This is a genomic window from Curtobacterium sp. BRB10, from assembly GCF_031844325.1.
In the GTDB taxonomy this organism is placed as follows: Bacteria; Actinomycetota; Actinomycetes; order Actinomycetales; family Microbacteriaceae; genus Curtobacterium; species Curtobacterium poinsettiae_A.
Genome location: NZ_JAUZVA010000007.1, coordinates 1 through 55968 on the forward strand (window position 1 = coordinate 1; position 55968 = coordinate 55968).

At 70.6% G+C, this 55968-nt stretch carries 55 protein-coding genes, 1 tRNA gene and 3 pseudogenes; 37 read left to right on the plus strand and 22 right to left on the minus strand.

What is annotated here, in order from left to right; all coding sequences use genetic code 11:
• Nucleotides 1–522: 522 nt before the first annotated feature.
• The 10 genes and pseudogenes from Q9R26_RS15325 (at nt 523) to Q9R26_RS15365 (ending at nt 8246) form a co-directional block, all read left to right on the plus strand.
• Entirely contained in the window at nt 523–1185 is a 663-nt protein-coding gene (locus Q9R26_RS15325; protein WP_311227747.1) for a DUF1684 domain-containing protein, read from the plus strand.
• A 64-nt stretch (nt 1186–1249) separates the two neighbouring features.
• Nucleotides 1250–2749, plus strand: a complete 1500-nt coding sequence (locus tag Q9R26_RS15330; RefSeq protein WP_311227748.1) for an ABC transporter substrate-binding protein — start codon at nt 1250–1252, stop codon at nt 2747–2749.
• A gap of 27 nt (nt 2750–2776) precedes the next feature.
• A complete protein-coding gene (locus Q9R26_RS15335) occupies nt 2777–3739 on the plus strand; it encodes an ABC transporter permease (RefSeq protein WP_311227749.1) in 963 nt (320 codons plus the stop codon).
• Between the two features lie 35 nt (nt 3740–3774).
• On the plus strand, nt 3775–4635 hold the full coding sequence (locus tag Q9R26_RS15340) for an ABC transporter permease (RefSeq protein WP_311227750.1): 861 nt from the start codon (nt 3775–3777) through the stop codon (nt 4633–4635).
• Nucleotides 4632–5438: an ABC transporter ATP-binding protein gene (locus tag Q9R26_RS15345; protein WP_311227751.1), complete on the plus strand. Its 807-nt coding sequence runs from the start codon at nt 4632–4634 to the stop codon at nt 5436–5438. The genes Q9R26_RS15340 and Q9R26_RS15345 overlap by 4 nt, the downstream gene beginning before the upstream one ends.
• A complete protein-coding gene (locus tag Q9R26_RS15350) occupies nt 5438–6205 on the plus strand; it encodes an ATP-binding cassette domain-containing protein (protein WP_311227752.1) in 768 nt (255 codons plus the stop codon). The genes Q9R26_RS15345 and Q9R26_RS15350 overlap by 1 nt, the downstream gene beginning before the upstream one ends.
• A gap of 40 nt (nt 6206–6245) precedes the next feature.
• Complete coding sequence (locus Q9R26_RS15355; RefSeq protein WP_311227753.1) at nt 6246–6572, plus strand: PTS sugar transporter subunit IIA; 327 nt, start codon at nt 6246–6248, stop codon at nt 6570–6572.
• Nucleotides 6569–6727, plus strand: coding sequence for a hypothetical protein (locus Q9R26_RS18645; protein WP_396136835.1), 159 nt, complete (start codon nt 6569–6571; stop codon nt 6725–6727). The genes Q9R26_RS15355 and Q9R26_RS18645 overlap by 4 nt, the downstream gene beginning before the upstream one ends.
• Nucleotides 6693–7532 (plus strand): annotated as a pseudogene (locus tag Q9R26_RS15360) (PTS transporter subunit IIC); the annotation flags it as partial. The gene Q9R26_RS18645 and the pseudogene Q9R26_RS15360, both read left to right, overlap by 35 nt.
• 63 nt (nt 7533–7595) lie before the next feature.
• Nucleotides 7596–8246 (plus strand): hypothetical protein, encoded by a 651-nt coding sequence (locus tag Q9R26_RS15365; protein ID WP_311227754.1) that lies wholly within the window; start codon nt 7596–7598, stop codon nt 8244–8246.
• Nucleotides 8247–8366: 120 nt separating this feature from the next.
• Here the strand turns inward: Q9R26_RS15365 and Q9R26_RS15370 are convergent, their stop codons facing one another.
• The 6 genes from Q9R26_RS15370 to Q9R26_RS15395 form a co-directional block, all read right to left on the minus strand.
• Complete coding sequence (locus Q9R26_RS15370) at nt 8367–9260, minus strand: MetQ/NlpA family ABC transporter substrate-binding protein (RefSeq protein WP_311227755.1); 894 nt, start codon at nt 9258–9260, stop codon at nt 8367–8369.
• Nucleotides 9261–9354: 94 nt separating this feature from the next.
• Complete coding sequence (locus tag Q9R26_RS15375) at nt 9355–10053, minus strand: methionine ABC transporter permease (RefSeq protein ID WP_311227756.1); 699 nt, start codon at nt 10051–10053, stop codon at nt 9355–9357.
• Nucleotides 10050–11060, minus strand: a complete 1011-nt coding sequence (locus Q9R26_RS15380) for a methionine ABC transporter ATP-binding protein (RefSeq protein ID WP_311227757.1) — start codon at nt 11058–11060, stop codon at nt 10050–10052. Before Q9R26_RS15380 ends, Q9R26_RS15375 begins: the two co-directional genes overlap by 4 nt.
• Before the next feature lie 131 nt (nt 11061–11191).
• Nucleotides 11192–11392: a hypothetical protein gene (locus tag Q9R26_RS15385; RefSeq protein ID WP_311227758.1), complete on the minus strand. Its 201-nt coding sequence runs from the start codon at nt 11390–11392 to the stop codon at nt 11192–11194.
• A complete protein-coding gene (locus Q9R26_RS15390; RefSeq protein WP_311227759.1) occupies nt 11389–11655 on the minus strand; it encodes a hypothetical protein in 267 nt (88 codons plus the stop codon). The genes Q9R26_RS15385 and Q9R26_RS15390 overlap by 4 nt, the downstream gene beginning before the upstream one ends.
• Before the next feature lie 112 nt (nt 11656–11767).
• The gene (locus tag Q9R26_RS15395; RefSeq protein WP_311227760.1) at nt 11768–11956 is read right to left on the minus strand and encodes a hypothetical protein; all 189 of its coding nucleotides are present in this window, start codon (nt 11954–11956) and stop codon (nt 11768–11770) included.
• A 47-nt stretch (nt 11957–12003) separates the two neighbouring features.
• On the opposite strand from Q9R26_RS15395, the gene Q9R26_RS15400 reads away from it, so the two are divergent.
• Nucleotides 12004–12144, plus strand: coding sequence for a hypothetical protein (locus Q9R26_RS15400; protein ID WP_311227761.1), 141 nt, complete (start codon nt 12004–12006; stop codon nt 12142–12144).
• Nucleotides 12145–12190: 46 nt separating this feature from the next.
• Here Q9R26_RS15400 and Q9R26_RS15405 read toward each other — a convergent pair whose 3' ends face one another.
• Both Q9R26_RS15405 and Q9R26_RS15410 read right to left on the minus strand, forming a co-directional pair.
• Nucleotides 12191–13360 (minus strand): LLM class flavin-dependent oxidoreductase, encoded by a 1170-nt coding sequence (locus Q9R26_RS15405; protein ID WP_311227762.1) that lies wholly within the window; start codon nt 13358–13360, stop codon nt 12191–12193.
• The gene (locus Q9R26_RS15410) at nt 13360–15369 is read right to left on the minus strand and encodes an acyl-CoA dehydrogenase family protein (RefSeq protein ID WP_311227763.1); all 2010 of its coding nucleotides are present in this window, start codon (nt 15367–15369) and stop codon (nt 13360–13362) included. The genes Q9R26_RS15405 and Q9R26_RS15410 overlap by 1 nt, the downstream gene beginning before the upstream one ends.
• A gap of 162 nt (nt 15370–15531) precedes the next feature.
• Here Q9R26_RS15410 and Q9R26_RS15415 point away from each other — a divergent pair, with 162 nt between their 5' ends.
• From Q9R26_RS15415 to Q9R26_RS15425, 3 genes and pseudogenes are all read left to right on the plus strand, one after another.
• The gene (locus Q9R26_RS15415; RefSeq protein ID WP_311227764.1) at nt 15532–16041 is read left to right on the plus strand and encodes a hypothetical protein; all 510 of its coding nucleotides are present in this window, start codon (nt 15532–15534) and stop codon (nt 16039–16041) included.
• A 90-nt stretch (nt 16042–16131) separates the two neighbouring features.
• Nucleotides 16132–16206 (plus strand) — tRNA-Met (locus Q9R26_RS15420).
• Between the two features lie 64 nt (nt 16207–16270).
• Nucleotides 16271–16546 (plus strand): annotated as a pseudogene (locus tag Q9R26_RS15425) (LLM class flavin-dependent oxidoreductase); the annotation flags it as partial.
• Here Q9R26_RS15425 and Q9R26_RS15430 read toward each other — a convergent pair.
• The 6 genes from Q9R26_RS15430 to Q9R26_RS15455 all read right to left on the minus strand — a co-directional run bounded on the left by Q9R26_RS15430 (nt 16529) and on the right by Q9R26_RS15455 (nt 22896).
• A complete protein-coding gene (locus tag Q9R26_RS15430; RefSeq protein WP_311227765.1) occupies nt 16529–16882 on the minus strand; it encodes a hypothetical protein in 354 nt (117 codons plus the stop codon). The pseudogene Q9R26_RS15425 and the gene Q9R26_RS15430 overlap by 18 nt on opposite strands.
• A 578-nt stretch (nt 16883–17460) precedes the next feature.
• The gene (locus tag Q9R26_RS15435; RefSeq protein ID WP_311227766.1) at nt 17461–18792 is read right to left on the minus strand and encodes a PLP-dependent transferase; all 1332 of its coding nucleotides are present in this window, start codon (nt 18790–18792) and stop codon (nt 17461–17463) included.
• 207 nt (nt 18793–18999) lie between these two features.
• The gene (locus Q9R26_RS15440; RefSeq protein ID WP_311227767.1) at nt 19000–20202 is read right to left on the minus strand and encodes an acyl-CoA dehydrogenase family protein; all 1203 of its coding nucleotides are present in this window, start codon (nt 20200–20202) and stop codon (nt 19000–19002) included.
• A gap of 1 nt (nt 20203) precedes the next feature.
• Nucleotides 20204–21115, minus strand: coding sequence for a MetQ/NlpA family ABC transporter substrate-binding protein (locus Q9R26_RS15445; RefSeq protein ID WP_311227768.1), 912 nt, complete (start codon nt 21113–21115; stop codon nt 20204–20206).
• A 105-nt stretch (nt 21116–21220) separates the two neighbouring features.
• A complete protein-coding gene (locus Q9R26_RS15450) occupies nt 21221–21889 on the minus strand; it encodes a methionine ABC transporter permease (protein ID WP_311227769.1) in 669 nt (222 codons plus the stop codon).
• On the minus strand, nt 21889–22896 hold the full coding sequence (locus Q9R26_RS15455) for a methionine ABC transporter ATP-binding protein (protein ID WP_311227770.1): 1008 nt from the start codon (nt 22894–22896) through the stop codon (nt 21889–21891). The genes Q9R26_RS15450 and Q9R26_RS15455 overlap by 1 nt, the downstream gene beginning before the upstream one ends.
• Nucleotides 22897–23090: 194 nt before the next feature.
• On the opposite strand from Q9R26_RS15455, the gene Q9R26_RS15460 reads away from it, so the two are divergent.
• Both Q9R26_RS15460 and Q9R26_RS15465 read left to right on the plus strand, forming a co-directional pair.
• The gene (locus Q9R26_RS15460) at nt 23091–23981 is read left to right on the plus strand and encodes an LLM class flavin-dependent oxidoreductase (RefSeq protein ID WP_311227771.1); all 891 of its coding nucleotides are present in this window, start codon (nt 23091–23093) and stop codon (nt 23979–23981) included.
• A complete protein-coding gene (locus Q9R26_RS15465; RefSeq protein ID WP_311227772.1) occupies nt 23978–25291 on the plus strand; it encodes an LLM class flavin-dependent oxidoreductase in 1314 nt (437 codons plus the stop codon). Before Q9R26_RS15460 ends, Q9R26_RS15465 begins: the two co-directional genes overlap by 4 nt.
• A gap of 171 nt (nt 25292–25462) precedes the next feature.
• Here Q9R26_RS15465 and Q9R26_RS15470 read toward each other — a convergent pair whose 3' ends face one another.
• Nucleotides 25463–26473 carry a LacI family DNA-binding transcriptional regulator gene (locus Q9R26_RS15470; protein ID WP_311227773.1) on the minus strand — a complete coding sequence of 337 codons (1011 nt, stop codon included), beginning with the start codon at nt 26471–26473 and terminating at the stop codon, nt 25463–25465.
• A gap of 134 nt (nt 26474–26607) precedes the next feature.
• Here Q9R26_RS15470 and Q9R26_RS15475 point away from each other — a divergent pair, with 134 nt between their 5' ends.
• From Q9R26_RS15475 to Q9R26_RS15510, 8 genes are all read left to right on the plus strand, one after another.
• On the plus strand, nt 26608–27969 hold the full coding sequence (locus Q9R26_RS15475; RefSeq protein WP_311227774.1) for an MFS transporter: 1362 nt from the start codon (nt 26608–26610) through the stop codon (nt 27967–27969).
• Nucleotides 27970–28028: 59 nt separating this feature from the next.
• Nucleotides 28029–28433, plus strand: a complete 405-nt coding sequence (locus tag Q9R26_RS15480; protein ID WP_311227775.1) for an L-rhamnose mutarotase — start codon at nt 28029–28031, stop codon at nt 28431–28433.
• Nucleotides 28430–29602, plus strand: coding sequence for an L-rhamnose isomerase (gene rhaI, locus Q9R26_RS15485; protein WP_311227776.1), 1173 nt, complete (start codon nt 28430–28432; stop codon nt 29600–29602). Before Q9R26_RS15480 ends, rhaI begins: the two co-directional genes overlap by 4 nt.
• Nucleotides 29603–29606: 4 nt before the next feature.
• Nucleotides 29607–31709, plus strand: a complete 2103-nt coding sequence (locus Q9R26_RS15490; RefSeq protein WP_311227777.1) for a bifunctional aldolase/short-chain dehydrogenase — start codon at nt 29607–29609, stop codon at nt 31707–31709.
• Between the two features lie 4 nt (nt 31710–31713).
• Nucleotides 31714–33204, plus strand: a complete 1491-nt coding sequence (locus Q9R26_RS15495; protein WP_311227778.1) for a rhamnulokinase family protein — start codon at nt 31714–31716, stop codon at nt 33202–33204.
• 128 nt (nt 33205–33332) lie between these two features.
• Complete coding sequence (locus Q9R26_RS15500; RefSeq protein WP_311227870.1) at nt 33333–34523, plus strand: alpha-hydroxy acid oxidase; 1191 nt, start codon at nt 33333–33335, stop codon at nt 34521–34523.
• Nucleotides 34524–34700: 177 nt separating this feature from the next.
• The gene (locus Q9R26_RS15505) at nt 34701–35750 is read left to right on the plus strand and encodes a D-2-hydroxyacid dehydrogenase (RefSeq protein ID WP_311227779.1); all 1050 of its coding nucleotides are present in this window, start codon (nt 34701–34703) and stop codon (nt 35748–35750) included.
• A 47-nt stretch (nt 35751–35797) separates the two neighbouring features.
• Entirely contained in the window at nt 35798–36250 is a 453-nt protein-coding gene (locus tag Q9R26_RS15510; RefSeq protein WP_311227780.1) for a hypothetical protein, read from the plus strand.
• Between the two features lie 78 nt (nt 36251–36328).
• On the opposite strand, the gene Q9R26_RS15515 is transcribed toward Q9R26_RS15510, so the two are convergent.
• Together Q9R26_RS15515 and Q9R26_RS15520 are read right to left on the minus strand one after the other, a co-directional pair.
• Nucleotides 36329–36973, minus strand: a complete 645-nt coding sequence (locus Q9R26_RS15515; protein WP_311227781.1) for an RraA family protein — start codon at nt 36971–36973, stop codon at nt 36329–36331.
• Between the two features lie 39 nt (nt 36974–37012).
• Entirely contained in the window at nt 37013–38293 is a 1281-nt protein-coding gene (locus Q9R26_RS15520) for a Glu/Leu/Phe/Val dehydrogenase (RefSeq protein WP_311227782.1), read from the minus strand.
• 410 nt (nt 38294–38703) lie between these two features.
• Between Q9R26_RS15520 and Q9R26_RS15525 the strand changes: the two genes are divergently transcribed.
• The 7 genes from Q9R26_RS15525 to Q9R26_RS15555 are packed head-to-tail and all read left to right on the plus strand — an operon-like array spanning nt 38704 to nt 45243.
• On the plus strand, nt 38704–40041 hold the full coding sequence (locus tag Q9R26_RS15525; RefSeq protein WP_311227783.1) for an MFS transporter: 1338 nt from the start codon (nt 38704–38706) through the stop codon (nt 40039–40041).
• Between the two features lie 56 nt (nt 40042–40097).
• Nucleotides 40098–40904: a 5-oxoprolinase subunit PxpA gene (locus tag Q9R26_RS15530; RefSeq protein ID WP_311227784.1), complete on the plus strand. Its 807-nt coding sequence runs from the start codon at nt 40098–40100 to the stop codon at nt 40902–40904.
• On the plus strand, nt 40901–41629 hold the full coding sequence (locus Q9R26_RS15535) for a carboxyltransferase domain-containing protein (RefSeq protein ID WP_311227785.1): 729 nt from the start codon (nt 40901–40903) through the stop codon (nt 41627–41629). Before Q9R26_RS15530 ends, Q9R26_RS15535 begins: the two co-directional genes overlap by 4 nt.
• Nucleotides 41626–42621, plus strand: coding sequence for an allophanate hydrolase (locus Q9R26_RS15540; protein ID WP_311227786.1), 996 nt, complete (start codon nt 41626–41628; stop codon nt 42619–42621). The genes Q9R26_RS15535 and Q9R26_RS15540 overlap by 4 nt, the downstream gene beginning before the upstream one ends.
• 53 nt (nt 42622–42674) lie before the next feature.
• Nucleotides 42675–43487 carry an SDR family oxidoreductase gene (locus Q9R26_RS15545; RefSeq protein ID WP_311227787.1) on the plus strand — a complete coding sequence of 271 codons (813 nt, stop codon included), beginning with the start codon at nt 42675–42677 and terminating at the stop codon, nt 43485–43487.
• Nucleotides 43484–44644 (plus strand): aminotransferase class I/II-fold pyridoxal phosphate-dependent enzyme, encoded by a 1161-nt coding sequence (locus Q9R26_RS15550; protein ID WP_311227788.1) that lies wholly within the window; start codon nt 43484–43486, stop codon nt 44642–44644. Before Q9R26_RS15545 ends, Q9R26_RS15550 begins: the two co-directional genes overlap by 4 nt.
• A 23-nt stretch (nt 44645–44667) precedes the next feature.
• Entirely contained in the window at nt 44668–45243 is a 576-nt protein-coding gene (locus Q9R26_RS15555; protein ID WP_311227789.1) for a helix-turn-helix domain-containing protein, read from the plus strand.
• A 63-nt stretch (nt 45244–45306) separates the two neighbouring features.
• Here Q9R26_RS15555 and Q9R26_RS15560 read toward each other — a convergent pair whose 3' ends face one another.
• The 3 genes and pseudogenes from Q9R26_RS15560 to Q9R26_RS15570 all read right to left on the minus strand — a co-directional run.
• Nucleotides 45307–46350, minus strand: a complete 1044-nt coding sequence (locus Q9R26_RS15560; protein ID WP_311227790.1) for an L-idonate 5-dehydrogenase — start codon at nt 46348–46350, stop codon at nt 45307–45309.
• Between the two features lie 59 nt (nt 46351–46409).
• Entirely contained in the window at nt 46410–47204 is a 795-nt protein-coding gene (locus Q9R26_RS15565) for an SDR family oxidoreductase (RefSeq protein WP_311227871.1), read from the minus strand.
• Between the two features lie 9 nt (nt 47205–47213).
• Nucleotides 47214–47684, minus strand: a pseudogene (locus Q9R26_RS15570) (gluconokinase); the annotation flags it as partial.
• A 109-nt stretch (nt 47685–47793) separates the two neighbouring features.
• Between Q9R26_RS15570 and gndA the strand changes: the two are divergent.
• Both gndA and Q9R26_RS15580 read left to right on the plus strand, forming a co-directional pair.
• Nucleotides 47794–49260 carry an NADP-dependent phosphogluconate dehydrogenase gene (gene gndA / locus Q9R26_RS15575; RefSeq protein WP_311227791.1) on the plus strand — a complete coding sequence of 489 codons (1467 nt, stop codon included), beginning with the start codon at nt 47794–47796 and terminating at the stop codon, nt 49258–49260.
• A 12-nt stretch (nt 49261–49272) separates the two neighbouring features.
• A complete protein-coding gene (locus tag Q9R26_RS15580; RefSeq protein WP_137767300.1) occupies nt 49273–49956 on the plus strand; it encodes a GntR family transcriptional regulator in 684 nt (227 codons plus the stop codon).
• 39 nt (nt 49957–49995) lie between these two features.
• On the opposite strand, the gene Q9R26_RS15585 is transcribed toward Q9R26_RS15580, so the two are convergent.
• A complete protein-coding gene (locus Q9R26_RS15585; protein WP_311227792.1) occupies nt 49996–50451 on the minus strand; it encodes a MarR family winged helix-turn-helix transcriptional regulator in 456 nt (151 codons plus the stop codon).
• 100 nt (nt 50452–50551) lie between these two features.
• Here Q9R26_RS15585 and Q9R26_RS15590 point away from each other — a divergent pair, with 100 nt between their 5' ends.
• The 4 genes from Q9R26_RS15590 (at nt 50552) to Q9R26_RS15605 (ending at nt 54820) form a co-directional block, all read left to right on the plus strand.
• On the plus strand, nt 50552–52024 hold the full coding sequence (locus Q9R26_RS15590; RefSeq protein WP_311227793.1) for an MFS transporter: 1473 nt from the start codon (nt 50552–50554) through the stop codon (nt 52022–52024).
• Between the two features lie 106 nt (nt 52025–52130).
• Nucleotides 52131–53336 (plus strand): FAD-dependent oxidoreductase, encoded by a 1206-nt coding sequence (locus Q9R26_RS15595; protein WP_311227794.1) that lies wholly within the window; start codon nt 52131–52133, stop codon nt 53334–53336.
• Nucleotides 53337–53370: 34 nt separating this feature from the next.
• Complete coding sequence (locus tag Q9R26_RS15600) at nt 53371–54597, plus strand: cytochrome P450 (protein ID WP_311227795.1); 1227 nt, start codon at nt 53371–53373, stop codon at nt 54595–54597.
• A gap of 28 nt (nt 54598–54625) precedes the next feature.
• The gene (locus Q9R26_RS15605) at nt 54626–54820 is read left to right on the plus strand and encodes a ferredoxin (RefSeq protein WP_311227796.1); all 195 of its coding nucleotides are present in this window, start codon (nt 54626–54628) and stop codon (nt 54818–54820) included.
• A gap of 16 nt (nt 54821–54836) precedes the next feature.
• On the opposite strand, the gene Q9R26_RS15610 is transcribed toward Q9R26_RS15605, so the two are convergent.
• Complete coding sequence (locus tag Q9R26_RS15610) at nt 54837–55502, minus strand: GTP pyrophosphokinase family protein (RefSeq protein ID WP_311227872.1); 666 nt, start codon at nt 55500–55502, stop codon at nt 54837–54839.
• Nucleotides 55503–55968 lie beyond the last annotated feature (466 nt).

The window sequence follows — 55968 nt, forward strand, 5'->3', positions numbered from 1 at the left end:
CGGTGCCTCACTGGCCGATCCGCAGGCGGACATCGGCGCCATCCGCAGGGTGGGCCGTTCCCAGCAGGAAAGGCTTAGCCCCGGTGCGAGCTCGTCACGTGGAGCGGCGAGATAAGCCGACCGGTCATCGGAGAGATGCGTGCCGGTCGACCGGGTCTAGCACAGAGGGAGTGAATTGGTCTCCTTCGGGTCGGTTCCGTCGGCATTGCCACACTCCCGTCAACTGTTCACCAACCGTGTCCGGCCTCAACGGCCGCCGAAGTGGCGCTACTTCATGTTTACTGCCATTTCATGACCTCCCAACCACTTGTGGCCAAGTCGAGTGCGCGGCCCGACGCATCCTGATCCGTCGCGAACGAGGATTCCCTCCCAGTCGTGATCTTGTGTTTCCTTGTATGACCCCGAAGGCGAGTTGAGGGCTTCGCCGTGGGATCGTTTACTGTGACCACCGTGCAACCCTCCCGTGCACCCGACGCCGCGCCCAATTCCTGGCATGCCTGGCGGCAATCGCGTCGGGAACGGGTGACGGGGCCGCAGGGCGACCTCGCGCTCGTGCAGACGACGTGGCTGCCGGGCGGTGCCGAGCCCGACCTGGATCAGGTCCTCGCCGGCCAGCCGGCATCGGTGACGGCCACGGCAGTGCACCGCAAAGACATCGACAGCGGCGCCCCTGAGCACGGGTACCGGTTGTGGGACGCCGAGTCGCCGGCGAACCGCTCCTACACCGGCACGCCGGTGTTCCCATACGACCCGTCGTGGCGGATCGAGGCGCGCTTCACCCCGGCCGAGCGCGGACGGACCATCCCCTACGAGCACCTGCGTGACGCGGCCGGCAGCACCCGTGACCTCGTCGTACCGGGCGACATCGCTGCGACGATCGACGGCCGTGATTACACCCTGAGCGCGTTCGACGACGACGGCACCCTGCTGCTGGTGTTCGGCGACCCGACGAACGGCAGCGGCGAGGAGTCCGAGCGCACCTACGGCACGGGCCGATTCCTCTTCGTCGAGCGTCCCGACGGGGTCGGCTCCGGCGAGGAGTCCCCGGTCATCCTCGATTTCAACTACGCGTTCGTACCGCCGTGTGGCTTCAGCGACCAGTACAACTGCCCGCTGCCGCCGTTCCAGAACCGGCTGCACCTGCCGGTTCACGCCGGCGAGCGGTACGTCGCGCACACCGACTGACCCGCGCCACACCCGAACGACCCTCGCCAACCCCACGTACCCGCATGCCTGAAACAGGAGCACCGTGAAGACCCGTACCCTCGCCCTCGTCGCCACCGGCGTCGCGTTCAGCCTCGCTCTCGCGGGCTGCTCGTCCTCGAACGGCGGCTCGTCGTCCGGTGAGGATGACACTGTTGTAGTGGGCTCGCTGTACGAGCCGACGAACCTCTCCAACGTCGACGGCGGCGGCCAAGGCGTCAACGAGGCGTTCCAGGACAACGTCTACGAGGGCCTGTTCCGCCTCGGCGACGACGGCGACGTCACCCCGCTGCTGGCGACGAAGTACGACACCTCGTCGGACGGGCTCACATACACCTTCACGCTCCGCAAGGGTGTCAAGTTCCACGGCGGCGGCACCATGACGAGTGCCGACGTGAAGAGCTCGATCGAGCGGATTACCGCCGAAGAATCGCAGTCGTCGCGCAAGTCGAGCCTGTCCGTCATCTCCTCGATCGCCACCCCCGACGACGACACCGTCGTGGTGAAGCTGTCGCAGCGGTCGATCTCGTTCGTCTACAACCTGTCGTACGTCTGGATCGTCCCGTCGGACGAGAAGTCGCTCAAGACCGAGGAGAACGGCACCGGCCCGTACCAGCTCGGTGAGCGCAAGCGCGGCTCGTCGCTGACGTTGAAGCCCTTCGACGGCTACTGGGGGGAGAAGCCGAAGAACGGCGGGGTCGAGTTCGACTACTTCACGAGTGCATCGACGCTGTCGAACGCGCTGGCCAGTGGCCGCGTCGACGTCATCACGAGCATCCAGTCGCCGGACGCGCTGTCCCGGTTCACCTCGGACACGAGCAAGTACACCGTCAGCGAGGGCAAGTCGACCACGAAGGAACTGCTCGCCTTCAACGACGCCGAAGGCCCCTTCACCGACGTGAAGCTCCGCCAGGCGATCTCCGCGGCCGTCGACCGGAAGGCGCTGCTCAAGGCGATCTGGGGTGACTACGGCACCGTGAACGGGTCGATGGTGCCCCCGACCGACCCCTGGTACGAGGACCTCACGAGCGTCAACGCGTACGACCCGGCGAAGGCGAAGCAGCTCCTCGCCGAGGCCGGCAAGGCGGACGGGTTCACCTTCACCCTCGACACCCCCACGTACGACCCGCACCCCGCGGTCGCGCAGTACCTGCAGAGCGCGCTGCAGAAGGTCGGCGTCACGGTGGAGATCAACTCGATCAGCGCCGACGAGTGGTACACGAAGGTGTACCAGCAGCACGACTTCGAGGCGACGCTGCAGGAGCACGTCAACGACCGTGACGTCGTCTTCTACGGCAACCCGGACTTCTACTTCGGGTACGACAACCCCTCCGTCCAGCAGGACATCGCGAAGGCCGAGCAAGCGACCTCGCAGGACGGCCAGACCGCGCTCCTCAAGCAGGCGAACGAGCAGATCGTCAAGGACGCCGCGAGCGACTGGCTGTACCTGTACCCCCAGATCGTTGTGTCCGACAAGGACGTCACGGGATACTGGAAGAACGGGTTGAACTCGCAGTTCCCCGTCTCCGGCATCACCGTCGGGTAGCGAACAGACAGGATCCCGCACCACCGCATGACCGTCTACGTCCTCCGCCGCCTCGGCATCCTCGTGGTGTCGCTGCTGGTGGCACTCGTGGTGGTCTTCGCGCTCCTGCGGATCCTGCCGGGTGACCCGGCGAACGCCCTGCTCGCGGCGAACGCGACCCCGGACCAGATCGCTGCGGCCCGACGGGAGGTCGGCTCCGACCTCCCGTTGGCCGCGCAGTTCACTACCTGGATCGGGCAGATGCTGCGGTTCGACCTCGGCACCTCGTTCACGAGCGGGCTCCCGGTGTTCCCGGACCTCGCGCAGCGCCTCGTGGTGACGGTGCCGCTCACGCTGATCGCCTTCGTCGTCGCGGTCGTCGCGGCGTGCCTGGTCGGGTTCGTGGCCGCCGCGCGGGCCGACCGCTGGTACGGCGTCGTGTTGTCCGGCATCACACAGCTCGGCGTCGCGGTGCCGGTCTTCTGGATCGGCATCCTGCTCGTCCAGGTGGTGTCGCTGCAGTGGGGTCTGCTGCCGTCGAACGGCTTCCCCCGCGACGACTGGACGTACCCCGGCGACGCCCTGCAGGCCCTCGCGCTGCCCGTCATGACCGTCGCCGTCGTGATGACCGCGTCCATAGCCCGGTACGTCCGGAGTGCGGTGCTCGACGTGCTCGGTGCAGACCACATCCGGACGGCCAGGGCGCTCGGCGCCTCGACGGCGTCGGCGTTCCTCCGGCACGGGATCCGCTCCGCCGTCGTGCCCGTGATCGCGGTGCTCGGCATCGAGCTCGCGAGCACGTTCCTCGGCGCCGTCGTGGTCGAGAGCGTCTTCGCCCTGCCCGGCCTCGGTAGCATGCTCGTCACGGGGATCGAGCAGCACGACTACCCGAGCATCCAGGGTGTGCTCCTGGTGTCCACCGTCGCCGTCCTCGTCATCGGGTTCGTCGCCGATGTCGCGCAGCGGATCGTCGACCCGCGCCTGCGCTCGACCGTCTCGGGGAACCGGTGAGTGCCCGCCGCTCGGTCTCGCTGACGGTCGGCTCCGTGTCCGTCGGGCTCGTCCTCGTCGCCGCGGTCCTGTCCCTCGTCTGGCTGCCGTACTCCCTCTACGACACGTCCGGCGGTCGACTCACCCCGCCGGGTGCCGCGCACTGGCTCGGCACCGACACGCTCGGTCGCGACCTCATGACGCAGCTGCTCATCGGCGCCCGGATCGCGCTCGCGACGGGCGTCGGAGCCGTGCTCGTCGGTGGAGTCCTCGGTACGGTGATCGGGCTGGTCGCGGCGTTCGCCCGGCCGTGGCTGGACGACACCCTGTCTGCCGTTCTCGACATCGTCATCGCCTTCCCGACGCTCCTCGTCGCGATGCTCCTGGTGGCCGCGCGCGGAGCATCCCTCGGCACCGCTGTCGTCGCCGTCGGGATCGTGATGGCCGCGGCCGTCGCCCGGGTCGTCCGGATCCTCGCCCGCCGGGTCCTGCGACAGGACTACGTCACCGCGGCACGGACCTCGGGGACGAGTTGGTCCGGCATCGTCACCCAGCACGTCTTGCCCAACATCTGGCCGACGCTCGCGGTGAACCTCGCCCTGCAGTTCGGCCTCGCCGTGCTCGCCGAGGCGAGCCTGTCGTACCTCGGGCTCGGCGCGCCGCCGCCGAACGCCTCGTGGGGTCGGATGCTGCAGGACGCGCAGCAGACCGCGTCCGAGGCGCCGGTCGGCGTGCTCGCGCCGGGCCTCGCGCTGGTCGTCCTCGTCGTCGGCGCGAACCTGCTCGCGGACGGGCTGCGCGACGTCGGTGACCCGACCCGTCGCGGACGCGGGGCGACCCGCGCACGTTCGCCGCGCCTCCAGTCCGGTACGCCGGCCGCGGTCACGCGCGAGGCGACCGACGGGAGGCGCGCATGACGACAGCCATCGAGGTCACCGACCTGCGGATCGCCACCGCCGACGGGGCGGTGCTCGTCGATGGCGTCTCGTTCGCCGTCCAAGACGGCGAACGGCTCGGCATCGTCGGCGAGTCGGGGAGCGGCAAGTCGCTCACCGCCCTGGCCGTGATGGGGCTGCTGCCCGCGGGCCTCGCCGCGTCCGGATCCGTCCGCGTCGGCGACGTCGAAGTGGTCGGTGCACCGGAGCGGACCCTGCGCGCGGTGCGCGGCCGGATGGTCGCACCCGTGTTCCAGGAACCGACGACGGCGCTCGACCCCCTCATGCGCGCGGGCGCCCAGATCGCCGAACCGCTGCGGCGGCACCGCGGCTTGCGCGGTGCGGCGGTCGAGCGCGCCGTCCGTGCGGCGGTCGCCGACGTCGCCCTGCCCGACCCCGAGCGCATCGTCCGCTCCTACCCGTGGGAGCTCTCCGGAGGCCAGCGGCAACGCGTCGCCCTCGCGATGGCGCTGGCGTGCCAGCCCCGCGTACTCATCGCCGACGAGCCGACGACCGCGCTCGACGTGACCGTCCAGGCGCAGGTGCTCGACCTGCTCGACCGGGCCGTCGCCGAGCGCGGCATGGGGTTGCTGTTCATCAGCCACGACCTGCCCGTCGTCGCGCGGACGGTCGACCGGGTGCTGGTGCTCGAACACGGGCGCACCGTGGAGCAGGGCGCCGTGCAGCAGGTCGTGGCCCACCCCGCGGAGCCGTACACCCAGCGACTCGTCGGCAGCGCTCGCTCGCTGCAGGACACGCTCGACGCCGGACGGGCGGGAGCCTGATGGGACCGCTGCTCGCACTCGACGGCGTGTCGTACCGCTACCCAGGCCGGCGGACGGGGCTCGCCCTCGACGACGTGTCCGTGAACGTCCCCGTCGGCGGGCACGTCGGGGTCGTCGGGGAGTCCGGCGCAGGCAAGTCGACGGTCCTCCGGCTGCTGCTCGGTCTCGCGTCCCCGCACAGCGGCGTGGTGTCCTTCGACGGCGCGCCCCTGCACCTGCGGGACCGTTCGACGATGCGCCGGTTCCGGTCAGCGGTGCAGCCGGTGTTCCAGGACCCGTACTCCTCGCTCGACCCCCGCCAGCGCGTGGACCGCATCGTCGGCGAGCCGCTCCGCTCGCTCGCGGTGGCCTCCGGGTCCGAGGCCGTGGACCGCGTCGAGGCTGCACTCCGGGACGTCGGGCTCGATGCCGACGCCGGGCGGCGCTACCCGCACGAGTTCTCCGGCGGCCAACGGCAGCGCATCGCGATCGCCCGCGCCGTCGTCTCCGGCCCGCGGGTGCTCGTCGCCGACGAACCCGTCAGCGCGCTCGACCTGACGACCCGAGTCGCGGTGCTCGAGCTGTTCGAGCGGCTCGCGGCCGAGCACGGGATGACGATAGTGCTCGTGTCGCACGACCTCGCGGTCGTCGCCCGGCTGTGCGCAACGACGGTGGTACTACGGGGCGGCCGGGTCGTCGAGCAGGGTGACACCCGTCGCGTTCTCGCCCAGCCGAAGTCCGCGTACACGCGGGCGCTGCTAGACGCGGTACCGCGGTTGCCGGTCTGACAACGGTTCTGCTTGACCGGCAATTCGGGCTCGTCGCTCGATGAAGACCGCCGTCGCCGCTACCGGTGGCACGTACATCGACCTCGGCTCCGGCGTCGCCCTCGCGCACGCTCGACCCGAAGCCGGTGTGCCCCGACTCGGTCTTTCATACCTGAGGGTGCGGCCCGCCGTCGACCTCGCCGACGACGCGGCGCACCCGATCGACCTCTTTCTCTGCCTCGCCGCGAGCGACTCGATCGAAGACATCCAGACGATGCAGGAGCTCGCCAGCGTCCTCATCGACGAGGACGCATGGAGCGGGCTCCTCGCCGACACCACTCCCGCCGACGTCGCGTCGGTCCTCACAAAGATTGGACAGAACGCATGAAGATCCTCGCCGTCTGCAGCACCGGCCTCGGCTCTAGCTTCATGACCCACATGAACATCGACAAGGCGCTCGGGGAGCTCGGGGGCAGCGGGGTCGAGCCTCGTCCACGCCGCCGGTGCCGGCGTCGTCAACAGCTCGCTCGCTCCCTTCGGTGACATGTTCCAGCACGCGTTCGACGTGCAAGGCGTCGTGCCGAACAACGAGGCCATCGTTGGCTAGGTGCTGCTCGAGTACGGCTCCGCTGCCGCGCTGATCTTCTTCTTCGGCATGATCGTCAATGTGGCGCTCGCGGCAACGTCGCAATTCAAGTGCATCTACCCGTCCGGTCACGTTGCCTTCTACATGGCGGCGATGATTGCGGTGATCTTCGGTGTCACCGGCTTCAGCGCCTGGCAGGTCATCCTGTGGGGCTCGATCGCGCAGGGCGTCGTGATGACGATCTCGACGGCGATCGTGCAGCCATTCGTGCGGAAGGTCACGGGCACCGATGACGTCGCACTCGGGCAAACGGGTGGTGCTGGCATCGCCCTCTCGGGTGTCGTCGCGACCCTGACCCGCAGCAACAAGAAGCCCTCGAAGTCGACCGAGGACATCGCGTTCCCGTCCGGCCTCGGCTTCCTGCGCGACACACCCCCGTCGGGTGGAGTGGTGTCGGCGCCCGGCTGTCCGACCTTCTTCGCGCGGTCGCCGAACTCGCCGAGGTCGACCCGAACCTCGCGCACGTCTGGCGGAACCACTTCTCGTTCGTGGAGGACCGCGTTCACGCTGCGGGGACGGCCTTCGACCGCGCCGTGGTCGCCCGGCTCGGTGACGGGGAGATCGTCGGGGGTGGCTGGAGCGAAGCGCCGAGGTCGGCGGGGGAGCCGATCGCGACACGTCTCACCCGCGACCGGGCCGCTGGGTGGCGGATCACGGGTCGGAAGTTCTACTCGACGGGCAGCACCTACGCCCGGTGGGTGACCGTGATGGCCGTCGACGACGGGGCGGACTATCGTCGCACTCGCCGACACCGTGGATCCGGGCGTGGTCGTCGGCGACGATCGGGACCGCTTCGGGCAGCGCGTGACGGGCAGTGGCACCGTGACCTACACCGACGTGCACGTCCCGGACGAGCGGGTCCTGCCGTACGCCACCCGGTACCCCTACCAGGAGCAGTACTACCGAACCTTCATGCACGCGGTCCTCGTCGGGATCGGCCGCGCCGCACTCCGTGACGGCGTCGCCGCCCTCCGCGTCAGGGCCAGGGGACACCGGAATGGCACCGCGGACCGACCGACGACCCGGAACTCCTCGGCGTGGTGGGCACCGTCGCCGCGCCGGTGTGAGCGGCGGACGCCGCGTTCACCGCGAGCCTTGGGCCGATCGACGCCGGTCGACCGGCACACGGCGCTGCGCGTGGCCGGGGCGGACCCGGCGGGCGACAGCGTGCTGCGCGATCTGCTCGAACGCAGCTGGACGGCGGTGGCCCAGACGCAGACGGTCGTCACCGACGCGGTGCTCGACGCGACGACGGTCGTCTTCGACGCGCTCGGGTCGTCCGGCACCTTCCTGTCGCTGGGGCTCGACCGGCACTGGCGGAATGCCAGGACGCTGGCATCGCACAGCCCACGCGTGCACAAGCGCCGCCTCGTCGGGGACCTGCTGATGAACGGGGCGAGCACGCTCGACCGGTGACGGCAGCGGCAGGGCCGCGACCGGTGACACAACGGGAGGCACGGTGCCGACCGGCAGCGTGCCTCCCGTCCGTCACGACCACCCGGAAGACCGCGGCGGTCAGGGGGCCCACCGTGGCGGTCAGTCCACGTGGTTGACCGGGATCACGCTGCCCTCGTAGGTCTTCGTGATCCAGTCAGCGACCTCCTTGCTCGTGAGCGCCTCGTCGAGGGCCTCGATGCGGGGGTCGTCGTGCAGCGCCTTCGGGGCGATGAGCACGTTGACGTAGGGGTTGCCGTTCTTGGAGTCCTCGAGCTGCAGGGCGTCCTGCGACGGCGTGAGGTCGACGCCGAGCGCCGCGTTGCCCTGCAGGATCGCCGCGTCGACGTCCTGCAGCTGCCGGGCGAGCTGCGTATTGTCCGCCGTCTTTAGGAACTTTAGGTGCTTCGGGTTCGACGCGATGTTCGCCTCGGTGATGAGGAGGTCGTCACCGCTGAGGTCGCCGCCGTCGAACGACCGGTCGAGCTCCAGCAGCCCCGCGCTCTGCAGCAGGAAGAGTCCGCGCGCGAAGTTCGTCACGTTGTCCGGGATCCCGATCGTCGCGCCGTCCGCGATGTCGTCGACGGACGTCACCTTCTTCGAGTAGATGCCAAGCGGCTCGATGTGGACCTTCGCGTCGACCTCGAGGTCGGTGATCCCGCGCTGCTTCGTGTCCTGCTCGAAGAACGGCACGTGGTCGATGTAGGTCGCGTCGACGTCGCCGTTCTCGACGGTCTCGTTCTCGTTGACGCCTTCCTGTGCGACGGTGACGTCGAGCGTGACGCCGTCGGGCAGGAGTCCCGCGTCCTGGATGTGCTCGAGGATCTCGGAGTGCGGGCGGTTCTCGGCCCACACGCGGAGCGGTTCGCTGCTCGCGGTCCACTTGCCGTCGACCTTCTCGGAGCTGCCGGTGGAGCCGGACGCGCAGGCGCTCAGGGTCATTGCGGCGATGACGACGGCCGCGCTCGCGACGAGGGCGCGCTTCGGGTGGTGCATGGGGTTCCTCTCGGATCGGATCGAATGGGGAAGGGCTCGGGTGAGCGGGCTCGCGTGAGCGGGTGAGCGGTGAGCAGGTGAGCGGGTGGACGCGTCAGCGCTTGTGCAGGCGCCGTCGGAGCCAGACGTCGCCGACCACCTGAATGGCCTGCACGATGACGACGAGGACGAGGACGGTCGTCCACATGAGCTGGTCGTCGTAGCGCTGGTACCCGTAGGTGACGGCGTAGGCGCCGAGTCCGCCGGCCCCGACCGTGCCGGCGACCGCGGTATTGCCGACAATCGCCACGAGGGTGAGGGTCGAGCCGGCGATCAGGCCGGACCGCGACTCGGGCAGGAGCACCCGCCAGACGAGCTGCCGGGTGCTGGCGCCCATCGCCTCGGCGGCGTCGAGGCGTCCGGTGTCGACCTCGGCGAGGGCGTTGTCGACGATCCGGGCGAAGAACGGGAACATGCTCACGGTGAGCGGTACGAGCGCCGCGGTCGTGCCGAGCGTGGTGCCGACAATGCTGCGGGTGAGCGGCAGGATCGCGAGCAGCAGGATGACGAAGGGCAGCGACCGCACGATGTTCACGAGGACGCTGGCGACGTGGTGGCCGACGATCACCGCACGCTGCGCGCCGGCACTGCGGATTCGTTCGACGACGACCGAGCCGGGGGTGGTCAGGAAGAGCAGCACACCGAGGGCCGTGCCGAGGACGAACGTCAGGAGGAACGTCCAAAAGACCATGTAAAGCGTCTCGCCCGCGGCCTGTGCCAGGAGCCCGTAGGGGCCAAGTCCGTTGGAGATCACGCCGACTCCACCGCCGTCCGTCCGTCGGCCGTCCGCCGGACGGCATCGAGCCCGGCCCGGTCCGGCAGTTCGAGCTCGTACCGGGCGACCTGCTCCCCGCCGACGGTGTGGACGCCGCCGGATAGGACGTCGTACGCGGTGTCCGCGGCGAGCCGCGACAGGTACCCGCGCGCGGTCGCCTCGCCGCGGACGGTCACCAGCACACGTGGCCGGTCCGCACCCGGCCGGGAGGCGCGTGGTGCGTCCGGCGTGCCGGTCGCCGGTGTCGCCGACGTGGCGCGGGGGAGCATCGCGCGGCCGATGCGGGACGTCGGGTCGGACACCAGGTCGATGGTCCGCCCCTGTTCGACGACGCGGCCCGCCTCGAACGCGACGACCTCGTGGGCGTGGTTCCGCAGGATCTCGAGCTCGTGGGTGATGAGGACGACGGAGACCCCGAGCTCCCGGTTCACCCGCTCGAGGAGCCCGAGCACCTGCTCGGTCGTCTCGGTGTCGAGCGCGCTCGTCGCCTCGTCCGAGAGCAGGACGGACGGGTTCGTCGCGAGCGCTCGTGCGATGCCGACGCGCTGCTTCTGTCCGCCGGACAGCTGCGAGGGGTGGTTGTCCGCCCGATCGGCGAGCCCCACGAGGTCGAGCAGTTCGCCGACCCGACGGCGCCGTTCCGTCCGGTCGGTGCCGGCGAGCAGCAGGGGGAGCTCGACGTTCTCAGCGGCGGTCCGTCCGTGCAGCAGGTTGAACTGCTGGAACACGATCCCGATCCGCCGACGACGGGCCCGCAGGTCGCGTCGGCGCAGGCGGAAGAGGTCCTCGCCGTCGATGTGGACGCTGCCCGAGTCCGGGCGGAGGAGCGCGGTGACGACGCGGAACAGCGTCGACTTCCCGGCACCGCTCCGTCCGGCGATCCCGGTAATGCCGCCGTCGGGGACGGACAACGACACGTGGTCGAGGGCGGTCACCTCCCGGCCGTGTCGTCGGTACGTCTTGGAGACGTCTCGCACCTCGAGCACGTCGTTCCTCTCTCCGCTTCCCGTCCGGGTGGTCCCGGCTGGCCTCGACGAGCGTAGGAGCGGTAGCGGGTACGCCGTGCTCGCGCAGTCACACGCCGACGCGCAGGGTCACGAGGCGTCATCTGCGCCCGTCAAGAGCACCAGACCGACGAGGAACGTTCCGTGACCCCGGGGACGAGCTGCGTGTTCACGAGCCCGAGCAGGCTGTCCCCGAAGAACGTGACCGACTGTCCGTTGAGGGCCGTCAACGCGAGCCCGGTGAAGACCGACAGGGTGCCGAGCATGACGATGAAGGACGGGAGTCGTCCGTACACCGTGAGCGCACCGTTCACGCTGCCGACGAGGACGCCGACCGCCAGGGTGACCCCCACCGCGGCGGGCCGGCTGTCCCTGCCGGCCCGAGCGCGACGACGGCGGACGACAGCAGCACGGTCGCGCCGACGGAGAGGTCGATGCTGCCGGCGAGGATGACGAAGGCCAACCCGACGGAGCCCGCGAGCAGGTACCCGACGGACGTCCCCATCGAGACGAAGTTGCCGGTGCTGAGGAACGTGTGCCGCGCCACCGAGAAGTACACGACGAGCGCGACGAGCACCAGCGGCGGCAGGACCCGGACGAGGACGATCCGCGGGACGAGCGGACGGCGGGCCGACGGTGCTCCGCTGCCGGCGGCCGCAGCGGTGCGGTCGTTCGGGGTGGTGCGGTGGTCATGACGGGAGCGTTTCCAGGTCGGAGGGGCGGAACATGAAGGGGACGACGTCGTCCTCGCGCGGTTTCGCTCCGGGCGGGGACGGCACGCCGGCGACGATCGCGCGGTCGCGGACGACGAGCACGCGGTCGGCGAGACCGATGAGCTCGAGCAGGTCGTCGCGGATGACGGTCGCGGTCGAAGGCACCTCGCTGGCCGGGGGGGAGCGGCGCGGTCGAACGCACCCTGGTGGGCGTGCTCATTCTCGTGGTGCTCTCGAGCGGGCTGAACCAGCTCGAGGTGCCCGACTTCGCCAAGACGATGATCAAGGGCGTCGTAGTGGCAATTGCCGCAGCGCTCACCATCGTCGGTCGGAAGGACACGGTCGTGAGGTGACGTGCCCCATGCGCGCGGCGGAACGCCGGGACGCGACGCGACCGGGTCAGGGACGCGCGAGTCGGTCCCGGAGCGTCCCCTCGTCGTACGCGGTGCGGTACAGACCGCGCCGCTGCAGTTCCGGGACCACGTGGTCGACGAAGTCGGTCAGGCCGGACGGAAACAGGTCGAGCATCACGTTGAAGCCGTCGGCCGCTCCCGCGCGGAACCACGCCTCCATCGAGTCGACGATCTGCTCGGGCGTCCCCGCGATGAATCGCTGGCCGTAGCCGCCGAAGTCGCGCAGGAGCTCGCGGACCGTCGGGTCGCCCCGCGCGATGCGGTCGAGGAGCGTGCGCCGGTAGGCGTCGGACCACCCCGCGCCGCCCTGACGCGCCGCATCCACGACGGCCGGCGGGACCGGGGCGTCGAGGTCGACGTCGAGCAGGTCCGCGCCGAGGGCCTTGCCGAGCTCGGCCAGGCTGTAGGTCGCCGGGGCGAGGTGCTCCCAGTGGTCGAAGCGGTCGCGGGCCTCCTGCTCCGTGCTCCCGATCACAATCGCGAGCCCCGGGAGGACACGGACCGCGTCCGCTGGGCGGCCGGACGCGACGGCGACCTCGCGGACGGCCAGGCGGTGCTGAGCCGACGCGTCCGGGTCCTGTGCGACGGAGTAGACCGCGTCCGCGAACCGGCCGGCCAGCTGCACGCCGGGGCCGGAGCCGCCGGCCTGCACGACGGCCGGACGGTCGTCACCCCAGTGCCCGAGGACCTCCGCGACGAACGACTCGGCGCGGGCGTAGCGCTGCTCCCGTGGCGGCAGCTCGTCGATGCCGTGGTTCCGGACCGCCTCGACGTCCCAGGTCGTCACGGCGTTCCAGCCGAACCGTCGACCGGAGGCGCGGTGGACGCTGCCGAGCCGTCGGGCGAGCTCGGCGGGTTCGTTGAGCGTCGTCGACGCGGTGGCGATGAACCCGAGGTGGTCGGTCACGGCGGCCATCGCGGGGACCAGGATGCTCGGGTCGAGGTACTGGACCGGACGGCTGCGTGGGTCGGTGATCGCGGGGCGGTCCGCCAGGAAGACGGCGTCGACCAGGCCCCGCTCTGCCTCGCGGGCGACCGCCTGCCAGTGCCCGAGGTCGACCACGGCGTCGGGGGTGATGTCGTCCGAGCGCCATGCGGCCGGGCGCTGGCCGACGCCGAGCACGTTGATGTTGACGGTCAGGTGGTCGGCGGACATCAGGAAGCCTCCGGAGCGTCGTCGAAACGCGGTGCCGCGCCGTCGAGGGGATCGAGGACCGGTGCCGGCACCCCGAGACGTCGGCGGAGCGTGCCGACTCGGTCGTCGTGCGCCGCGGTGCGGTCCTGCAGGGCGGCGGCGAGGGTCTCGAGGTCGTGGTGCACGAGGGCGTCCACGCGCACCGCGGGTACTGCATCGTCGGTGCTGCCCGCGAGCACCAGGTCGTCGGCCCGCTCGACCAGGTCGACCCGGCAGGTGCCGGTCGCACGGACGCTCGCGCCGCCGGACGTCACGGTCACCGGGAGTCCCTGCGGACTGCTCGGCACGTTCAGCGGTCCCGCGATCCGGAACGCGCCGGTGCTGTTGATCCGCGTGATCGCCGCGGTCTCCGCGAACGCGGGTGCGCTGCCGTCGAGGGCGAGGGTCTCCCGGGGCCAGCTCCGCCAGAGCTGCTGCACGACCGTGACCAGTTCGGTCACGTCGCTGTCCGGTCCTCCGCGGAGGACCCAGGCGATCCGGCCGCCGGACAGCTGGTCGAGCGTCGCGATGCGCCGAGCCAGGTCGTACGGGTGACCGAGCGCACGGGCACGTGTCGTCACGGCGAACCAGGCTCGCGGGAGGTCGCCGAGCAGGGATGCTGCGGCGACAGTGGGGTCGCCGGCCGAGGGATCGTCCTCGAGCACCAGGAGCACCGGTGACCGCTCGGCGAGGAGGTCGGCGAGCCGCAGCCGGAGGGAGCGATCGGCGGCGAGGGCGTCGGCGAGGTCCCCACCGATGGGCAGGGCGGGCAGCGTCCTGGCCTCGGCGTCGCGCCGGACGGCCTCGGCCCGGACGGTGTCGCGGCTCCGGACGTCGACCTCCGTACCGATGTCGTAGAGGAGCCGGTCCGCGATCATGCGCGAGCGGTGCAGCACTGGGTTGTGCTGTGCGATCGTCCGGGCATTGCGCCAGTGGCGGTCGAGGGCCCACCGCTGCTGCAGGTCCTCGAGCGGCTCGGGGAGCAGCGCGGCGATCTGCGTCAGCAGTCCACCGGCCTCGACCGCTGCCGGGACGATGAGCACCTGGGCGCGGAAGGTCTGGACCTCCGCGGCGTCGGCGGTGCGGTCGGCCACGGGCCCGGGTCCGGAGACGAGCGCCCGGTGGGCAGCGTCCGTGTCCGTCGCTGCGCGGAGGAGCGCGGCGTCGGTCCCGAGGACGAGGGCTTCGAGTCGTCCGAAGCGCTCGAGGACACGGACGTCCGGCGGTCCGTGGCGGCGTCCGCTCTCGTCGATGAGTTCCGCGGCGGTGCGTGCGACGTCACGTGTGATCCCGGTGAGGACGGCGAGGAGCACCAGTTGCTGCCAGCCCGCGGTGCCACGGTGCTGCGTCGCGAAGGGTGCGACGTCGGCCGGGTCGACGGGGACGCCGTGCAGTTCGGTGGTGCCGCTGCCGGTCGCGCGCTGGCCGAAGCCCGTCCAGTCGTCCCGTACCACCACGCCGTCGGCACCCGCGTCGACGCCGACGATGACCAGGGAGTCCTCGTCGTCGACGGCGCTGTACTCGAGCCAGTCCGCGTAAGCGCTTCCCGTCGAGTAGAACTTGGTCCCGGTCAGCCGCAGCGTGCCGTCACCGTCGTGCAATCGCGTGGTGAACTTTGCGCCGGTGCTCCCGTCCGACTCCGTCCACCCGCCGCCGATCATCGCGCCGGAGGCGATCCGGCCGAGCCACCGTCGACGGGTCGGGCCGTCGGCCTCCTTGAGGTGCCGTTCGGTCGCGAGCACGTGCGTCCGCCAGCTCTGTGCGAGGTTCGGGTCGGCAGCGGCGATGTCCGTGATGGTCTCCACGAGTTCGACGACGCTCGCGTCGAGCCCGCCGTCGGCGCTGCTGAGCCGCATCCGGCCGAAGCCGAGGCGGCGGAGCTGGTCGTGGAAGCGGCGCGGGAGCCTGCCGGTGCGGTCCGTGTGCGCCGCAGCAGCCCGGACCTCCTCGAGGAACGTCGCGAACGTCGGACCGAGGAGCTGATGACCCATGCGCTGACCGTACCGATTCGGGAGCTGCGTCCCGATCCGGGTTGAGAAGTGTTGCGGGAGCATTCGGTCCGGATTCCGGGGGACCCGTACGCTCGGACCGTCCACCGCGGGCGGCTGACGCGTGCCGAGCCGGAGTCGTGGACCCGTGGAGGGGGAGCAGCCGTGCCCGATTGGCTCGTCGACGGTACGACACCGGATGCCGACCCGTGGCCCCCGTCGCTCCGTGCGCGTGCGGAGGCAGCGGCCGACCGTGCCGGCCTCGGCGCGGAAGCCGTGCGCGTCCTGCTCGGAGCGGCCCTGGTCGATTCACTCGTCCGGACGGCGACGCGCCTGACCGTCGGTCGGACGCGCGTCCAGCACGACGGCAACACGCTCCTCGCCGCTGACGACCCGCAGTTCGTCGAGGTCCTGCGCGAGACATCGGGTCTCGCCGTGGCTGCGGTCGCCGCGGCCGAACAGCTGCTCTACGGCGCCCTGGACCGCGCGGCGGCCGAGGATCTGCAGTTCGGCGTTCGCGCGATCACCGAGCGGACATTCGACCGGGTGTTCGAGACGCTCGGAGCGTCGGCGACGCTGGAGCACAACGGCCTCCACCGGTTGCGGCACGCCGCGACCCTGCTGTGGTCCGAGATCGAGTCGGCCGAGCCGATCCGCGGTCGCACCGGCCGCTGACGCGCGAGCCGGCCGTCATCGTGCGACTCCCGGCGACACCGGGCGTCATCGGGGACGGCCGGACCCGCTCGATCCGTACGGTGAGGTCATCGCGGCGTATCCAAGTGGTCGAAGGAAGCGGTCTCATAGCCCGCTAAGCCGCAGGTTCGAATCCTGCCGTCGCGTCTCCTCGTCCCACCCGAGCCGACACCCGCCTCTACCAGCTGACCGGTGCCTGGACGAACGCGGCATGACGGCCGTCCCGCTCTCGGTCCTCGACCTTGTCCCGGTGTTGTCCGGATCGACCGCAGCGGCGGCGCTGGCGAACACACTCGACCTCGCCCGCGCCGCCGAGCGGTCCGGCCACGCCCGGTACTGGCTCGCCGACCACCACCTCAACCCCGGCGTCGCGGGCAGCGCACCGGACATCGTGATCGGCGCGGTGGCGGCAGCGACCTCGACGATCCGGGTCGGTAGCGCCGCGACCCTGGTCGGCAACGTCCGCGGGCTACAGATTGCCGAGACCTTCGGGAAGCTCGCCGCGCTGTACGGACCACGCATCGATCTTGGGCTGGGACGGTTCGGCGCACCAGGCCCGGGCACGCCGAAGCCACCATCGCTCGCACTTCGTGCCGACGACATCGTGGACGGGCCGCTCATCCCGGCGCCGTTCGACTTCCAGACCGCAGCCGGCTCGCGGTTCACACTGCAGGGCGAACTCCTCGGTCGCGTGCCCGGCGTCGACCGGTTCGACGGCGAACTCGAGCTCATCCGCGCGCTCTTCGCCGGGACGTGGACCCGTGACGGTGCAGTCCTCGAAGCGCCACCCCCTGCCGCGGCTCTGGTCGAGCTCTGGGTCCACAGTTGCACGGGCGGTGCCCGCGCACGGGTCGCCGGTGCGCTGGGGCTGCCGTACGGCACGAGTTGCCACACGTCACCCGGCACCGTGCTCGCATCGATCCAGGCGTACTGCGGAGCATTCGGACCCGGCGTGCTCGACGCTCCGCACGTCATCGTGTCGGCGGACGTCGTCGTCGGCCGAGACGCTGCCGACGCGTCCCATCTCGCCCTCGGCTACGGCCAGTGGGTGCGATCGATCCGCTCGGGTATCGGGGCGATCGAGTACCCGACGCCCGTCTGGGCGGCGAGAGCACCCGCTGGAGGGCGACGCTCCGGCATCGGTCGCGGACCGAATGACTACTCGGTTCGTCGGAGACGCCGTCACGGTGGCAGACCAGCTCGAGACACTTTGACGGGTGACCGAGGCGGACAAACTCCTCGTCAGGACGATCACGCACGAGCGCGCCGCTCGCGTGCGCTCGTGCGACCTCCTTGCTACCGAGTGGACTGGATGCAGGACCCATCGGGCGGACGGCGCCGCACCGCGCTGAACCAGCCGGGCCGAGGCCTGTGCGCGGAAGAACAGCGTCCTGATCGTTCCTACGCGGGATGGTCCCTCTGCGCTGCGGTGCGATCCTGGCGCACGGCGTCGAACGCCTGCTCGAGATCGGCGAGCAGGTCCTCCTGCTCCTCGATGCCGACCGACAGGCGCACGTGTCCGTCTCCGATACCCATCGACGCTCGGTCCGCCGGCGGGACCTTGGCGTGCGTCGTCGTCGCTGGATGCAGCACGAGCGACCGCACGTCGCCGATGTGCGTCATCCGCGTGAACAGCGAGAGCGCATTTATGAAGACGCGAGCAGCGGGCAGGCCGTCGCGGAAGGTGCATGCGAAGACAGATCCCGCACCGCGAGGGAGATACTTCCGTGCGAGCCCGTTGTACCGGTTCGACGGGAGTCCCGCGTAGTCGACCGATTCGATCTCGGGCTGCGCCTCGAGCCATCGGGTGATCACGAGGGCGTTCGCTGAGTGCTGCCGCATCCTCAGGGACAGGGTCTCGATGCCTTGCTTGACGAGGAAGGCATTGAAGGGCGACGCGGTCGGCCCGATGCGAGCAGCGACCGACTGCCGTGCGTGCTCGAGGAAGGCCGCCGCTCCGAAACGGCTCGACCAAGTCTCGCCGCGGAGGGCCCTCGAAGGCTCGGTCAAGTGTCGGATCGGCGCGGTGGACCAGTCGAAGGCACTCCCGGAGACGATGGCGCCACCGAGCGCTGCCCCATGCCCGGCGAGGAACTTCGATGCTGAATGCACCACCACGTCGGCACCCCATTCGAGCGGCCGCAGCAAGAAGGGCGTAGGAATCGTGTTGTCGACCACGAACGGCAGTCCAGCGTCATGGGCGACACCGGCGATTCCCTCGACGTCGACCAGGTCGTTCTTGGGGTGCGGCAAGGTCTCTGCGAAGACGACGCGTGTTGTAGGTCTGATCGCGGCCCGCCACGCGTCGAGGTCTGACGGCTGGTCGACGAAGGTCGTCGTCACGCCGAGGCCCCCGAGGGTCTCGTGGAGGATCGCACGGGAGCCCCCGTAGATGCTCGGGCCGGATACGACATGGTCATCTGCTTTGAGGAGCGCCAGCAGCGCCACGGTGGTGGCAGCTTGACCCGAAGCCGTGAGTACCGCGCCGATACCGCCCTCGAGGGCAGCGATGCGATGTTCAGCAGCGGCCACGGTCGGGTTTCCCAGCCGCGAGTACACCAGTCCGCCGTCTTCGCCAGCGAACCGGCTTGCCGAATGATCGAAGTCGTCGAAGACGTAACCCGCTGTCAGGTGGATCGGGTCGACCCGCGAGCCGTGACCCCGATCGAGGACCGATCCGGCGTGTACCTGCGCGGTGGCGAAGCCCCACTGCCGGCCGTTCTGCTCCCTCATACTGTCCTCCTCAGCAGGGCCGTCCGACTCCGCAACGTCTCGGTTACGTACTTGCGGTGCAACGCGCCGTGATCCTGTCGGCTGAGTGTGATGGTGCTCCCGCGGTCCCCCCTCGGGGTCGTGCCGCGGGTCACGCGAACCACCTCGCGGACGAGTGCTCGGGTGGTGACGCGTCCGCAGCTGCGGCGACGCGGTCGGCGGAGACGGTCATGCCACGGATCGTTCGTCGGCGCTCGGCACCGGGGCCGAGCGACCGTTGACGATTCCATCACCGAGGTCCCGCGCCCGAGCGACGCGCGGATTGTGCGAGGCAATCGTCCGGGCATTCCGCCAGTGGCGGTCGAGCGCGAGCGAAGTGCTCGTCCCAGACGACCCGAGCGCGTCGAGGACCTGCGTGGTCGCGGCGAGCACGTTGGTCGTCACGACCAGCTGCGCCACCACGACGGCGTCCCACGCCGCGTCGAGCACGCCGGCGCCCGCGTCGTCCTCGGCCGCACGGTCCACCTGGCGCACCGACTCCGCAAAGGTCGCGTCCGCCGACCGCACGAGCGCGGCGACCTCGCCGACGACCTGCAGGAGCTGAGGGTCCTCCCGCGCGATCGACGACACGTTGCCCGGGTGGGCTCGCCCACGAGCACGGAGTGCCGCCACCCCGTCGCGGAGCACGGCGCGGCCGATGCCGACCACGACCGCGTTGAGGAAGGTCTGGTAGTAGTGCGCCTGGTACCGGAACCGTTCCCCGTAGGGGATCGCGTGTTCCGCTGGCAGGTGGGCACGGCGGTACAGCACCGAGCCGCTGCCGGTGACCTGCTGACCGAAACCGTCCCAGTCGTCCCGCACCTCGACGCCGTCCTGGTGTACTCCGACGAGCGCCACGACGAGCTCGCCGTCTGGTCGTCCCGCGAGGACGGTGATCCAGTCGGCATAGATGCTCCCCGTGGAGTAGTACTTGTCGCCCGTGACGAACCAGCCGCCGTCCTGGGCGGGTTCGAGCACCGTATGCGTGGTGCCGACCGATGCGCCGGACCGCTCGCTCCACCCACCGCCGACGACCTCACCGCTCGCCAGCCGGCGGAGGATCGTCGCGCTGAAGGGGTCCTCCGGGGCGCTGATGCGGTCCTCGACGAACGCGTACTGGCTGCGCCATACGTGCGCGAGGTTCGGGTCGATCGCCGCGAGCTCGGCGGTGAGCAGGAACACGTCCGACAGACGTCCACCGAGTCCACCGTGCTCGACGGGGATCCGGATCCGGCCGAAGCCGGCGTGCCGGAGCAGGTCGAACTGCTCGCGGGAGACCGTCCTCGTCTTCTCCCGCTCGAGGGCACCTTCGGCGATGCGGTCGAACAGCGGGCGGAACCGCTCGGCGAGCGCGTCGTGATCGAGGACGGCAGCGCTGTCGGACGTGGTCACGTCAGTCCTCCAGCCGCTTCTGGGACGGCAGGACGAAGCCGCCGTACTCGCTGTCGATGTACTCCGCGACGTCCTTGCCGGTCAGGTAGTCGGCGAGGAGCTGCACGCGCGGGTCTTCCTCGATGTCGGTCCTCGTGGTCAGGACGTTGGCGTACGGGTTGTCGTCGGCCTTCTCCAGGGCGAGCGCCTTCTCCGGGTCGATGCCGTTGCTGAGCGCGATGTCCCCGTTGATGAACGAAGCGGCGACGTCAGGCAGTGACTGCGCTCGGAGCACTGTGTCCGTCGGGACGAACTGCAGGTTCTTCGGGTTGTCGGTGATGTCGGACTCGTCGAGCGACACCGCCTCCGCTGATCCGTCGGACTCCGGGTGGTCGAGCGTGATCAGGCCCTGGTCCTGCAGGATGAACAACGCACGCGGCAGGTTCGTCTGCTCGTTCGGGACGAGGATCTTCGACCCGTCCGGGATGTCGGACGCCTTCTCGTACTTGTCCGAGTACAACCCGAAGACGTTGAGGAGCACCGTGACCGGGTTGACGAGGTTCGTGACGTCCTCGTGCTCTGCCTCCCACGACGTGAAGTACGGCACGTGCTGAGTCAGCGTGGCGTCGATGTCGCCATTAGCGAGGAGTTCGTTGGAGTCGAGTCCCTGCTGAGACGCGGTGATGTCGAGCTTGAGCCCGGAGCCGGTCTCGTCTGCGAGCTCCTGGACGAAGTCGAGGATTTCGCCTTGCGGGACCGGCGTCGCGTAGACCTTGAGCGGCGTGCTCGACACCGTGTCGCCATTGCCATCGCCATCGGCAGCGGCTCGCTCGGACGGCTGGCTCGAGCAGGCGGCGAGGGTCACGGTGAGGGCGGTCAGCGCGCCGAGTGCGACGACGCGGCGCCAACGTGCGGTCTGGGGTGCGGTGGTCATGGTGTGAGCTCCTGGTTCAGGTGGTTGAGGACGCCGGGCGTCGTCTGGCTCGGATGATGGTGGGCTGTGGGTCCGGGTCCGGGTCCGGGTCCGGGTTGTGTTCGGTCACCGCTTGTGACGGCGGAGGCGGATCCACGTGTCACCCGAGATCTGGACCGCCTGCACGATCACGACCATCGCGACGACGGCGATGAGCATGAGCTCCGGTAGGAACCGGGCGTACCCGTAGGTCAGCGCGAAGTCCCCGACACCGCCGGCGCCGACCGCGCCGGCGACCGCCGTGCCCTCGACGAGACCGACGACGATGATCGTGGCCGAGCCGATGATCCCCGAGAGGGACTCCGGCAGCAGGATCCGGAAGACGTACTGCGGCGTGGAGACGCCGATCGCACGGGCTGCCTCGACGCGTCCTTGGTCGACTTCCCGCAGGTTGGCCTCGATGAGGCGCGAGAAGAAGGGGGAGAAGCCGAGCGTCAGCGGCACGAGTGCAGCGACCGGCCCGAGCGTCGTCCCGACCACGAGTCGGGTGAACGGGATGAGCAGCACGATCAGGATGAGGAACGGGATCGACCGGCCGACGTTCACGATCGTGTTGAGCGCGTGGTAGACGATCGGGCTCGGCCGCCACGAGCCCGGCGCGGTGAGGTAGAGCACCGTGCCGACGGTGACGCCCAGGAGCAGGACGAGCACGGCGGAGAGTCCCGCCATGTAGAGGGTCTGCCCGAGCGCCTCCCAGAAGTCGGGGAGATACCGGTGCCAGTCACGTCCGGGCATCAGGCTACCGCCCCGACCACGATGCCCCGGCGACGGAGGGTGCTCGACAGTTCCTCGCGCAGTTCCGGCTGTCCCTCGCGGAGGTCGAAGTCCACGAGGAAACGCCCCGCGGCGACACCGCCGAGCTGCTCGACGCCACCGGAGACGACCCTCGAGCCCACCCCGAGGCGGTCCGCGACGACGGAAAAGAAGTCGCCCTGCTCGACGACGTCGGGCAGGAGCACGTCGTAGCGCGCCCATCCGTCGGCCGGCCCGCCGCCGTGGTCTGGCGCGGGCAGCAGCTGCCGGCCCAGGTAGGAGTCGGGGTCCTGTAGCAGCGCCCGTACGCCGCCGCTCTCCACGACCCGGCCGCCCTCGACGAGCGTGGCGGTGTCGCAGGAGTACCGCACGACCGACCACGAGTGCGTGATGAGCACGATGGTCAGGTCGAGTCGTTCGCGCAGGTCGAGCAGGAGGTCGAGGATCACCGCTGTCGTTGCGGAGTCGAGTGCACTCGTGGCCTCGTCGCAGAGCAGCACCTCGGCGTCCGCGACGAGGGCCCGGGCGATGCCGACGCGCTGCTTCTGCCCGCCGGAAAGCTGCGACGGGTAGGACCGCTCCTTCCCGGCGAGCCCGACGAGGTCGAGCAGTTCGCGGGCGCGGGCGGTCCGCCGGTCGCGGGGGACGCCGCGGACAGCGAGGGGGAACGCCACGTTCTCCAGCACCGTCTTGCTGTGGAACAGGTTGAAGTGCTGGAACACCGTCGGGACGCGACTCAGGTAGTCCCGCCGAGCGGCACCCCGTAGGTCCTGGATCTCCTGCCCGTCGAAGAGAATGCGCCCGCGGTCTGGCTGTTCCAGGAGGTTGAACAGGCGCAGGAGCGTGCTCTTCCCGGCACCGCTCTGCCCGACAATGCCGGCGAACGACCCCCTCGGGATGGAGAGGGTCAGGTTATCGAGCGCGACCGTCGCACGCTCGCCGTTCCCGTACGTCTTCGAGACACCCTCGAGCCGGAACACGTCGCTCATGGCATCCTCCCGTCGGCCTCGTGTGGTCGTGAACGGCCCGTCCGGCCGCCGCAGCTCGATCCTGGAGGCCTCCAGTCCTTCGTCCCACGAAGATGACGAAACGTTGACGTTTGCGACCCCAAGTTGCGACACCTGTTGCCCGTCCACGCCGCAATGGCCACGATCGTGCCGATACAGACCCGGGGAGGTCACACATGACGACGCCATTGCCGTTCGGCATCGCGATCGGTGAGCGGCTCGCGCTCGACCTGCTCACGGGCGGTCCGTCAGCGGATCCACTGCGAGCGGTCGCAGGGCACCCCTCGGTGGCCCTCGTCGTGGTCGGCGCGAGCCGCCCGACGTCGACGACCGCGGTCGGCCTCGACCCGTCGGTGACGGCTGCGCACCTCGTCGCCACCGTCCCGACGATCGGGGGTGTGCTCGTGGCAGTCCGTCCCGGCGCCGACCATCCCTACAACACCGCGCGTCGCGTCCTGTCGGTCGACCACCTCTCCCGCGGCCGCGTCGGGGTCCTGTTCGCGGGCGTGGACCGACGCTCCGGCGGGCAGCACGGTTGGGACCCCGACGTCGACGACGCGGCGCTCGTCCGCGACACCGCCCGGCTCCTCGACGAGCTCTGGAGCGCCTGGCCACTGGAGGCGTTCCCCGCCGACCAGGCCACCGGCCACTACGTCGACCTGGACGGCGTCCGGCACGTCAACCACCGTGGCGCCTACGAGGTCCTCGGGCCACTCACGGGGCCCGGCTCGGTGCAGGGGCTGCCCGTCCGCGCGCAGCTGCTCGACGCGGGCGAGGAGCCGCTCCCCGGTCTCGACGTGGTGATCGAGCACGTCGCCGGCACCGCCGACGGCCCGCTCGTCCTCACCTGGGAGGGCCGTGCCGCCTCCGGTCCGGAGGCGCGTCCCGGCTCCGTCATCGAACTGGCCGTCCCCGACGACGTCTCCGCCCTCGCAGACGCGCTCGGGCCCGTCGTCGATGGGCCGCACGACGCCCTGCCGACGCTCCGGGAGCGCCTCGGTCGCTCGGCACCGATCGTGACCGTCGACGCCGCGACGCCGGCCTTCGCCACAGGGAGCACCCGGTGAAGCGACGTCTCGTCCTCAACCTCAACACCCTCGGCGTCGGACAGCGCCCGGCGGCGTGGCGCCATGACCGGATCCCGCCTCACGCGATCATCGACCCCGGGTACTGGAGCGAGGTCGCCCGCACCGCCGAGCGCGGCGGGCTCGACGCCGTCTTCCTCGCCGACACCCCTGGACTCGTGGACCCCTCGAACCGTCCGAGCGGATTCCTTGAGCCCACCGTGCTCGACGCGTTCCTCGCGGCCCGGACCGAGCGGATCGGATTCGTCGCGACGGTCACGTCCACGTTCAACGACCCGGTGGAATGGGCAGCGCGTGCCCTGAGCCTTGACCTCGCGTCGGGCGGCCGATTCGCCTGGAACGTCGTCACCACCGCGGAGAACGCCCGGATCGGTGGCAACTTCGGCGTCACCACGTTCCCCGACCGTGACGTCCGGTACGCCCGGGCCGATGAGTTCGTGCGAGCGGTGCGAGCGCTCTGGCAGAGCGCCGGGACCGGGCGGGACGTCGATTTCGCAGGAGAGTACTTCCACTTCAACGCACACCTCGACATGCCTCCTTCGCCGCAGGGGCACCCCCTCGTCGTGCAGGCTGGCGGCTCACCCCAGGGCCGAGCGCTCGGCGCCCGGAACGCCGACATGCTGTTCACAGCCGAACTCGTGCTCGACGCCGCACGCGAGCACTACCGCGCGGCGAAGGCCGAGGCGGCCGCCGCCGGGCGCGATCCAGACGACCTGCTCGTGCTCCCCGGGGTGTCCTTCGTGCTCGCGGACACGGAGACGGCGGCCCGCGAGAAGTACGACGCACTCGAGGCCCTGGCACCCGGAGCAGCGGACTACGCACTCGCCCGGATGAGCGACTCCCTCGGGATCGACGCGCGTGACCTCGACCTCGACGCTCCGCTGCCCGCCGAAGTCCTCGCCGCGGAAGTGTCCGCGGCCGGCTTCCGGGGTTCCCTCGGCTACCGCGAGTCGGTGCTACGGCTCGTCGCTGAGCAGCCGGACGCCTCGCTGCGGCAGCTGCTGCGTTACTTCGGCGGGTACGGTCAGCGGATCATCATCGGGACGCCTGAGCAGGCGGCGGAAGGCATCGCGGCCTGGTTCGAACAGGAAGCGGCCGACGGGTTCAACCTCATGATCGACCGGATTCCGGATGGACTCGACATCTTCGTGGACCACGTCGTGCCACTTCTCCGGCATCGCGGCATCGCACGCGAGGACGAACACGGACAGGACACCCTGCGGGAGCGGCTCCTTCGATCGCATCGCGCGCCTTTGCCGTCGTCGGCGCGGCCACGCGTTCGGGGTAGTTGAGGACGTGCGACACCGTTGCGAGCGATGCGCCGTCACGTGCCGCGACGTGATGCACGCTCGGAGGTTCCTCTCGCCACGGGATGTGCACCATCCTCCGTGGCCGGAGCGCTCGCCTCGGCGGCGGGTCCCACCGCTCAGACGCGCTGATTAGCACCACTTGCGCGCTGCGGGTCAGTGCTCGGCGACCGTCGACTGGCGCACCACGAGCTCCGGCGCGAACTCGACCCGCTCGAGGTCGATGTCTTGACCGTGTTCGACCTGTGCGACGAGCAGCTCGATCGCGCGGCGACCAATGTCCTGCGCCGGCTGTCGGACGGAGGTGAGCGGGACGACCGCGGCCTCGGCGAAGGCGATGTCGTCGTAGCCCACGATGGCGACGTCCTCGGGGACCGCGACCGAACCCCGCATGACGAACGCCTGCTCGAGACCCACGGCGAGCAGGTCGTTCGCTGCGAAGACGGCGTCCGGGCGCTCGTGTGCGGGACGCTCCCGCAGCGCTTCACCGACGCGACGACCCTCGAGGACCGACAGGGACCGGGTCGGGAGGACCTCGAGTCCGATCCCGGCTGCGGACGCCGCGGCCCGCGCGCCCGCGAGGCGGTCGGCGACCTGACGGATGGTCGACGGACCTCCGACGAACGCGATGCGGCGGCGACCGACGGCGGCGAGGTGCTCGACGGCGATGCGCCCCCCTGCGACGTCATCGACCGAGACGGACGCGAAGTGCTCGTCGTCGGCGCGCCGATCGACCAGGACCACCGCCGTCCCCTGGTCGCGGAGGCGCGCGAGGCGCGAGAGGTCGTCGCTTGCGGGGGAGATGAGCAGGCCGGCGACGCGTCGCTCCTCGAACAGGTCGACGTAGGTGCGTTCGCGCTCCGCCGACTCGTCGGAGTTGCCGATGAGGACGGCGAGTCCGGCTGCGAGCGCGGCGTCCTCTGCTCCGCGTGCGACGTCGGTGAAGAACGGGTTACCACCGTCGAGGACGATGAAGCCGACGGTCGAGCTCCGACCGGCACGGAGTTGTCGGGCCGAGTCGTTCCGCACGAAGCCCAGTTCCTCGATGGCGGTCTGCACCCGCTCGACCGTGGCCGGCGCCACCTTGTCCGGCCGGTTCAGGACGTTCGAGACCGTCCCGAGCGACACGCCTGCGCGCGCTGCGACCTCCCGCACGCTCACTGCCATGTCGCCATCCTGGCACCCCCGCCGTCGGAACCGGTGCAGCACAGCACCGCTTGCACCCGCTTGCAGCGCCGAGTACATTCCTCGCAGCACCACCGTTGAAACGATTCAGAGCCGAACCTGCGAACGGAGGACCAATGGCGGTCCGCATCGGAGCCCGGAACACCACGGGCTGGAAAGCGACGATCTCCGTCGCCATGTCGAACTACATCGAGTCGGGGTCGATCATCGCGATCGCCACGAGCCTGAGCCTCTGGCAGGCGCAGTTCGGGATCGGCGACCTGCAGGTCGGACTCCTCGCGAGCCTCTCCGCCAACGCCTTCGGGGCTGCGGCCGGCGCGATCATCGGCGGACCGCTGTGCGACCGGTACGGGCGCAAGTTCATCTACACCTACGACCTGCTCCTCTACATGCTCGGCATCCTGCTCGCCGTGTTCGCCGGCAGCTACGGCATGCTCCTGACCGGGTTCATCCTGACCGGCATCGCGGTCGGCGCCGGTGTCCCGGCCAGCTGGACCTACATCGCCGAGCAGGTACCGGCCGGCAAGCGCGCCGCCCACGTCGGGACCGCGCAGCTCGCCTGGTCCATCGGACCGATGGTCGGGTTCGCGCTCGCCATCGCCGCGGCGCCCCTCGGGCTGCTCGGCAGCCGGCTCATCTTCGCGCACCTGTTCGTCGTCGCGGCCGTCGTGTGGTGGCTCCGACGCGGCCTGCCCGAGTCGACGATCTGGAAGGACGAGCGGGCCGCCGCGGGCAGCGCGAACTTCTTCCACGGCATCACCCAGCTGTTCAGCAAGCGCGTCAACCTCACCGCGATGCTGTTCCTGTTCGGCGTCTACGCACTCTGGAACACCGTCGCCGGGCAGGCCGGCATCTTCCAGCCGCGCGTCTACTCCGCCACCGGCGTCACGAGCGTCCCGGAACAGTACGGCCTGCAGGTGCTCGTCTGGGGATGCACCGTCGCCGCGACGTACCTCGGCTTCATGCGGTTCGCCGACCGGGTCAGCCGCCGTGTCCTGTTCGCCGTCGGCGCCGTCCTCGCCATCGTCGCGTGGGCCGTGCTCATCTACGCGCCGGCGAACCTCGGCACGCTGCTCTTCTTCGCGATCGCATGGGGTGTGTCGTCGGGCATCGGCGCGCAGGCGTTCTACGGGCTCTGGACGAGCGAGCTGTTCGCGACCCGCTACCGCGCCAGCGCCCAGGGCGTGCTCTTCCTCGCCGCCCGCGTGATGGTCGGCCTGCTCAGCATCTGGTTCCCGCTGCTCCTGGCGGACATCGGGCTGCGCGGGCTGGGCGGCCTCATCATCGGCCTGCTCGCGCTCTCGTTCCTCGTCGGCACGATCTGGGCGCCCCGGACGCAGGGCAGGTCGCTCGAGGACATCGAGGCCGAGCGCTACGGCACCGTCACCAGCCTGACGGGCACGACCCGGACGGTGGGCGAGCACGACGAGCGCCAGCGGTCGCTCCGCGCCGCACGCGGCGAGCGGACGCCACGGTGAGCGACGTGGACCAGCGTGATCCGCGCCTCCCGTCCGCCCCGCCGAGACACGCGCCCGACGTGACGCGCGTCTGCTTCCGTCTCCAGGTGGCAGTGAAGCACCTCGATGCCTACCGGGCGCGGCACGCGGCGGTCTGGCCGGCGATGCTGCAGGCCATCGCTGCTGCCGGGCGTCGGAACTACTCGCTCTTCCTCGACGACGACGGACTGCTGATCGGCTACTACGAGACCACGTCCGTCGCCGACGCCGACGCGTCCCTCGCAGCATCCGAGGTCGCAGCGGCCTGGGAAGCCCACATGCAGGACCTGTTCCACGGCGCCACCGGCCGCGCGGACCAGGCCGCCCGGATCCTCCCCGAGGTCTTCAACCTCGACGACCAGCTCGCCGCGGCGGACGGCTTGCAGCACCGCCCCGACGCCGCTAGCATTGAAACGATTCAATCACCACGAGGAAGTGCACGATGACATCGACCCCGACCTTCGCCGGCATCGCCGACCAGCTCGCCCGACAGCAGATCGAACTCCCGAGCTGGGCCTTCGGCAACTCGGGGACCCGCTTCAAGGTGTTCTCCACGCCGGGCACCCCGCGCGACCCGTACGAGAAGATCGCCGACGCGGCACAGGTGCACCGGTACACCGGCCTTGCGCCGACCGTCGCGCTGCACATCCCGTGGGACCTCGTCGACGACTTCGCCGACCTCAAGCGCCACGCCGAAGAGCACGGGGTGTCGCTCGGCACCGTCAACTCGAACACGTTCCAGGACGACGACTACAAGTTCGGCGCCCTCACCCACACGGACGCGAGCATCCGGCAGAAGGCGATCGACCACCACCTGCGCTGCATCGACGTGATGGACGCCACCGGCAGCCGTGACCTGAAGATCTGGCTCGCCGAGGGCTCGAACTACCCGGGGCAGGAGGACATGCGCTCCCGCCAGGACCGCCTGCACGACTCGCTCTCGACGATCTACGACCGACTCGGCGCCGACCAGCGGCTGGTGCTCGAGTACAAGTTCTTCGAGCCGTCGTTCTACCACACGGACGTCCCCGACTGGGGGACCAGCTACGTGCAGACCGCGGCACTCGGGCCGAAGGCGATGGTCTGCCTCGACACCGGTCACCACGCGCCCGGCACGAACATCGAGTTCATCGTGATGCAGCTGCTGCGCCTCGGCAAGCTCGGCAGCTTCGACTTCAACTCGCGCTTCTACGCCGACGACGACCTCATCGTGGGCGCCGCGGACCCGTTCCAGCTGTTCCGGATCCTGGTCGAGGTCATCCGCGGTGGCGGGTACGACAACCCGGACGTCGCCTTCATGCTCGACCAGTGCCACAACGTCGAGGACAAGATCCCCGGCCAGATCCGCTCGGTGCTCAACGTGCAGGAGATGACCGCCCGGGCGCTACTCCTCGACCGCGTCGCGCTGACCGCAGCGCAGGAGGCGCACGACGTCCTCGGTGCGAACGAGATCTTCATGGACGCGTTCCAGACGGACGTCCGCGCCGACCTCGCCGCGTGGCGCGAGTCCCGCGGACTGCCCGCGAACCCGATGCGCGCGTACCTCGACTCCGGGTACCAGCAGCAGATCGCCGAGGACCGTGTCGGCGGCGTCCAGGCCGGATGGGGTGCGTGAACCGATGACGACGAACAGCCTGGAGGCACGGGTGGACCCCGCAACGCACGGCGCGACGCCGCACCCCACGACAGCAGACGAGACCGTCAGCGCGCTCATCGCGCGGTCGAACGCGCTCGGCTCCGACCCGCGGATCACGAATTACGCCGGCGGCAACACGTCCGCGAAGGGCACCGACACCGACCCGGTCACCGGCGAGCCCGTCGAGCTGCTCTGGGTGAAGGGGTCCGGGGGTGACCTCGGCACCCTGACCCCGGCGGGCCTCGCGGTCCTGCGGGTCGACCGCGTCCGTGCACTGCGCGGCGTCTACCCGGGTGTCGAGCGCGAGGACGAGATGGTCGCCGCGTTCGACCACACCCTGTTCGGCAAGGGCGGTGCCGCGCCGTCGATCGACACCGCCATGCACGCCCTCGTCGACGCCGCACACGTCGACCACCTGCACCCCGACGCCGGCATCGCCATCGCGACCGCCGCCGACGGCCCGGAGCTCACCGAGCGGATCTTCGGCGACAAGGTCGTCTGGGTGCCGTGGCGACGTCCGGGCTTCCAGCTCGGCCTCGACATCGCCGCGATCAAGGACCAGCACCCCGAGGCGATCGGCACGATCCTCGGCGGCCACGGCATCACCGCCTGGGGTTCGTCGTCGGAGGAGACCGAAGCGAACTCGCGGTGGATCATCGACACCGCCGAGCAGTACATCCGCGAGCACGGGAAGGACCAGCCGTTCGGCGCCGTCCGCCCCGGCTTCGAGGCGCTGCCCGACACCGACCGCCGTGCCCGTGCAGCCGCGCTCGCGCCGACGATCCGCGGGATCGCGGGCCACGACAAGCCCGTCGTCGGGCACTTCACGGACAGCGACGTCGTCCTCGACTTCCTGGCGTCCTCGCGTGCCGAGGAGCTCGCGGCACTCGGCACGAGCTGCCCGGACCACTTCCTCCGCACCAAGGTGAAGCCGCTCATCCTCGACCTCCCCGTCACGGCGAGCGTCGACGAGCAGGTCGCACGTCTCCACGAACTGCACGAGCAGTACCGTGCCGACTACCAGGCGTACTACGACCGCCACGCAACGGCGGACAGCCCGGCCATCCGGGGTGCCGACCCGCTCATCGTGCTCGTCCCCGGCGTCGGCATGTTCTCGTACGGCAAGGACACCCAGACCGCCCGGGTCGCCGGTGAGTTCTACGTCAACGCGATCAACGTCATGCGCGGCGCCGAGGCGCTGAGCACCTACGCGCCGATCGATGAGGCCGAGAAGTTCCGCATCGAGTACTGGGCGCTCGAAGAGGCGAAGCTCCAGCGCATGCCGAAGCCCAAGCAGCTGGCGACCCGCATCGCGCTGGTCACCGGTGCGGCGAGCGGCATCGGCAAGGCGATCGCGAAGCGCCTCGCCGCCGAAGGTGCCGCCGTCGTCATCGCGGACCTCGACCTCGCCAAGGCGCAGGACGCGGCTGCCGAGATCGGCGGCCCGGACCAGGCCATCGGTGTCGTCGCGAACGTCACGAGCGCGGACGCCATCGACGAGGCGATCCAAGCGACACTGCTGCACTTCGGCGGCCTCGACCTCGTCGTCAACAACGCCGGACTCTCGCTGAGCAAGAGCCTGCTCGAGACCACCGAGCAGGACTGGGACCTGCAGCACGACGTCATGGCGAAGGGCTCCTTCCTCGTGTCGAAGGCGGCCGCGAAGGTCCTCATCGAACAGGGCCTCGGTGGCGACATCGTCTACATCTCCTCGAAGAACTCCGTCTTCGCCGGGCCGAACAACATCGCCTACTCCGCTACCAAGGCCGACCAGGCGCACCAGGTCCGGCTGCTCGCGGCCGAGCTCGGCGAGCACGGCGTCCGCGTCAACGGCATCAACCCCGACGGGGTCGTTCGCGGTTCGGGCATCTTCGCCTCCGGTTGGGGCGCGAACCGCGCGAAGACCTACGGCGTCGACGAGCAGGACCTCGGCAAGTTCTACGCGCAGCGCACCATCCTCAAGCGCGAGGTCGTGCCCGAGAACGTGGCCAACGCCGTGTACGCCATCTGCACCGCCGACTTCTCCCACACGACAGGTCTGCACGTGCCGGTGGACGCCGGTGTCGCCGCGGCATTCCTGAGGTAGCGCGATGCACACCAGCGGCAGCGTCGCCGCCGTCGACCTCGGAGCGACCAGCGGTCGGGTCATCGTCGGGCACGTGGACGGTGGCGGCGTGCGGATGGAGCACGTCGCCCGGTTCGCGAACGGTCCCGTACCGGTGTGGGAGGGCGAGCGCGAGGCCCTCCACTGGGACGCACTCGAGCTGTACCGGCAGGTGCGGCTGGGTCTCCGGGACGCACTGGCCCGCCACCACGACGTCGTCAGCATCGGGGTCGACTCGTGGGCTGTCGACTACGGCATCGTCCGGGCCGGCCGCATCACGCACCAGCCGTACCACTACCGCGACGAGCGGAACGAGGCGGCGTCGCGGTCGATGCTGCGGAAGATCGGCAAGGAGGCGCTGTTCCGGCGCAACGGCCTGCAGCACCTGCCGTTCAACACGGTGTTCCAGCTGCACGCCGACCTCCGCGACGGTCTCCTGCAGAGCGGTGACCGGGCCCTGCTGATCCCGGACCTGCTCGGGTACTGGCTGACCGGCGCCCAGGTGGCGGAACGGACCAACGCCTCGACGACGGGGCTGCTCGACATCACCACCGGGCGGTGGTCCGACGACCTACGGTGGTCGCTCGGGCTGCCCTCGGGCATCTTCCCGGACGTGGGGCAGCCCGGCGACGAGATCGGTGGCCTCCTGCCCGCCGTGGCCGACGCCGTCGGTGCCGGGCCGTCGACGCCGATCACGCTGGTCGGCTCGCACGACACCGCCTCGGCCGTCGTCGCGGTGCCCGCGAAAGAGCCTGACTTCGCGTACATCTCCTCCGGCACGTGGTCGCTGGTCGGCGTCGAGCTCGACGCGCCCGTCGTCACGGACGCCGCACGCGAGGCGAACTGCACGAACGAGGGCGGCGTCGACGGACGGGTCCGGTTCCTCAAGAACGTCTCCGGACTGTGGCTGCTCTCCGAGAGCGTCCGCACCTGGGAACGGGACGGCGATCGGATCGACCTGGAGGCGCTGCTCGCCTCCGCAGCCGACGTCACCACCGCGGTCCCCGTGTTCGACGTGGCCGACGACGTGTTCGCATCGCCCGGCGACATGCCGTGGCGCATCGCCACGTGGTGTGCCGCGCACGGGCTGGCAGTGCCCGGCTCGCGCGCCGAGATGGTCCGGTCGATCCTCGAGTCCCTGGCTGCGGCGTACGCGTCGACGCTGCGGACCATCATCGCCGTCACCGGTAAGGACGTCGGGGTCGTGCACGTGGTCGGCGGAGGATCGCAGAACCGCCTGCTGTGCCAGCTCACGGCTGACCGCACCGGACTGCCCGTCCTCGCCGGGCCGGTCGAAGCGACCGCGCTCGGCAACGTCCTCGTCCAGGCCCGTGCCCACGGACTCGCCGGACTCGGCGGAGCATCGTTGGAAGCACTCCGCGACGTCGTCGCCCGGACCACCGAACCGGTCCGCTACACACCCGCTCCGGGCTCGGACACCCGATCCCTCCGCACCACCGTCAGGAGCCACGCATGACCACCACCGACGACCAGCACCGCGTCGATCCCGCGACCGGCGCCCCCGCAGCATCGACCGGACCCGCCTCGAGCGCCCGCGTCCGGGTCCAGCGCCAGCTGCCGAGCGTCCGCGACCTCGCACCGCTCATGCAGTTCAAGAAGCCCTCGCTACCGGGGCGGCGACAGCGCCTCGAGTCGGCGTTGACGATCTGGGACCTCCGCCGGATCGCGGCCCGACGCACCCCGAAGGCAGCGTTCGACTACACCGAGGGCGCAGCAGAGGCGGAGATCTCGCTCGCCCGCGCACGGCAGGCGTTCGAGGACATCGAGTTCACCCCGGCCATCCTCCGCGACGTGTCGAGGGTCGACACGTCGCGTGACGTGCTCGGCGCGTCCACCGCGCTGCCCTTCGGCATCGCACCCACCGGCTTCACGCGGATGATGCAGACCGAGGGTGAACGCGCCGGCGCCCGGGCAGCAGGACGGGCGGGCATCCCGTTCTCGCTCTCGACGATGGGCACCACGGCGATCGAGGACGTCCGCGACGCCAACCCGCACGGCCGGAACTGGTTCCAGCTCTACATGTGGAAGGACCGCGACAAGTCGATGGCGCTCGTCGACCGGGCCGCGAAGGCCGGCTTCGACACGCTGCTCGTCACGGTCGACGTCCCGGTGGCGGGCGCACGCCTCCGGGACAAGCGCAACGGGTTCTCGATCCCGCCGCAGCTGACGCCGAAGACGGTGATCAACGCGATCCCGCGGCCGTGGTGGTGGTTCGACTTCCTCACCACCGAACCCCTCGCGTTCGCGTCACTCGACCGGTGGTCGGGGACGGTCGGTGAGCTCCTCGACCACATGTTCGACCCGACGGTGACGTACGAGGACCTCGAGTGGATCCGCGACCAGTGGCCCGGCAAGGTCGTCGTCAAGGGCGTCCAGTCCCTCGCGGACGCAAAGCGCCTGGCGTCGATGGGGGTCGACGGCATCACCCTGTCGAACCACGGCGGCCGGCAGCTCGACCGCGCCCCTGTCCCGTTCCACCTGCTCCCGGAGGTCGTCAAGGAGGTGGGCGTGGACACCGAGGTGCACCTCGACACCGGCATCATGTCCGGCGCCGACATCGTCGCGGCGGTCGCGCTCGGAGCCCGGTTCACGATGGTCGGCCGCGCCTACCTCTACGGCCTCATGGCGGGCGGCGAGGCCGGTGTCGACCGGATGATCCAGATCCTGTCCGAGCAGATCGAGCGCACCATGCGTCTGCTCGGCGTGGCCACGCTCGACGAGCTCGAGCCGGGACACGTCACGCAACTGCAGCGGCTCGCACCCGTCCGTCGCTGACTTTCACGTCGTCGAGTCACAGCAGAGCCGTCAGGAGGCTTGGCTCAGCAAGCCGCGAGAACCCGATGAGTCGGTGACGTACCGGCGCATGCGGCGACTTGCGGTGCAACGCGGGGCGATGTCGCTCCGCCCGTCAGGTGCTTGCGCGACGCATGGGGGTTCCCGCATGATGTGAGAATGCATTCTCAGTTACGCGTGGCCCTCGCCGCGCCGATCCGCCCGGAACACGTCGACCTGCTCCAGCAGCTCGAGCCACGCATCACGGTGGCGCATGAGGCGGCGGCGCTGCCGCCCATGCGCTTCCCCGCGGACTTCTCCGGCGAACCGTCCTTCCGTCGGACCCCGGAAGCGGCCGATTGGTGGCGCGCGCAGCTCCGTGGCGCCGACGCGCTCTACGGCATCCCGGACGTCGACCCGGCGCTCCTGGCGGCGGTCGTCCGCGAGAACGACGGGCTGCGGTGGGTGCACACGATGGCGGCGGGCGGCGGTGGACAGGTGCGCGCGGCCGACCTGACGACCGAGGAACTCGAGCGTGTGCGCTTCACGACATCCGCGGGCGTGCACGGCACGGCCTTGGCCGAGTTCGCCCTGCTCGGTCTGTTCGCGGGAGCCAAGCGCTTGCCGCGGCTGCTGCAGGACCAGGCTGCGCACCGCTGGCCGGACCGGTGGGTCATGGCCCCGATCGCCGGTTCCACCGTGCTCGTCCTGGGCTTGGGTGGGATCGGTGCCGAGGTCGCCCGCGCCGCTGCCGCGCTGGGTGTGGACGTCATCGGCGCGAGCCGGAGCGGTCGTCCGGTTGACGGGGTCGCCGAGGTCGTCACGGTCGACGAGCTCGAGACCGTGCTCCCGCGCGTGGACGCCGTCGTCTCGACGCTGCCCGGCACGGCCGCCACCGAAGGGCTGATCGACGCCGGGTTCTTCGACGCGCTCCAGCCCGGTGCGACTTTCGTCAACGTCGGGCGGGGGACCGTGGTCGACGAGGACGCACTGCTCGAAGCGCTCCGCTCGGGCCGGGTCGGGTTCGCGGCGCTCGACGTCGTCGCCGTTGAACCGCTCGCGGCGGACAGCCCCCTCTGGGACCTGCCGCAGGTGCTAATCAGCCCGCACACGGCCGCCCTCACGGTGACGGAGGAGGAGCGCATCGTGCGGCTCTTCGCCCAGAACGCCCGCCGACTCCTCGACGGCGAGCCGCTCCGCAACGTCGTCGACACCGTGGAGTTCTACTGATGGCGCTCGACTCCGGACGGCTACTCAGGGTGGCAGCAACCTCGCCCGTGCTCAGTCGGAACATCGTGCAGCTCGCGTGTCTCGACGGGGTCGGCGTGCGCTACGTCGACGAGCACCTCGGTCGCGAACCGTTCGCATCGACGGCGCGTCCCGGGCACGTCCGTCCTGCCGGCTCGACGGCGATGGGCCTCGCAGCCCTGTCGGGGCTCGACCCGGACGCCGCCTCGGCGGTCGTCGTCGCGCTCCCGGCGGCGGACGTCGAGCACGCGACGGCCGCCGTGCCGGAAGCGCGTCAGCGCGGGTACGCGATCGACCCCGGTCGGGTCCACCCGAGTGTGTTCGGCGTCGCGGTCCCGGTGACCGGGTACCCCGGCTTCGCGCTCGGTGTCCCGCTGGTCGAGGTGCTGCCGCACGCCTGGCGCGCGGAGGCGCGCCGCTACCAGGAGGTGGTGGCCGCGCTCCGCGCGGCGGTGTCGGTGGTGACGACCGCGCCGGTGTGATCGGTTCAGGACGACCGGTACGACGGACGGGAGGCGCGGTGCCAGCTGGCACCACGCCTCCCGTCCGTCGTTCCCGGGTCAGACCCGGCGCGCCTCGGCCGCCTCGCGGAAGCGCGCGGCCTCCTCGTCTTTCTCGGCCTCGATGCGGGCGATCTCCGCGGCACCGGCGAGCACTTCCTCGGCGCGTGCGAGCGGGACGACGATCACACCGTCGGCATCAGCGGCGATGATGTCGCCGGCGTTCACCACGACGCCGCCGAGGGCGATCGGCGCACCGATCGCGCCGGGTCCGTGCTTGAAGGGGCCGGCGGGGGAGATCCCACGGCTCCACACGGGGAACGCGAAGCTGCGGATGATGTCGCGGTCGCGCGCCGCGCCGTCGACCACCGCGCCGACGGCGCCGAACGCCTGGAAGCGCTGCGCGAGGTTGTCGCCCATGACCGCGCGGTCGACGTAGCTGCCGGCGTTCACGGCGATGAAGTCCCCGGGCTGGATGAGGTCGAGGACCTCGATGAGGGCGAGGTTGTCCCCGGCGACGGTCTGCAGGGGGAGTGCGCTGCCGACGGCGGCGGCGCCGTCCCACATCGGGGTGATGCCGGCGTCGACGATGCCGATGCGGTCCATCGCGTCACCGAGGTTGGCGACGGGGTACTCCCGGAACCGCTCGACGAGCTCGGCGGGTGCTCGCGTGATCTCCGGGCTGGTCCGGATGGTGCTGGTCATGTTCTCTCGTTTCTCGGCGATCGTTCGCCAGGTGTTCGGTCAGGGGTAGAGGCCGCGGTTCCGGTGCGCGTCGAGGACCCGCGCGACGGCGATGCGCATCGCGGCCTCGCGGAGCGTGCCGCCCGCGGTGGTCTGTTCGGTGGAGACGGCGTCCCACGCGCCGAGCATGCGTTCGCGGAGTCGGGACTCCACGGTGTCGAGGGACCAGCGGTATGTCTGCTTCGCCTGCACCCACTCGAAGTAGGAGACGATGACACCGCCCGCGTTCGCGAGGATGTCCGGGACGACGAGTACGTCGCGAGCGGCGAGGTGGGCGTCAGCGGCGGTGGTGACCGGTCCGTTCGCACCCTCGACGATGATCCGAGCGCGGACACCGCCGACGTTCCCCTCGTGGATGACGCCCTCGACAGCGGCGGGAACGAGCAGGGTCACCTCGAGCCGGAGGAGTTCGTCGGCGTCGAGCGCGTCCGCTGCGGCGAACCCGACGACGCTCCCGGTCGCGTCCACGTGCGCGGCGAGTGCCTCGACGTCGAGCCCGTCCGGAGCGAGGACTGCCCCGTACTGGTCACTCACGGCCACCACACGCACGCCGGCCTCGGCGAGGAACCGGGCAGCGTGCCGGCCGACCTTGCCGAAGCCCTGCACCGCGGCGCTCGCGTTCCGCGGAGCGATGCCCCGCCGTTCGAGGGCGGCCAGGGCGACGAGCGCGACGCCGCGGCTGGTCGAGGTCGCTCGGCCGAGGGATCCCCCGAGGGCCACGGGCTTGCCGGTGACGACGCTCTGGACGGTGAAGCCGCTGCTGACGGAGAACGTGTCCATCATCCAGGCCATCGTGCGCTCGTCCGTGCCGACGTCGGGCGCGGGGATGTCCCGGTCCGGCCCGATGACGGGCAGGATCTCGCTGGTGTACCGCCGCGTCACGCGTTCGATCTCGGCATCGGAGTAGCGGCGCGGGTCGATCGCGACGCCGCCCTTGGCGCCGCCGTAGGGTAGGTCGACCAGGGCGCACTTCCAGGTCATCCACATCGCCAGCGCGCGGACCTCGTCGAGGTCGACCGAGGGGGCGAACCGGACGCCGCCCTTGGCGGGTCCCCTCGTGAAGTTGTGCTGGACGCGGTAGCCGCGGAAGACCTCGACCGTCCCGTCGTCGCGTCGGAGGGGAACGCCGACGGAGATCTCGCGCCGGGCCTGGGACAGCAGCTGGACGGATCCCTCGTCGATGTCGAGCGCGGCGGCGGCGTCACGAAGCTGCTCGAGAGCGTCCACGAGGGGTGTGCTCGTGGCGCTGTGCGTGTCGGTGTGCGGGGCGGTGATCGTCATGGATTCCTCCGCTGAAGAGATGAGAACGCTTTCGCAGTTACGAGCCCAGTGTGCCCCCCGCGTCGGGTGGTCGCAAGGGGGATGCGCGTCGCTCGGCAGGGCGAAACACGGCAGAAACACGGCTTTTACCTGGCCGTTCGCTCCGGGGATTGACCCGATCGGAACTGCGACCCTATTCTCAACTACGAGTCAATTCGCACTCACTGCAATCCGGCCACCGCCGTTCGGACGCTCAGGAGGACACCATGCACCGTCCCGCGTCCGTTCTGCGACCGATCTCGTCTGGTCACGAACCGGACGCCGTTGGCGTACCCGCGGACGGCAGCGTTGCCGTACGTGCATTGGCGTGTGCAGGCGCCACCTCCCACACTGATAGCAAGCCCCACGGGGCTCTCCCGAGAGAAGATGACATGAGCGCAGCAGAACGGCTCGACACGACGCAGGTCGGAGTGCTCACCGCGGACGGCAAGGTGGTCCGCCGGGCCACCGTCGCCGGTGCGGTCGGTTCCTTCGTCGAGTGGTACGACTACGGCATCTACGGCTTGCTCACCACTTACATCGCGATCAGCCTGATCGGCGGCGCTGAGTCGGGTGCGCTGCTCCTGACGAACATCGGCTTCCTGGTCAGTTTCGTGGCCCGGCCCTTCGGCAGTGTGATCTGCGGGTACCTCGGCGACAGGATCGGCAGGAAGGCGCTGCTGTCCACACTCCTCCTGCTCATCTCCGCGTCGACGCTGTGCATCGGGCTCATCCCGTCGCACGACGTCATCGGGATCGCGGCGCCGATCCTCCTCCTCGCACTCCGCGTCCTGCAGGGCTTCTCCGCGGGTGGCGAGGTCGCCGGCGCGATGTCCTTCGTCGGTGAGTACGCGCGGGACGCCGTCCGCAACTACTCCATGAGCTTCATCGCGGTGGGCTCGTTCTTCGCGCTGCTGTTCGGGAGCACCTTCTCCGCGGTCCTCATCACCACGCTGGGTGACGCGACCATGGAGGCCTGGGCCTGGCGGATCCCCTTCCTGTTCGCGGCACCACTCGGGTACGTCGGGTTCTACATCCGCCGTCGCATGGAGGAGACCCCGCACTTCGAGGCGCTCCGGGAGCGCAAGGCCGTCGCCCGCAACCCGCTCCGTGCGGCCTTCACCTCGCGCCGCCACATCGCGGCCATCGTCCTGACGATCTTCCTGCCGGCACTGAACGGCCCGGGCTACTACCTGCTGTTCGCCTACATGCCGACCTACCTGAAGACGCAGCTGGGCGAGGCGCACAACTTCACGATGGTGAAGGCGCTGCTCGTCACGGCCTGCGCACTGGTCGCGATCATCATCGCCATCCCGCTCATGGCCCGACTCTCCGACCGCATCGGCCGGAAGCCCGTCCTCATCATCTCCGCCGTCGCGATGGCGGTCGTCTCATACCCGATGTTCGTGATGCTCGCCACGGGCGAGTTCGGGCTGGCCGCCGTCGGGGCCGTCGTGCTTGCCGTCGCGTTCTCCGGGCACGCCGCGGTCATCCACACGGTGCTCACCGAGATGTTCCCGACGACCGTCCGGTACAGCGCCTACAGCATCGGCTTCAGCATCAGCACCATCATCTTCGGTGGCAGCGCACCACTCGTCATGACCGCGGTCATCAACGCGACCGGCAGCAGCCTCGTCCCGGCGTTCGCGTCGATCATCACAGCGCTGATCACCCTGATCAGCTGCTTCTTCCTCCGGGAGACGAAGGGCCAGCCGCTCCGCATCGAGTGACACCCGTCCGACACCGCTCCATCAGTACCACCAGCACCACCATGAAGGAGGGCCCCATGGCCACCGCATCCGTCGCCGTCGTCGCAGACCTCGGTGAGAGCTTCGGCAACTACACCATCGGCGACGACGAGGCCCTGCTTGGGCTCGTCACCGCGTCGAACATCGCCTGCGGCTTCCACGCCGGTGACCCCCGCGTGATCGACGCCACGGTCGCCGAGTGCGTGCGACGCGGCATCGAGCTCGGCGCGCACCCGGGCTACCCCGACCTGGTCGGCTTCGGTCGCCGCCTGATCGAGGCGTCCGAGGAGGAGATCCGCACCGACGTGCTCTACCAGATCGGTGCGCTCGACGCCTTCGCCCGGGTGCACGGCAGGAAGATCAGTCACGTCGCGCCGCACGGACGGATGGGCAGCATCGCGCAGACGGACGCGAAGCACGCCCGTGCGATCACCGACGCCGTCGCGGCCTACGACCCGAGCTACATCGTCATCTGCCAGAACGGTCTCCTCGCCGAGGAGTCCCGGAAGCGTGACCTGCAGGTGGGGTACGTGTTCCTGGCGGACCGCGGGTACGGTACGGACGGCATGCCGGTCCCGCGGTCGCACCCGGGCGGGCTCCTGCACGACCCCGAGGAGATCGGCCGACGCGTCGTTCAGGTCGTGATCGAGGGGACCGTCGTGACGGTCGACGGCGAGACGGTGCCGCTCGGACACGACGCGGACGTGGTGCTGCTGCACGGCGACCACCCGCAGGTGCTCGAGAACGGCACCGCGCTGCGCCGGGCACTGGAGGCCGCCGGCATCCGCGCCACGGGCCTGCAGGAGGTCCTCGCCGAGAAGCACGCGGCGGTCGCCGCGAAGTGACCGGTATCACTGCGTTCCCGTTCGGGGACGCCGCGGTCATGGTCGCCGGCGTCCCCGGTTCGGACGGTCGTGCTCAGGTTCGGAGCATCGGCAGGCTGCTCGAGGACCGCACCCCGCACGGGGTGACGGAGCTGGTGGCCGGCCTGGACTCGCTCCTCGTGCGGTACGACCCGCTGCGGACCACTGCAGAGAGCATCACGGACCTGCTCGGTCTCCTCGACGAGGGTGTCGTCGAGGAGACCGAGCAGCTGGGTACGCCGGGGCGGGTCTTCACGATCCCGGTAGTCTTCGACGCCGGCGCCGGCCCGGACCTCGAGCCCGTGGCGGCCGAGCTCGGGCAGACCGTGGACCGGCTCGTCGGCGACATCGGCGAGACGACGTTCGAGGTCGTCCTGCTGGCGGCCGGCATGGCCCCGATGATGGAGGGCGGGCACTTCGCCCGCCCCGTGCGCCGTGCGACGCAGCCGCGCACGAACGTCCCACCCGGGTCGATCATGATCGCCGGGCAGAACGCGATCATCCAGCCGTTCCCCGGTCCCACCGGGTGGCGCGTCGTCGGACGGACACCCCACGTCGTCGTCGACATCGCACGCGCCGACGCCGCTGCGATCCTCCCCGGCGACCGGGTGCGGTTCGTACCGGTCAGCCGCGACGAGGCCTTGCGACTCGAGGGGAGCTTCCTCGAACCCGATGCTGCAACCGATGCCGAGGGGGCCGCGCGATGACGCACGAAGTATGCCTGGACGTCGTGGACGCCGGTTGGTCGACCACGTTCCAGGACCAGGGCCGACGCGGATCCGAACGACTCGGCGTCCCCACCGGGGGCAGCGCGGACCAGCACGCGTCAGCCGTCGCGAACGTCCTCGTGGGGAACGACCGGGACGCGACGCTCCTCGAGGTCCTGGGAGAGTTCTCCCTCGTGCCCTCGCACGACCTCCTCGTGGCCGCGACGGGTGCGGTGGGCCGTGTGCTCGTCGGCGAGCACGCAGCGGAGACGTGGTCCCCGGTCGTGGTGCCCGCCGGCACCGAGCTCCGCCTGCTGCCCGGACCGGAGGGTGCGCGCAGCTACCTCGCGATCGCGGGGGCCCTGCGCGCGGACCGGTTCCTCGGCAGTGCTGCGCCCGACCTCCGGATGGGGTTCGCGCAGCGGGTCGTCCACGGCGACCAGCTCACGGTGGACACCGACTTCGCCGGCTTCCGACAGCCGCACTTCGACCACGCCCTGTTCCGCCTGCCGGTCCCGGTCCGCAGGCCGGCTGCCGGGACGTGGACGGTCGACCTGGTGCCCGGCCCGGACAGCGGGATCCCCGGGATCGGGGAACTGGTCGCGGCGTCCGAGTACACCGTGACGCCGCAGTCGGACCACGTCGGTGTGCGACTGGACGGCCCGGTCCTGCACCCGGCGGACGGCGCGGAGATCGTCTCCCACGGCGTGCCGATCGGTGCGGTCGAGGTGCCCCACGGTGACGAGCTGATCATCCTGGGCCGCTACCGGACGGTGACGGCGGGCTACCCGATCATCGCGTTCGCCACCACCGCGAGCCAGTCGCTGCTCGGTCAGGTGACCCCCGGTCGGACGCTCCGGTTCCGCTGGACGGACCGCGAGCGGGCCCGGCAGGTGCTGTGGCAGGAGGAGACCGCCGTCCGCACGCTCGAGGACGCGGTCGCGGACGTCTTCCGTGCCGTCGGGTTGCCGCGACACCGCCGCGACGCTTGACGCACCTCTCTCAAATGAGAGATGATTCTCACATAAGGAACGCGAGGGACGACATGGAATCTCTGGTCGGCAAGGTGGCACTCGTCACCGGGGCAGGCACCGGAATGGGGCGCGAGACGGCGTTGCTGCTCGCCCGGGACGGTGCGCACGTCGCGCTCGTCGGGCGTCGGCCCGGGCCGCTCGACGAGGTCGCCGGCCTGATCCGTGACGGCGGTGGGACCGCGGTCACCATCGCCCAGGACGTCGCCGCAGCGGGGGGCGCCGGCCGCGTCGTGGACGCGGTGCACGACGCGCTCGGTCCGGTCGACCTGCTCGTCCACGCGGCCGGCAGTTCGAGTTCGGTGCAGAACGCACGGTGGGTGACCGAGGCCGAGTGGCGGGGCGTGATCGACGTCAACCTCACGGCGGTGCACCTGCTCACCCAGGCCGTGCTGGGCGACCTGCTGCGGAAGGGTGACGGTACCGTCATCACGATCTCCTCGCTCGCGGCCGTCAACCCGAACCTCCTCGGTGGTGCTGCCTACGGCGCCGCGAAGGCCGGCGTCCGCAACTACATGACGTTCCTGCACAACACGTTCCGCGCCGAGGGACTCCGCGCGGTGACGGTCCTCCCGGGCGAGGCGGACACCCCGATCCTCGACGGCCGTGCGCGTCCGCCCGCGCCCGAGGAGCGCGTGCACATGCTCCGCCCGGAGGACGTCGCGGAGACGGTCCGACTGGTCGCGGCGCTCCCGCAGCGGGCCGTCGTCCAGGAACTCGTCATCGCCCCCACCCGCCAACGTGACACCAGTGTCGACCTCGAGATCAGCCGGAACACCGGCGCTCCCGCGGTGGACACCGACCAGGAAGACCACGGAAACGCATGACCACGACGACAGCCACCACGTTCGACGCCTCCCACGCAGTGCAGCGTGTGGTGGCAGCATCCCGTCGGGTGCAGCAGCCGCAGTCCAGCGGGGACCTCGTGTCGCTCGCGATGGGCGAGCCGGACTTCGACACGCCCGCGCAGGTGGTCGACGCCGCGGCGGCCGCGCTGCGCGCTGGTCGGACCCACTACTCGCCGCTCTACGGTGAGCCCACCCTGCGCGCGGCGCTGGCGGAGCGCATCGGGCGACTGGCCAACCGGTCCGTCGACGTCGGCGATGTCCTCGTGACCCACGGCGGCACCGGCGGACTCACCGCAGCCATCCTCGCGATCGTCGACCCCGGTGACCGGGTCGTGATCCCGGACCCCACCTACTCGCTCTACGCCGACCTGATCAGCCTCGCCGGCGGCATCGTCGTTCCGGTCCCGCTCGGGCCCGATTTGCACTGGGACCTCGACGCACTCGATGCCGCGCTCGTCGACGCGAAGCTCTTCGTGTTCTGCAACCCGGGCAACCCGACGGGCATCGTGCACTCGCGTGCCGAGCTCGAGCGACTCGGCGCCGCGCTCGAGGGCACCGACACCATCGTCCTGAGCGACGAGGCTTACGCCGACCTCACCTTCACCGGCGAGCCGTTCACCTCCGCGCTGGAGGTCGCATCGCTCGTCGACCGGACCGTGTACTGCCAGACGTTCTCCAAGAGCTACGCCATGACCGGCTGGCGCGTCGGGTACCTGTGGGGCCCCAGCGCGATCATCGCCGCCGCCGCGCGCATCCACAACACCGCGAACGGTTCCATGAACACCGCGGTGCAGGACGCCGCCCTCGTGGCGCTCGAGACGTGCGACGAGGACATCGCCCGCATGCACGAGGCCTACGCGCGTCGCCGCTCCCTGATGGCCGACGGCCTGACCGCCATCCCGGGGCTCGACGTCAGCTCGCCGGAGGGTGCGTTCTACCTTTTCCCGCGGTACGACCTGGATCTGCCGAGCGTCGAGCTCGTCGGCCGGTTGCGCGAGCTGGGTGTCGCGGTCCGACCGGGAGCCGAGTTCGGTGCCGCCGGTGAGCACCACCTGCGTCTCTCCTACGCCGCGTCGGACGACGCGATCATCGCCGGCGTCGCTCGGCTCGCTTCTGGGTTCGAAGCACTACGCTGACATCGACGACGTCGAGGAGAGCCGTGCGGAGTGACACCGAGCGCAACCGCGCCCGAATCATCAAGGCTGCGTCGCGGCTCGCCGCGAAGCACGGCAACGCGATCCGCATGCAGGACGTCGCCGAGAAGGCCGAGGTCTCGACCGCGACGGCCTACCGACACTTCGGCAGCGTCGACGAGGCCCTGGCGGAGTTCCGGTACGGCGTCGGTGAGACGCTCCGCGAGTTCAGCCTCGGCCGCGCCGAGCACGGTGTCGCACTCCTCGAGGTCGTCAGCAAGCGCTGGATCGAGCTCGTCATGAAGCACGGTCGCGCCATGGTGCACACCCGATCGGACGAGGGGTACCTGAAGCGTCTCCGTGCGGGCGCGCAGTACCTGACGGTGCAGGCCGACGCCCTGGAACGCCCGATCCGGGAAGCCGTCGAGGAGACCGGCATCGCGGACCCGGGGGACATCGGGCTCTACTTCTGGAACTCGTTGTTCGACCCGCGTGAACTGTTCGACCTGCACGAGACCGTCGGGCTGGACCCGGACGAGATCGCGACGCGGCTCGTCCGCGCCCTCCTCGGCACCCTGCGGGGCTGGGCACCGGCAGCCTGAATCAGCGTGGAAGAGCCCCGCGACCAAGACGGCGCGGGGCTCTTCGGCGTGGCGAGGAGCTGGTCAAAACCGGAGCAGGACCTTCCCTGAGGAAGCGGAGTCGGCGGCCGTCTCGAACGCGGCGAGGGCGTCCTCGACCGCGAACTCGTGTGTCGCCACCGGAGCGATCGCGAGGGACCCGTCGGCGAGGGCGTCCAGGACCTCGGTGATCTCGTCCACGAACCGGAACGAGCCCCGCAGGTCGAGCTCCTTGGTGATCGCCAACGAGACCAGCGCGGGCTGGGGACCGGTCGGCAACAGGCCCACCATCACGACGGTCCTGCCGCGCGCCGCGCCGCGCACGGCGGAGGCCAGGCCGTGGTGGTTGCCGGACGACTCGATGACGACGTCCGCCTCGACGGCGTCGATCGCGTCGGTGTCGCCCGCCTGGAGCGTGCGGTCGGCACCGACCTCGGACGCGATCCGCAGCGGCAGTTCCTGCAGGTCGACGGCGGTGACCTCGGCGGCGCCGGCGCGACGGAGGGCCGCGACCGCGAGAGCGCCGATGGGACCTGCTCCGATGACGAGCGCGCGCTTGCCCGCCACGTCGCCCGCCCGGTGCACCCCGTGTAGTGCCACCGCTGCCGGCTCGGCGAGTGCGGCCTCCCGGAGGGACAGCCCCGCGGGCAGGGGTCGCAGCATCCGGGTGGGCAGTGCCGTGAACCGGGCGAAGCCACCCTGGGTGTGGGGCAGGTGCGCCGCGCTGCCCAGGTAGGTGGTCCCGGGGGCGAGGTTCGGTCGGTCAGCCGGGTACCGTCCGGCAGCGGTGCCGGTGGTCGCCGGGTGGACGGCGACCGCCGTACCGACCGCGGGACCCGAGCCGTCCGCGGCTGCAGCGGTCACGGTGCCCACCACCTCGTGCCCGAGGACCATCGGTTCGCGGAGGATCGACTCGCCCACCGCACCGTGGCGCCAGTAGTGCAGGTCGGAACCGCACACGCCGCCGTAGGCGACGGAGACGACCGCCTCGTCGGGACGCGGGGCGGGCGCCGGGAGCTCCTCGACGCGGAGGTCGCCGGCGCCGTGGACGACGACGGCGGTGTTGGGCTGGTGGTCGGTCTCGGACATCGGTGTCTCCTGGTCGAGCTGGTCGGGTCGGGGTGGGAGGGGTGGGCTCGGTGCCGGGGTCAGACGACGACGGTCATGCCGCCGTCGACGAACACCACCTGCCCGTTGACGAAGTCGCTCGCCGCCGACGCCAGCCAGACGGCGGGACCGACCAGGTCGTCGGTCGTTCCCCAGCGGTGGGCGGGTGTCCGACCGAGGATCCACTCGTTGAACGCCTGGTCGTCGACGAGTGCCTGCGTCATCTCGGTGTGGATGTACCCGGGCGCGAGCGCGTTCACCTGGATGTTCGCGCCAGCCCACTCGGCGGTCATCGCGCGGGTGAGGTTGCGGATGCCGCCCTTCGCCGCCGTGTACGCGGCGATGGTCGGTCGCGCCAGGTCGGTCTGCACCGAGGCGATGTTGATCACCTTGCCGCGCTGCCGGGGGACCATCCGTCGTGCGGCCTCGCGTCCGACCAGGAACGCGGCGGTGAGGTCGGTGCGCACGACGCGCTCCCAGTCCTCCAGCGCGAGGTCGAGCATCGGCACACGGTGCTGGACGCCGGCGTTGTTGACGAGGACGTCGATCGGACCGACCTCGTCTTCGATGCGGGCGATGCCTGCGACGACCGACTGCTCGTCGGTGATGTCGAAGGCGACGGCACCCACGCGGTCCGCGCCGTGGCGCTCGACGAACGCGGCGTGCGTCGCGGCCAGTCGCTCCTCATCGCGGCCGTGCAGGACGACGTGGGCACCGGCGCGGGCGAGACCGTCGGCGATGCTCTGCCCGATCCCGCGGCTGGAGCCCGTGACGAGGGCGACGCGCCCGCTGAGGTCGAACGGGGTCGTGCGTCCGGCGACGGTGTCCCCGACCAGTCGGTGGACGGTCTGGGCGACCTCCTCCGCGGGGGCGTCGATCCCGACGGTCACACCGCGCTCGTCGTGCGTCAGGGGTTCGAGGAGCTCGAACTGCGAGTCCAGCAGCGACGGCGGCATGTACTCGTGCGCCCGCGCGGCGAGGCGCTGCGCGATGAGCGCTCGCGAGCCGGAGAGGTGTGCGAAGAAGACCGAGGTGCCACCCAGTGCGTCGCGGTAGGCGCGGGTCAGCGCGGAGCACGCGAGCACGACCCCGCCGTCGGCCTCCGCGAGCACCCGCGCGAGCCGTGCGATCCAGGGGGCGCGATCGGTGTCGTCGAGTGGTGTGCCCGACGCCATCTTCGCCTTCGCCTCGGGGGAGTGGAGGTCGTCGGCGTCGACGAACGGCACGCCGAGCTGGTCGGCGAGGAGCGCGCCGACGGTCGACTTCCCGGCGCCGGACACCCCCATCAGGACGATCGGGGGGACGTTTCCGCTCATCGCGGCCTCCTTCGGCACACACTCGACAAAATGAGAATCAAGTCTTAGTTTAGGCAACGTACCGACCACGCCGTGCAAGTGCAAGCGGCTCAGACGAACAGGAATGCCGATGCAGCAGGAAACCCAGCGGACCGGTCAGGCGAACATCGGGGTCGTGGGCCTCGCGGTCATGGGCTCGAACCTCGCGCGGAACCTGGCGTCGCGTGAGGGGAACACGGTCGCGGTCTACAACCGCACCTACGCCCGCACCGAAGAACTGCTGAACGAGCACGGGGACGCCGGGTTCATCGCGTCCGAGTCGATCGACGACTTCGTCGCGTCGCTGTCGAAGCCGCGCACCGCGATCATCATGGTGCAGGCCGGGAAGGGCACCGACGCGGTGATCGGCCAGCTCGCGGAGCGGTTCGAGCCGGGCGACATCATCGTCGACGGCGGCAACGCGAACTTCCACGACACCATCCGCCGCGAGCACGACCTCCGCGAGCAGGGCCTCAACTTCGTCGGGACCGGCATCTCGGGTGGTGAAGAGGGCGCGCTGAAGGGCCCGTCGATCATGCCCGGCGGGTCGAAGGAAGCGTGGGAGACGCTCGGGCCGATCCTGAAGTCGATCGCCGCGGTCGCCGAGGGTGAACCGTGCGTGACGCACGTCGGCACGGACGGTGCCGGCCACTTCGTGAAGATGGTGCACAACGGCATCGAGTACGCCGACATGCAGCTCATCGCCGAGTCCTACGACCTGCTGCGCCGTGTCGGCGGGTACTCGGTCGAGCAGCTCGTGCAGATCTTCGACGAGTGGAACAAGGGCGACCTCGAGTCGTACCTGATCGAGATCACCGGCGAGGTCCTCAAGCAGACCGACGCCGACACCGGGAAGCCCCTCGTCGACGTCATCCGCGACGAGGCCGGCTCCAAGGGCACCGGCGTGTGGACCGTGCAGAACGCCGTCGGACTCGGCATCCCCGTCTCCGGCATCGGCGAGGCCGTGTTCGCCCGCGCCGTGTCGTCCAAGCCCACCCAGCGCGCCGCCGTCCAGGCCTCGGTGAAGAGTCGTCCGCAGATCGCGGAGGTGCCGGACACGTTCGCCGACGACGTCCGCGCCGCGCTGTACGCGTCGAAGGTCGTCGCATACGCGCAGGGATTCGACCTCATCATCGCCGGGGCGAAGGAGTACGGCTGGGAGATCAACCTCGGCAACATCGCGAAGATCTGGCGCGGCGGCTGCATCATCCGCGCCCAGTTCCTGAACCGCATCGTCGAGGCCTACGACAAGAACCCCTCGCTCGAATCCCTGCTCGTCGACCCGTACTTCGCGAACGCCGTCGCCGAGGGTGAGGCAGCATGGCGGCGCATCGTCGGGATCGCCGCCGCGTCGGGGATCCCCGCGCCCGGATTCAGCTCCGCGCTGGCGTACTTCGACTCCCTCGCCTCCGACCGACTCCCCGCCGCGCTCATCCAGGGCCAGCGGGACTTCTTCGGCGCGCACACCTACCAGCGCATCGACAAGGACGGCACCTTCCACACCCTCTGGTCCGACGACGACCGCCGCGAGGTCGAACAGGAACCCTCCACCCACTGAGGAAGGCGGACCATGACCAACCGACCGGCCTCGCTCGACGTCGCCGCCCTGGTCGCGGAGCCCGAGGAGGCGATGGGCACACGGGTGTCGATGCCGTTGCAGCCTGCATCGACGTCGCGGGAGGCGCTGCGGGAGGGGCTGCGGCGCGCCATCGAACTCGGGCTCCTGAGACCTGGAACGCGATTGCGGCGTGGGAACGACATTGCCCGCGAAGTGGGCCTCAGCCGGAGCACCGTGAGTGCGGCCATGCACGACCTCGTGCACGACGGCCTCATCGACCGCTGCTCCGGCGGCGGCGCCGTCGTCCGCACGCGGGAGGATGACCACGTCCTGGTGCGGGTCGTGCCGTTGACCGAGGAAGTGGAGGGCGTGCTCGTCGAGGAGGTCGGGATCCTGGACTTCCCGGGTGCGGACGCACGCATCCGACGGTTCACCCAGTACCTGTGGGGGCGCAAGGTCGCCGAGGTGCGCATCGACTGCGAACCCCGCTGGTGGTCACCCGCTCCGACGCTCCGGTGGCGCGACCGACTCGCACCCCGACGAGGCGTGGTGTCCGCGACGGTCCAGGTCCACGAGGTGCTCGAATCCTCCGGCGACCGCCTCGTCCACGTGCAGACCGAGTACGTCGGTGCCCTCGGGACCTGCATCGTCGAGACGACCGTGGTGAAGGGGCTGTACGAGGTCCAGATGGCGTAGGTCCGGTGGCGACGATGCGCAGAGCGCTGGTCGATCGGATCAGGGGTGGGGCCAGGAGCGGCCACCCGTGCGCTCGATGTCGGCGTTGAAGCGCTTGAGGTACCCGGCGAACGCGTCCAGGTCGTCGGGGTCCCACTCCGACAGCACGGTGCCGAGCGCATCGACGAACCGGCGTCGTGCCTCCTCGAGCTCGGACGAGCCGTGATCGGTGAGCCGGAAGCGTCGGGCCATGCCCCCGTCCGGGTCGGGGATCCGCTCGAGCACGCCCGCCTTCACCGCGGCCGTCGTCTGCCGTTGCAGCGTGGACGCGTCCAGGCCGAAGGCCTCGCTCAGTTCACCGATGGTCATCGGGCCCTGCGCATTGATCCTGCTCAGCAGGAGGTAGGCACTGCGCTCGAGCGAGCCCTCTTTCCGGTGTTGCGCCTGGGAGTGACGGGCGAGCAGCATCTGGGCGTATTCGATCTCCGCGATCTTGTCGTCGACGGGCTGCGTCACCGTGCCTCCTGGCTCGTTCTCGGTCTCCCGCCATCATGCCACACCGCTTGTGCATCATGCACAAAGTGTGTATGGTGCACATACCTCGAGAAGGAGCCCGATGACATCCACCACGACGACCCCGAAGACCGGCGGTCTGGTATTCACGCTGGCGTTCGCCGGCATCTCGGCCTCGATCATGCAGACCATGGTCACGCCGCTCATCCCGCAGCTTCCCCGCATCTTCGACACGTCGTCGTCGAACACCGCATGGGTGGTCACGGTGACCCTGCTCGCTGCCGCGGTCGCCGTCCCGATCGCCGGACGCCTCGGCGACATCGTCGGCAAGCGCCAGATGATCATCGCCTGCGCCGTCCCGCTCATCATCGGTTCGATCATCTGCGCGCTCGCACCCAGCGTGCTCGTGATGATCATCGGTCGAGGCATGCAGGGCCTCGGCATGGGCGTGGTGCCGCTGGGGGTCGCGCTGCTGCGTGACGTCGTCCCGCCGGAGAAGCTCTCGTCGTCGATCGCCCTCGTCTCGGCGACCATGGGCATCGGCGGCGCCATCGGTCTGCCCATCGCCTCGGCCGTCGCGGAGTACGCCGACTGGCGCGTGCTGTTCTGGGGTGCTGCGGGCCTCGCGGCCGTCGCCGCGACGTTCGTGTTCTTCAAGGTGCCGTCCGTGCCGTCGCAGGCCAAGGGTCAGCGCGTCGACCTCGTGGGAGCCATCGGGCTCGCCGCCGGCCTCGTGTCGCTGCTCCTCGCCGTGTCCAAGGGTGCGACCTGGGGATGGACCTCCGTCACGACGATCACCCTCTTCGTCGCTGCCGTCGTCCTGTTCGCGGTGTGGGGCTGGTGGGAGCTCCGGACCCGCGACCCGCTGGTCGACCTCCGGACGACCGCTCGTCCCCGCGTCCTCATGACGAACATCGCCTCGGTCTTCATCGGCTTCGGCATGTACGCGAGCATGCTCGTCATCCCGCAGGTCCTGCAGTTCCCGACCCAGACCGGCTACGGTCTCGGCCAGTCCCTGCTGCAGGCGGGCCTCTGGATGGCCCCGTCCGGCGTCATGATGATGATCGTCTCGCCGCTCGGCGCCAAGCTCACCGTCGCACGTGGCGCGAAGACGACCCTCGTCACCGGCGCCCTCGTCATCGCGGTCGGCTACGCCGCCTCGCTCGGTCTCATGGGGACCACGTGGGGTCTGATGATCGTGGGCATGATCGTCAACAGCGGTGTCGGGCTCGCCTACGGTGCAATGCCGACGCTCATCATGAGCGCGGTCCCGCGCAGCGAGACCGCGGCGGCGAACGGGTTCAACACCCTCATGCGCTCGCTCGGCACGACGATCGGTGCCGCCGTCATCGGCGTCATCCTCTCGCAGGTCACGACCGACTTCGGAGGCACGGCGATCGCCTCCGAGAACGGCTTCCGCATCGCGCTCATCGCCGGCGGCGGCATCACGCTCGTCGCGGCCGTCCTGGCAGCGGTGATCCCGGCCGTCCGCACCAAGGCGGCGGAGCCCTCCCAGGCACCCGTCGTGGACGTCTCCACCGGGTCCGTGGGGATCCCCGAGCCCGCCGGCCGCTGATCCGTCGGGGCGTGCCGACCCGGCACGCCCCGACACCCACCGCCGTCACACGGACGTCCACCCCCACCACACGGACATCCACCCCCACCACACGGACGGAGCACCCATGGCCACACCGACCCGATCCGACGTGGTGATCGTCGGCGCGTCCGTCGCAGGCCTCGCCGTCGTCGACGGTCTGCGACGCGGGGGGTTCGCCGGCACGATCACCGTCATCGACGCCGACGACGACCCCAACCACGACCGTCCGCCCCTGTCGAAGGCCTACCTCCAGGGGACGATCGACCGAGCCGGACTGCGCCTCCGGACGCCGGAAGCGCTGGACGCCGCCGAGGCCACGTGGATCCGCGGCGATGCAGCGGTCGCGTACGACCCCGTCACGCGGTGCGTCACCACGGCCGCCGGCCGGTCGGTCTCCGGGGGAGACGTCGTCATCGCCACCGGCGTCTCACCGCGCCGGCTCCCGTCCTCCGACGGGACGGCCGGGCTGGTGCTCCGGTCCGTCAGCGACGCCGATCGGCTCGCCGCCGAGCTGCGGACACCGCTGGCCGACGCCGGACAGCGGCACGTCGCGGTGATCGGCAACGGCGTGCTCGGGAGCGAGATCGCCGCGACGGTCTCCGGCACGGGGGCCGCCGTCACGCTGGCCGGTCGCGCTCCCGCCCCGATGGCGCACCTGCTCGGCCCGACCGGCTCGGGCATCCTCGCCGCCGTCCACAGCGAGCACGGAGTCCGCCTGACCACGACCGGACGCGCGCTGTCCATCCGGTCCGTCGGCGCTGCACAGGTCGTGGACTTCGACGACGGCGCACACGTGCGGGCGGACACGGTCGTGCTCGCCATCGGGTCCGAGCCGTCGACCGGCTGGCTCGACGGCAGTGGCCTGCCGGTCGACGACGGTCTGGTCTCGGACGAGTTCGGCCGCGTCGTCGACGGCACGTGGGCCGCCGGCGACGTCGCACGACCGTTCCAACCAGCGCTCGGCCGCCACCGCCGCCTGGAGAACCGCACGAACGCGCTCAAACACGGGACGGCCGTCGCGCGGAACATCCTCGGCGCGGACCTGCCCTACACGCCGACGCCCTACTTCTGGACGGACCAGTTCGGCGCCCGCGTGCAGGTCTGGGGAGCGATGGGGGAGGACACCCCGGAGATCGTCGAGGGGTCGGTCGAGGACCGACGCTTCGTCGCGGTGGCCCGCGCAGCAGGCGGGGAACCCGTCGGGGTCCTCGGCTGGCGGATGCCGAAGCAGGGCCGGTTGCACGCCGTGTCGATCGCGGCCGCGCAGCCCGCCGGACCGGTGCACGTCTGACCGGTGCCCGACCACTGAAGAGAACGGAGCAACGATGACCGAACAGACCCTCCTGGGCGCGCCCGACGAGGCGGCCCTGTTCCCGGCAGCACGTGCGAGCGGCTGTCCCTTCGACCCGCCGCCCGCGAACCGCGAGGCACAGGAGACCGCTCCGGTCGTCCGGGTCAACCTGTGGGACGGCACCAGGCCGTGGTTGGTGACCCGGTACGACGAACAGCGCAGGCTGCTGGCCGACCCGAGGATCAGCGCGAACCTCATGCGTCCCGGGTACCCGTCGCCCAGCCCCATCCCGGCCGGTGGGACGACCGCGAGTTTCATCCTCATGGACGACCCGGACCACATGCGCCTGCGGCGGATGGTGACGGCACCGTTCGCCATCCGCAGGATCGGGGCGATGCGTCCGGCGACGCAGGCGATCTCCGACCGGCTCGTGGACGACATGCTCGCCGCGGGCAGCTCGGCCGACCTGGTCGAGTCGTTCGCCCTCCCGCTCCCGTCGCTCGTGATCTCGGACCTGCTGGGCGTACCGTACGACGACCACGAGTTCTTCCAGCGCAACAGCAAGAAGATCATCCGGCGCGACGCGACGACCGAGGAGCGGAGTGCCGCGCACCACGCGCTCTCGGCCTACCTCGACGACCTGCTCGCGCGCAAGCGTCGCGAACCGCAGGAGGACCTGTTCTCCGACCTGGCGCGACGGGTCGACGGTGGCGACCTGACCGACCAGCAGGCGGCGAACATGGGCGTCCTGCTCCTGCTCGCCGGGCACGAGACGACCGCGAACATGATCGCACTCGGGACGCTCGCGCTCCTCACCCACCCCGACCAGGCCGAGGTGCTCCGGGCGAACCCTGACCCCGCCCCGATCGCCGCCGCCGTGGAGGAGCTCCTGCGCTACCTCACGATCACGCACACCGGCATGCGCCGGGTCGCCACCGAGGACATCGACGTGGGCGACGTGACGATCCGTGCCGGCGAGGGCGTGATCCTCGCCACCGACATCGGCAACCGCGATCCGTCGGTGTGGGGTGACCACGCCGACGACCTGGACGTGACGCGCGACGCACGCCGCCACGTCGCGTTCGGCTTCGGCATCCACCAGTGCCTCGGCCAGCCGCTCGCCCGGATGGAGTTGCAGGTGGCGTACAGCACGCTGCTGCGCCGTCTCCCCGGTCTCCGTGTGACGGCGCCGCTCGACACCATCCCGTTCAAGCACGAGGGCAACGTCTACGGCGTGCACGAACTCCCCGTCGCCTGGTGACGACGGACACGACGAAAGGAACACGACGATGAAGGTCATCCTCGATCAGGACAGGTGTGTGGCATCGGGCCAGTGCGTGGTCGCCGCCATGACGGTGTTCGACCAGCGCGACGAGGACGGGATCGCGGTGCTGCTCGACGCCGAGCCGGGGCCGGAGCACGAGGAGGAGGTACGGCAGGCCGCCGCGGTCTGCCCGGCGCTCGCCATCCGCATCGCGGAGTGAGCGCGCCAGGTCGACGTCAGCCGGCGGATCGCTGCGACAGCTCCCAGAGCTGCCGCAGGACCGCCTCGTCGATGCCGTGACCGGGCTGCACCGCGTCCACCTCGGACGCGGTGCCCCGGACCTCGGCGTGCAGCTGCTCCATCCGGTGGTCCAGCTGCTGCGCGACGTGGGCGGCATCGGTCAGGTCCGCCGCGAGGTGGTCCGGGACGACGCCGTCGTACTTGTAGGAGATCTTGTGCTCGAGGCTGGCCCAGAAGTCCATCGCCACGGTGCGGATCTGCACCTCGACGATGACGGGGACGGCACCGGTCGACAGGAACACGGGGACCTCGATGATCGCGTGCAGGCTCTTGTACCCGTTCGGCTTCGGCTCCGCGATGTAGTCCTTCACGGCGATCACGCGGACGTCGTCCTGCGAGGTGAGCGCGTCAAGGATCCGGTACGTGTCGGCGATGAAGCTGCACGTGATCCTGACCCCGGCGATGTCGGTGATCTCCTGCCGGATCGTCCCGAGCGCCGGTCCCACGCCACGGCGGTCGACCTTGTCGAGGATGCTCTCGGGCGTCTTGACCCGGGACGACACGTGCTCGATGGGGTTGTAGCGGTGCAGGTGGAGGAACTCCTCGCGCAGGATCGTGACCTTGGTGAGGACCTCGTCGACGGCGAACCGGTACTCCATCATGAACCGCGTGAAGTCCTCACGGAGACGGCGGAGGAACGCGTACCGCTCGGCGTCCGCTGGGAGGGCCCGCTCGGCCGCCGTGGTGTCGCCAGTCTCGGCCGAGGTCGGCGGTGCGCCGTCCGGAGCGTTCCAGATGGCGACGATGGCGTCGACGAGCCGGTCCGCGAGTTCGTCCCACGAGCCGGCGGTCGCGGTCGGGTCGGCGGCGAGCTGGCGCTCGCGGTCGACCGTCGCCTGTGTGATCAGGTACCGCGTCATCGCCGTGCGGGTGGCGTGGACCGACGCACCGAGGTCCGGCAGGCACCGGGTCATCCCGCGCTGCAGTGCGACGAGCGACGGTTCCGCGCCGAGCAGGGATCGTGCCTCGAGCTCCTGGTACGCAGGATCGGCGACAACCTGGGCCATGAAGCGCGCGTACCACGACGGTCCGCCGAGGTCCTCGAGGTGCTCGGTCACCGAGCGGACG

What these genes read in the sequence shown, in the direction of transcription:
- Q9R26_RS15335 (WP_311227749.1), top strand. Translation starts at nt 2,777, where the DNA reads ATGACCGTCTACGTCCTCCGCCGCCTCGGCATCCTCGTGGTGTCGCTG.
- Q9R26_RS15345 (WP_311227751.1), top strand. Translation starts at nt 4,632, where the DNA reads ATGACGACAGCCATCGAGGTCACCGACCTGCGGATCGCCACCGCCGAC.
- Q9R26_RS15350 (WP_311227752.1), top strand. Translation starts at nt 5,438, where the DNA reads ATGGGACCGCTGCTCGCACTCGACGGCGTGTCGTACCGCTACCCAGGC.
- Q9R26_RS15355 (WP_311227753.1), top strand. Translation starts at nt 6,246, where the DNA reads ATGAAGACCGCCGTCGCCGCTACCGGTGGCACGTACATCGACCTCGGC.
- Q9R26_RS18645 (WP_396136835.1), top strand. Translation starts at nt 6,569, where the DNA reads ATGAAGATCCTCGCCGTCTGCAGCACCGGCCTCGGCTCTAGCTTCATG.
- Q9R26_RS15370 (WP_311227755.1), bottom strand. Translation starts at nt 9,260, where the DNA reads ATGCACCACCCGAAGCGCGCCCTCGTCGCGAGCGCGGCCGTCGTCATC.
- Q9R26_RS15405 (WP_311227762.1), bottom strand. Translation starts at nt 13,360, where the DNA reads ATGTCCGCCGACCACCTGACCGTCAACATCAACGTGCTCGGCGTCGGC.
- Q9R26_RS15410 (WP_311227763.1), bottom strand. Translation starts at nt 15,369, where the DNA reads ATGGGTCATCAGCTCCTCGGTCCGACGTTCGCGACGTTCCTCGAGGAG.
- Q9R26_RS15435 (WP_311227766.1), bottom strand. Translation starts at nt 18,792, where the DNA reads ATGAGGGAGCAGAACGGCCGGCAGTGGGGCTTCGCCACCGCGCAGGTA.
- Q9R26_RS15445 (WP_311227768.1), bottom strand. Translation starts at nt 21,115, where the DNA reads ATGACCACCGCACCCCAGACCGCACGTTGGCGCCGCGTCGTCGCACTC.
- Q9R26_RS15450 (WP_311227769.1), bottom strand. Translation starts at nt 21,889, where the DNA reads ATGCCCGGACGTGACTGGCACCGGTATCTCCCCGACTTCTGGGAGGCG.
- Q9R26_RS15455 (WP_311227770.1), bottom strand. Translation starts at nt 22,896, where the DNA reads ATGAGCGACGTGTTCCGGCTCGAGGGTGTCTCGAAGACGTACGGGAAC.
- Q9R26_RS15460 (WP_311227771.1), top strand. Translation starts at nt 23,091, where the DNA reads ATGACGACGCCATTGCCGTTCGGCATCGCGATCGGTGAGCGGCTCGCG.
- Q9R26_RS15470 (WP_311227773.1), bottom strand. Translation starts at nt 26,473, where the DNA reads ATGGCAGTGAGCGTGCGGGAGGTCGCAGCGCGCGCAGGCGTGTCGCTC.
- Q9R26_RS15475 (WP_311227774.1), top strand. Translation starts at nt 26,608, where the DNA reads ATGGCGGTCCGCATCGGAGCCCGGAACACCACGGGCTGGAAAGCGACG.
- rhaI (WP_311227776.1), top strand. Translation starts at nt 28,430, where the DNA reads ATGACATCGACCCCGACCTTCGCCGGCATCGCCGACCAGCTCGCCCGA.
- Q9R26_RS15490 (WP_311227777.1), top strand. Translation starts at nt 29,607, where the DNA reads ATGACGACGAACAGCCTGGAGGCACGGGTGGACCCCGCAACGCACGGC.
- Q9R26_RS15495 (WP_311227778.1), top strand. Translation starts at nt 31,714, where the DNA reads ATGCACACCAGCGGCAGCGTCGCCGCCGTCGACCTCGGAGCGACCAGC.
- Q9R26_RS15500 (WP_311227870.1), top strand. Translation starts at nt 33,333, where the DNA reads ATGCAGTTCAAGAAGCCCTCGCTACCGGGGCGGCGACAGCGCCTCGAG.
- Q9R26_RS15505 (WP_311227779.1), top strand. Translation starts at nt 34,701, where the DNA reads ATGCATTCTCAGTTACGCGTGGCCCTCGCCGCGCCGATCCGCCCGGAA.
- Q9R26_RS15515 (WP_311227781.1), bottom strand. Translation starts at nt 36,973, where the DNA reads ATGACCAGCACCATCCGGACCAGCCCGGAGATCACGCGAGCACCCGCC.
- Q9R26_RS15520 (WP_311227782.1), bottom strand. Translation starts at nt 38,293, where the DNA reads ATGACGATCACCGCCCCGCACACCGACACGCACAGCGCCACGAGCACA.
- Q9R26_RS15525 (WP_311227783.1), top strand. Translation starts at nt 38,704, where the DNA reads ATGAGCGCAGCAGAACGGCTCGACACGACGCAGGTCGGAGTGCTCACC.
- Q9R26_RS15530 (WP_311227784.1), top strand. Translation starts at nt 40,098, where the DNA reads ATGGCCACCGCATCCGTCGCCGTCGTCGCAGACCTCGGTGAGAGCTTC.
- Q9R26_RS15540 (WP_311227786.1), top strand. Translation starts at nt 41,626, where the DNA reads ATGACGCACGAAGTATGCCTGGACGTCGTGGACGCCGGTTGGTCGACC.
- Q9R26_RS15545 (WP_311227787.1), top strand. Translation starts at nt 42,675, where the DNA reads ATGGAATCTCTGGTCGGCAAGGTGGCACTCGTCACCGGGGCAGGCACC.
- Q9R26_RS15550 (WP_311227788.1), top strand. Translation starts at nt 43,484, where the DNA reads ATGACCACGACGACAGCCACCACGTTCGACGCCTCCCACGCAGTGCAG.
- Q9R26_RS15560 (WP_311227790.1), bottom strand. Translation starts at nt 46,350, where the DNA reads ATGTCCGAGACCGACCACCAGCCCAACACCGCCGTCGTCGTCCACGGC.
- gndA (WP_311227791.1), top strand. Translation starts at nt 47,794, where the DNA reads ATGCAGCAGGAAACCCAGCGGACCGGTCAGGCGAACATCGGGGTCGTG.
- Q9R26_RS15580 (WP_137767300.1), top strand. Translation starts at nt 49,273, where the DNA reads ATGACCAACCGACCGGCCTCGCTCGACGTCGCCGCCCTGGTCGCGGAG.
- Q9R26_RS15590 (WP_311227793.1), top strand. Translation starts at nt 50,552, where the DNA reads ATGACATCCACCACGACGACCCCGAAGACCGGCGGTCTGGTATTCACG.
- Q9R26_RS15595 (WP_311227794.1), top strand. Translation starts at nt 52,131, where the DNA reads ATGGCCACACCGACCCGATCCGACGTGGTGATCGTCGGCGCGTCCGTC.
- Q9R26_RS15600 (WP_311227795.1), top strand. Translation starts at nt 53,371, where the DNA reads ATGACCGAACAGACCCTCCTGGGCGCGCCCGACGAGGCGGCCCTGTTC.
- Q9R26_RS15605 (WP_311227796.1), top strand. Translation starts at nt 54,626, where the DNA reads ATGAAGGTCATCCTCGATCAGGACAGGTGTGTGGCATCGGGCCAGTGC.
- Q9R26_RS15610 (WP_311227872.1), bottom strand. Translation starts at nt 55,502, where the DNA reads ATGATGGAGTACCGGTTCGCCGTCGACGAGGTCCTCACCAAGGTCACG.